Here is a 54,444-nt window from a genome sequence, read left to right as displayed (position 1 = left end):
GGCGCGTTCGCTTGCCGGCAAGCCGCTCAGGAGATACCCCATGGAACACGAGGAGAGCACCGAGGGCCGTTCGCCACGGCTGATGCACGACGAACTCCCCAAGGAACATGAAGACCCGCTGATCCGCCGGCTGCACCTCGTCATCCGCTTCGCCATCAAGATTCTGGCGGTGCTGATGGTGCTGGTGATTATCTGGGGCGTGCTGGACGTGGTCTATGTGCTCTACTCGCGCTTCATGGCACCACCGGTGATGTTGTTCGAGGTCAGCGATATCTTCCTGATCTTCGGTGCCTTCATGGTCGTGCTGATCGCCGTGGAGATCTTCATCAACATCCGGCTCTACCTCGGCACCAATATCCTGCCCATCCGGCTGGTGATCGCCACGGCGCTGATGGCGATCGCGCGAAAGGTGATCATCCTCGACACCGAGCTCGTCACCGCGGAGGAGATGCTGGCCATCGCGGCGGTGGTGCTGGCGCTCGGCGTGACGCACTGGCTGGTCGGCAAGTAGTCGCCGTGGCCTCGGGTCTGGAGGGCGAGCTCTGCGGGCGCTGATGGCCCGCGAGGACCTCACCACCCTGCCGCTCGTCTGGCGCGAGTCCGCCAGGCGCTTTCACGCCCGCGACCCCTTCCCGGTGGGTGGGGTCGTGGAGGACCCCGCCACCGGCGTCGCGGTGGTGCTGTAAGCCTGTCTCCCGCGTCCCCGCGTTGAGAGCCCGCGTTTCTCCGCCCGGGGCGGCCGGGTATGGTGGCAACTGGCGCCCGCCGCCCGGGTGCACCACGCTTCAACGACGTCCGTGCGGAGTCGACGCCCTTCGCACCCCTCCCGCCATCAACCCGTTCAGGAGCCCGTCACCATGAGCCAGCCCGTCATCGCCGACAACAAGCCCGCCACGGTGAAGCTGACCAAGGGCAAGGAGTACGCCTTCTGCCGCTGCGGGCGCTCCGCCAACCAGCCGTTCTGCGATGGCTCCCATGCCGGCACCGGCTTTACGCCCAAGAGCTTCGTCGCCGAGCAGGACGGCGAGGCCACGCTTTGCCAGTGCAAACACACCGCGGATGCGCCCTTCTGTGATGGCACCCACCAGCGGTTTGCCGACGACCAGGTCGGCAAGGAGGCGCCCGACGAAAAGGCCTCCGGCGAGGAGGCTACCGCGAGCGGGCCGGTCATCGCCGACAACACACCCATCACGGTGAATCTCACCAAGGGCAAGGAGTACGCCTTCTGCCGCTGTGGGCGCTCCGCCAACCAGCCGTTCTGCGATGGCTCCCACTCCGGCACCGGGATCACGCCCAAGAGCTTCGTTGCCGAAGAAGACGGCGAGGCGACCCTGTGTCGCTGCAAGCATACCGCCGATGCGCCCTTCTGCGACGGCACCCATCAGCAGTTCAGCGATGACCAGGTGGGCAAGCCGGGGCCCGGCGAGGCCAAGGATGCCTCCGACGAGGACGAGGATTCCGAGGCCAAGGCGCCGGAAGCCAAGGCCACCCGCGAAGAGCCCACGGTAGAATTTATCCATCAACTGGCGCGCGAGGGGCTCGAGAAGATGGGTCCCCATGGGCCGACCACCGCCATGGGGGTGCCGCGCCACACGCTGCCCCACTGGGATGACCTGCAGATCATGGCTGCCCAGCTGGCGACCCAGCCACTGATGGAAGACGCCGAGGTCGCTACCGAGCTGGTCATCGGCCCCGAGGCCAAGAAGCCGTTGACCTTGAGCATGCCGCTGTTCGTGTCGGACATGAGCTTCGGCGCGCTCTCCGAGGAGGCCAAGATGGCGCTGGCCCGCGGCGCCGAGCGGGCCGGTACCGGGATCTGTTCCGGGGAAGGCGGCATGCTGCCGGAGGAGCAGCAGGAGAATTCCCGCTACTTCTATGAGCTGGCGAGTGCCCAGTTCGGTTACCGCGAGGAATTGCTCGAGAAAGTCCAGGCCTTCCACTTCAAGGGCGGACAGGGCGCCAAGACTGGTACCGGTGGATACCTCCCGCGTAACAAGAACACCGGCAAGATCTCCGAGGTGCGCGGCATTCCCGAGGGCGAGCCCGCCGTCTCGCCGCCCACCTTCGAGGAACTGCACTCGGTGGAGGATTTCAAGCGCTTCGCCGACCGGGTGCGAGAGGTGACCGGCGGCATTCCGGTCGGCTTCAAGCTCAGTGCCAACCACGTCGAGCGGGATATCCAGTTCGCGCTTGATGCCGGCGCCGACTACCTCATTCTCGATGGCCGCGGCGGGGCCACCGGTGCGGCCCCGGAACTCTTTCGCGACCACATCAGCGTGCCCACCATTCCGGCCCTGGCCCGAGCCCGGCGCCACCTGGACGAGCAGGGCGCCAGCGGCCGGGTCACCCTGATCGTCACCGGTGGGCTGAGGGTGCCGAGCGACTTCGTGAAGGCCATGGCCCTCGGCGCAGACGGCATCGCGGTGGCCAACAGCGCCATCCAGGCGATCGGCTGCGTGTCCGCGCGGATCTGCAACACCAACAATTGTCCGGCCGGCGTGGCCACCCAGCGCAAGGACCTGCGCCAGCGGCTGAACGTCGACACCTCCTCCCGCCAGCTCCAGAGCTTCCTCGAGGCTTCGGTCTCGCTGATGCAGGTCATGGCGCGGGCCTGCGGCCATGACCGCCTGGACAAGTTCAACCGCGAGGACCTGGCTACCTGGCACCGCGAGATGGCCCTGCTGAGCGGCGTGCGCTACGCGGGCGTGATGGATCCGCGCGGCTGAAGGTGCGCGCCGACCGCGCTCGGCATGAAGGACGGAAGGGCGCCTTCGGGCGAGTGCCATGGGGCCCGCCCGGCTGGCGTATTGCATGTAGTAGCCGGCAGGCAGAGCTCGCATGGTGGGAGCCGGCAAGGTCGACTATCGTCAAGGGAGGGTCAGGATTCTCCCGAGCGCGGGCAGGTTCGGGTTGCGGAGGCCGCACCATGCAACGCATCCGGCACATCGATGCCATTACCCAGCGCCTGATCGTCATGACCACGGTGGCGGTCGCCGTGCTGGGCGCGATCTTCGCGCTCACCTTCTTCTACAATCAGCGGTTTCTGGTGACCTGGGCGGTCCCCCTGTGCGGCATCATCGGGGGGTTCGTGAGTATTCAGCAACGCCTGAACGAGGTCACCGACGAGGAACTCGCGTTGCTGAATGCCTCCTGGTTCCAGATCCTGCTGGTGCCAATCTTCGGTGGGGTGTTCGCCCTGGTGCTCTACCTGGTGTTCCTCTCCGGTATCGTCTCGGGCGATCTCTTTCCCGCCTTCTCCTTCCCGAGCCAGGAGGATCTCGAAGAGGGCGAGGATTTCATGCTGCGAATCTTCCGGGAAACCTATCCGAGCTCCGGGCCTGACCTGGCCAAGTTGCTGTTCTGGGCGTTCGTGGCCGGGTTCTCGGAACGCTTCGTGCCCCAGCTGATCAGTACGGTCACCTCCTCGGTCCCCGAGGCTTCCGAGCGGGAAGAGCGGGATAACTCGGATCAGCGCTGAAGAGTCAGCGCCAGCCCATCAACCAGGTAGCGTCGTCCTTGAGGGCCTGCCAGGGCAGGCGGGTCTCGCGATGGGAGTACACGGCCTCCAGGATCACCGCGACCACCCGCTCCTCCTCGTCCCGCTCGAGCGCGGTGACGAGGAAGTGTTTCTCCTTGTTGCGGGGCCGCGCTGCGGTCCACTTGCTGTGGTAGAGCTTGTCGGGATTGATGGTGTTCATGGTCCCTCGGTCAGAGCCTGACCAGCATCTTGCCGCGGTTGGCGCCCTCGAACAGCTCGAGGAAGGCGTCGGGGGTGCGCTCCAGGCCCTCTTCCACGGTTTCCGTGTAGTCGAGCTGGCCGCTCTCGACCTGCGGACCGACCTCGCCCAGGAACTCGGGGTAGTGCGCCCAGTGGTCGAAGACGATGAAGCCTTCCATGCGGGCACGACGAATCAGGATCATCGCCAGGTTGCTCGGCCCCGGACTCGGCGTCGCCTCGTTGTAGCGAGCGATCATGCCGCAGACAGCGATGCGCGCGCCGACCCTGAGGGTGTTCAGCGCCGCCTCCAGGCAGGTGCCACCCACGTTCTCGTAGTAGACGTCGAAGCCCTCGGGGCAGGCAGCCTGGAGCGCTTCGGTCAGCTCGGTGGCATCCCTGTCGCGATAGCTCACTGCCTTGACGCCGTGGGATTCCAGCCACTCGAGCTTGTCGGGCGAGCCGGCGATGCCCACCACGGTACCGCCCTTGGCCTTGGCCAGCTGCACGGCCAGCGAGCCCACCGCGCCGGCAGCGCCGCTGACCAGCACGTTGTCGCCTTCCTGCATCTCGGCGATGCGCTTGAGGCCCGTCCAGGCGGTCATGCCCGGCATGCCGAGTACACCCAGGTAAGCCTGTTCCGGTACGTCGAACGCGGGCAGGGGCTCCAGCTGGTCGCCGGTCAGCTGAGCGATGTCTCGCCAGCCGCCCATATGGCGCACCTTGGTGCCCACGGGGAAGGCCGCAGCGCGCGACTCGATTACCTCGCCGATCGCCGCCCCTTCGAGGGGCGCGTTCAGTTCGAAGGGGGCGATGTAGGTCTTCACGCCGCTCATGCGCCCGCGCATGTAGGGGTCCACCGACAGCCAGGTGTTGCGGATGCGTACCTCGTCCTCGGCGAGCGCGGGCAGCGCCTGCTCATGCAGTTCGAACAGCTCGCGTGCCGGGGTGCCCTGGGGGTAGTCGTTGATGGTGAAGTAGCGGGATTGCATCGTGCAGCTCCTTCGCGTCGGTATGTAGACGACCAGTCTAATGCAGAGCTGGCGGAGGGGCCAAACGGTCCGACACAATGAAAACACCCCATTCGGCTTGGAGCCGAATGGGGTGGGGTGACAGCATGCGTCTCTTCTCTCTCCCGCCTTCCGCGGGCTCAGCGCTGTGGCTGCTCCTCGAACAGCTCGGCCTTGGCATCCCGCATGACGTCCTCGCAGGCGGCCTGATGCGCGAGCTGGGTGAGCAGGCTCTGGCTCAGGGCAAAGCCCTTCTCCAGGCAGGTGTCGACCTCCTCACGGCTCACTTCGGGGGTGACGTTGCAGTCAATCTTGATCGTTCTTCCACCACTGTCCAACTTGTCGGCGAATTCGCGAAGGTACCAGGCAATTCGCGCCTTCCAGTTGGCCGATTCTTCCACGCCTTCGTTTACGCTAAACGTGCACTGCCACTCCGGTTTGTAGACCTTCATGAGAACCTCCCGTGCTGGCTGGAAAGAATGATCGATCGTGTTTCTGCTCCGTAGCTGAAGATGTTGCACAGTCATCATACAGACTTTCGCTCGGCTGACCATCGTGCCGTCGCCGGCGGCTCACTCGAGCCTGACCCCGCACAGTACGCCGGTCAGCCGCTCCAGCAGCTCACCGCTGTGCCGCCAGAAGTGCCAGTAGAGTGGCACGGCAAGCGAACGCTCGGGGGCGATGCTGTCCAGTCGGCCCTCGGCCACCAGCGATGCGACCTGCATCTGCGGCAGCATGCCGTAGCCCATGCCGGCGACGGTGAGGCGCACGAAGCCTTCCGACGAGGGACAGAGGTGGTAGGGAAAACTGCCGTGGTAGCCGCAGCTGGCCAGGAAGCGGTGCTGCAACTGGTCATGGGGGCCATAGACGATGGCCGGGGCCCGGCGGAAGGCCTCGACGGTTGGCCCGTCCGGGAAATGGCGGGCGATATAGTCCGGGGTGGCGAAGGGGTGGTAGACCATGGTGCCGAGTGGCACGCAGCGGGCCCCGGCGATGGGCTGGTCGCTGGCGCATAGGCAGGCCGCGACCTCGCCGTCGCGCAGCCGCTTGAGGCCCACGTCCTGGTCCTCGACCACCATATCCAGCAGCAGGCCCTCCGTCCGGCAGAAGTCACCGACGGCCACGGCCCACCAGGTCGCCAGGCTGTCGGCATTGAGGACGATGCGCAGCCGCGGGGATGCCTCCTCCAGGGTCGGCAGGGCGGCGCGCAGATCGCGCTCCAGCAGCTGGACCTGCTGGACGTGGTTGAGCAGTCGCTGGCCCGCCGGGGTGGGTCGCAGGGCGGGGTGGCGGATCAGCACGGGTTGCCCGAGGCGGACCTCCAACGCCTTGATCCGTTGGGAGACCGCCGACTGAGAGAGGCCCAGCTGCTCGCCGGCGCGCTCGAAGCCGCCGAACTCGACCACCGTGGCCAGCGCCTGGAGCAGCTTGTAGTCCAGCATGGGAGCTCCGTGTCGGGAAGGAGGGACGGTCCAAGTATAAGCAAAACTGATGCAATATTAGCAGGATGATTTTTCGGCATGTCGGGGTGTCGCTACGATGGCCGCTCACCACGGAACAGGGAGGAGAAAGGCCATGCTGGAGAGCTATCTGACCGGGCTGGTAGTGTGCGGCGGGATCATCGTCGCCATCGGCGCGCAGAATGCCTATGTGCTGGGAGTGGCCGTGCGACGGGAGCACCACTGGTGGTCGGCCGGGCTTTGCATGAGTACCGACGTGCTGCTGCTGGCCGCCGGCATGTTCGGGGTCAGTGCGCTGCTGCTGAGCATGCCGAGCGCCATGGAGGTGCTGCGCTGGCTGGGGGTGGTGTTCCTTGCCTGGCTGGCGGCTCAGGCCTTCCACCGCGCAGTCTGTGGCCGGCAGGGGCTGGCCGGCGGCGCGTCGGGCGGGCGCAGCCGCCGCGCTGTGCTGCTCGCCACTCTTGCCGTCACGCTGCTCAACCCCCAGGTCTATCTCGATACCCTGCTGCTGATCCCGGCCATCGGCGCCCAGCAGCAGAGCACGGCCACCTTCGTGGCGGGGGCCATCTCGGCCTCGATCCTGTGGTTCAGCCTGCTAGCCTGGGGCGGCGCGGCTCTCTCGCCCTGGCTCTCTCGGCCGCTGGCCTGGCGGGCGATCGATGCCGCCATCGGCATGATGATGGCGGCCATCGCCGTACAGCTGGCCTTCGGGGCCAGCCTCACGGCCTGACGGGGATCAAGCGGTCCGCCGATTCCGACCGCGGGCTTTGCAATCAACGAGCGGCTTGGCTCTACTGGTGCCATGACACCAGACCAGACCCCCGCTACCCCGGAGCGCAAGTTCGAGCGCTCGCTGGTTGAGGAGATCCTCGAAGCCTCGCCCGACGGCATTCTCGTCGTCGACGACCAGGGGATGATCACCTGCCACAATCAACGACTGTTCGAGGTGCTCGGCATTCCGCCCGGGTCAATTTCCGGTGGCGAAGACGGTGACCTGGCGGGCTTGGACGACCAGCACCTCCTGGCACAGGCGCTTTGGCGCTTCCGAGAACCCGAGGCCTTCCTGGAGCGGGTGGAGAGCCTCTACGCCGACCCCGACCTCGAAGATCACTCTGAACTGGCGTATCGCGATGGCCGCACCCTGGAGCGCCACTCGAAGGCGCTCTGGGGAGAGGGAAGGCGTTATGTCGGACGCGTCTGGTTCTTCCGCGACATCACGGCACGCAAGCGGGCGGAGCATGCCTTGGAGCAACTGGCCCGGCATGACCCGCTCACCGGTGCCGCCAACCGCCGCCACTTCTTCGAGCGGGCCGCCGAGGAGCTCGCCCGTGCCCGGCGCCACGGCGTTGCCCTCTCGCTGGTGATGCTCGATCTCGATCATTTCAAGCGAATCAACGACCACTGGGGACACGCCGCGGGCGACCGGGTGCTGCAGGCCTTCGCCGCCGGTGTTCGCTCGCTGCTGCGCCGGGAAGACCTGTTCGGGCGCATCGGCGGCGAGGAGTTCGTGGTGCTGCTGCCGGCCACCGACCCGGAAGGGGCCCTGCAACTGGCCGAGCGCCTGCGTCAACATACCGAGGGCCTCGAGTTCGCGGAGGACGGCGAGCGGGTGAGCGTGACCACCAGTGCCGGCGTGGCGACTCTGGAAGCGGGGGATGCCTCACTGGATGCCCTCCTGCAGCGGGCGGACGAAGCGCTCTATGCCGCCAAACGGGCCGGTCGCAATCGCTCGTTCTGCCAGGCCTAGGGCGTCGCCGCCGGCTGCACGCGAGCCTTTGACATCCCCTTGCTTATTCCCCGTCAGACGGCGAGAGTTCCACCGCGGGGCCGATCACATCCTGGTAGTTGCGGATCCGCTGGACATAGTGCACCGGCTCATAGCCTCGCGCGTAGCCGTAGCGGGTCTGCGGGTAGTAGCGCTTGTCGGCCTTGAGGGGGAGTACCTCCCGCATGTCTTCCCAGGAGTCCGGGTCTTTTCCCAGGTCGCGGGCCAGCTGTCGGGCGTCCAGCAGGTGGCCGCGGCCGATATTGTAGCTGGCCAGGGCCAGGTAGGTGCGGTCCGGCTCGGGAATGGTCTCGGGCAGCCGGCGGTGGCGGTCGGCGAGATAGCGCGCGCCGCCGTCGATAGCGGCGGCCGGGTCCAGTCGGTTATCGACCCCCAGCGAGCGTGCGGTGTTCTGCGTGAGCATCATGATGCCACGCACGCCGGTGGGCGAGACGGCCCGGGGGTCCCAGTGCGACTCCTGATAGGACAACGCGGCGAGCAGATCAGCGGGCATGCCGGTGGCTTGCTCGGCCGCCACGAAGAGCTCGAGGAAGGAGGGCAGGCGCTCGTCAATGCGCCGATTCAGCGCGCGCAGATCAACGAAGTCGAATTCGCCGATGTAGGCGTAGTAGCGCTCTTGCATCGCGGCGATGCTCTGCTCGCCCTGGTCGCTCTCCATCCACTGCGTGGCCAGCTCGGACAGCGCCTGGTGGCCCTCGGGCAGGTACCAGCCCAGCCGATCACCGCTGGTCAGGTTCATGGCGACCTCCAGATGCGGGAAATGCCGGCGCACTACCCGCACGATATTGGAGTCGGCCAAGGTGCAGTCGATGCGCCGCTCGGCCACCTCGGCCAGCAGCATCTCGGTGGTACGCGGGTCCTCCTCGAAGGTGATGCCGGTGTAACGGTTGACCAGGCTGCGCAGTTTTTCCGCATAGCTGGAATCGGCGGTGACGCGGATCTCGACGCCGGCCATCTCCTCCACCTCGCGGGGCAGGGGGCGCATATCGCGGTGGCAGACCAGCTGCTCGACAATATCGGTATGACCGGGGCCACGGCGGAAGCGCTCGTCGCGGGACGGCAGGTGGGTCAGCCCGGCGGCAGCCAGGTCGACCTCACCGGCCTCCAGGGCCTCCAGCACCTCGGCGATGGACTCCCGCAGCACCCATTCGACCTCCCAGCCCTGCTCCTCGGCGAACTGCTGGACGAGATCATGCTCCGGGCCGGCCGGGGTTTCGTCGCGGTCCAGATAGTAGGTGGTGGCGGCATTGCGAGTGGCCACCTTCAACGTCTCGCCCGGTTCGGGCGGGTCGAGCAGCGTGAGCGGAGGCTCGCTGGGCTCGCAGCCCAGCAGCAGGGCCAGCGGCAGCAGCATAGTGGCAGTGAGCAGGCGGGATCGGGACATGGCACGGGTATCCTGACCATGGAAATGATGCATCCAGCCTACCAGGCTCCGGTCAGCGCCTCGCCGGGGCGAGTCAACGCAGGGCGCGCTGCGGGTATGCTAGGCGTCGCGGGGCCACAGTCTCGCTGCCAGGGCCACGGCGACGGCCAGCAGGGGTAGCCAGGCCCCCTGTTCCCCGAGAAGCTCGAGGGTGAGCCCGCTCTGCAGGCACCAGAGGCCGGGAATGATCAGCAGCGGCCAGGCGCGCCGGGCCGGTTCGGCCATGGCCGCCAGGCCCAGCGTGGCGATGGCGAGCGGGTCGGGCGTGAGCCCGATGACCTCCGCACCCGACAGCCCTCGGCCCGTGGCCAGCGCGGTCAGGGGGTGCAGCAACAGGGCATAGGCGAACAGGCCGATACCCAGGCCGCGCCGCGCGCTCCAGCGCCCCGGCAGGCGCAGGCCACCCCGCAGGTTGCCCAGGATGACCAGCAGCAGCGCCTGGAGAGCGAACAGCGGAATGACATAGTTCATGCCCCAGTGAACGGGGGCGTAGCGCTGCCACAGGAAGGCCCAGGCCACAAAGATCCAGGCCACGGCGAGCAGCGCGACGACCAGGCGAGTGCCCCACGGGCGAGGGCGCAGCAGCAGGACCAGCGCCGCGGCCCCCAGCACCAGCGCGAGCAGCTGGGCGGGCCACAGTGCCTGATTGTGCAGCTCGAACAGCCTCGCATAGACCCGCGGCGAGACCATCAGCAGGTCCTCGGGGCGATAGGTCCACCATGCACTGTTGCCCATGCGCTACAGCCCTCGTACGTAGTCGGCCATGCGACGGCGCATGGCGTCGTCGGGCAGCGGCTCGCGGGCGGCGGCAAGGTTCTCGCGGACATGCTCGACCTGGGTGGTGGCGGGGATGGCGCAGGTGATCGCCGGGTGGGAGATGATGTACTTGAGGATGAACTGCGCCCAGGTGGTGGCCTCTATCTCGGCGGCCCAGGGCGGCAGCGGCTTGTCCGCCAGGCGGCGGATCAGGCGCTTCTGCTGGAAGGGGCGGTTGGCGATCACCCCGATGCCGCGCTCTCGGGCGAGAGGCAGCAGGCGCTGTTCGGCCTCGCGGTCGACGATGTTATAGGTAAGCTGAACGCTGTCCAGCGGTGCGCGGCGCATGATGCGTTCGACCTCGTCATGGCGCCGCCCATGAGAGGTGGTGATGCCCAGGTGGCGTACCTCGCCGGCTGCCTTCATGGCCTGCAGGGTCTCGAGATGGCCCTCCCAGCCCAGCAGGTTGTGGATCTGCAGCATGTCGAAGCGCGGCACGCCCCACTCGCGTCGGGAGGCCTCGATCTGCGCCGGCCCCTCGGCGGGGCTGGAGGTCCAGACCTTGTCGGCGGCATAGACACGCTCGACGGCCTCGAGGTGCTTCAACGCATGGCCGATCGTCGCCTGAGAGGAGCCGTACATCGGCGAGGAGTCGATCAGGCGTCCGCCCGCGGCGAAGAAGGCCGCCATGACCGCGGTGCACGCCTCGAGCAGGACGGGATCATCGCCGACGTTGAAGGTGATCCAGCTGCCCAGGCCGACCCGGGGCAGCGCCACGCCGGTGCCGGGCAGCTCGCGGGTCAGTGGCCCGCTCGCCTGCGCCAGGGCGCCGGCGGGCAGCGCCATGACGGCCGCCGCGGAGAGCATGCCCCGCAGCAGGCGGCGGCGAGAGAGGGTAGGGAGAGGCTTGGCCATGATGCGCTCCTGGTCATACTCAACACAGTGTACAGGGCTATTGCAGTTGGCCTTAGCGAGGGACGCCGGGGGCAGGCCGAAGAGGATGTCCTACGCCAGGGATGGCGTCGGTAGCGCCCATGGAGGGGTTTACAGCGCGTCCTCGTAGGCCTGCCGACGGATCAGCCCCGAGCAGTACTGTTATCTGCGATAGCCCTGACACAGTGTAGCGGTTGGTTGACGGTAGCCATCCATCAGGGAGAGGGCGTGGCCGGCTGGGCACGCCATGCCTTCAGCCGGTCGCGCAGCTGCTCGGCGTCGGGCTCGGCCTGACGCAGGATCTCGTCGATGCGATTGAAGTGCAGCAGGCGCACGCCCCGGGTCTCCGGGCGCAGGTAGAGATCGGGCGGCCGATGTCGCAGCGATTGGCGGATGATCGCCTGCTGCATGATCTTGAAGCTGTTGAACAGCATGTCGGACAGGCCGAGCTCTTCCCCGTTCTCCAGCTCTCGGCTGCCCGAGACGTCCACGGCGATAACCCAATCAACCTCGCCGTGAAGCCGGTCGTAGGGCAGGGGGTTGGAGATTCCGCCATCGATCAGCAGCTGCTCGCCACGGTGGGCGGGCAGGAACAGCCCCGGCACCGCCATGCTGGCCTCGATGGCCGGAAACAGCGGCCCCTCGTCGATGATCACGCTATCGCCCGTCCAGTAGTCGGTGGCCACCACCTCGAGCGGGATACGTAGCTCATCGAAGCTGCTCACCTCGGTATGGCTTGCCAGAAAGCGCAGGAAGCCGGCCGAATCGAGCAGGCCGGCATCGTCACGCCCGAACGGCATGAGCGCGGTCAGTTCTACCTCCGATGCGGCCAGGCCCGACAGGGCATCCAGCGGCGAGCCGGCCACGTCGTCGAAGATGTCGCGGATCGCCTCGGCCGGCAGGCCGGCGGCATAGAGCCCGCCGATGACCGCGCCAATGCTGGATCCGATGATGCGGTCGGGCACGATTTCGAGGTCATCGAAGACCTGCAGGATGGCGATATGCGCCAGGCCGTTGGCGCCGCCCGAGCCCAGCGCCAGACCGATGGTGGGCTGCGTCGTCGGGGTGTCGGCGGACCTCGCCGCGACCGGGCTCACTACCACCAGGGTGGCGGTGAGCAGGACCGACGTGATCAGGGCCGTGATTCGGCGTGGCATGGTGCTCAGTCTCCGGGTCCGCACTCCATGCAGCGCTCGGTGATGGCCGGGCCCTGTTGCAGGTTGGCATTGAGGTCGCGCAGGGCGCTGCGCAACCCCTCCTCGAGCACGGGGTGATAGAAGGGCATCTCCAGGATGCGGCTCACGCTGGGCCGCTCTTCCAGCATCCAGGCCAGCAGGTGCGCCATGTGCTCGACGCGGGGGCCGAACAGCTCGGCACCCAGAAACTGGCCCGAGCCGTGCTCGGCGTAGAGGCGCATCAGGCCGCGGTTCTGGCGCATCACCACGGCGCGCCCCTGATCCTCGAAAGAGGCCTCGCCGCTGGCGATGCAGTCACAGCCGCCAAACTGCGCTTCCAGCTCAGCGCGGCTTGCGCCGATGGTCGCCATCTGCGGGTCGGTGAAGACCACGGCGAGGGGCACGTTGCGGCTGCCGGCACGCGGTTCCGGGTAGCGCCCGGCGTTGTCGCCGGCGATGCGCCCTTCGGTGTTGGCTTCATGCAGCAGCGGCAGTTCCTGGTTGGCGTCGCCGGCAATGAAGATATGGCTGGGGCTATCATCGGCATTGCGGCACTGCAGGGTGAAGCGGTTGTAATGGGGCATTCCCTTGTCGTCGACGGCCAGGCCGGCCTTGTCCAGGTCGAGGCGGTCGACGTTGGGGCGCCGGCCGGTGGCAGCCAGCAGGTAATCGAAGCGCTCGGTGAGGCGATTGCCGGTCTCGCGCTCGAGGAAGGTGATCACCACGGCGTCGCCGTCGCGCTCGATGCGCTCCACCTTGGCGTCGGGGTCAATGTAGAACTCCGCGTTGAAGGTGCGGTCGGCGTACGCCCTTACCTCCTCGTCCTGGAAGGGCCCCAGGGCACCGCCCACGCCGAAGACGCGCAGGCGCACGCCCAGCCGGTGCAGCGCCTGGCCGAGCTCCAGGCCAATCACGCCCGGGCCGAACACGGCGACCGACTCGGGCAGGTCGTCCCACGCAAAGACATCGTCGTTGACGACCAGCCGGTCGCCGGCCGCCTCGAAGAAGCCTGGCCAGGTGCCGCGCGAGCCGGTGGCGATGACGATGGTGCGCGCCGTCACACGGGTATGGTCGCCGACGATCAGGGTGTGCGGGTCCTCGAAGCGCGCGTGGCCCTCAAGGCGGTTGTCCTCGCCCAGGCGCGCCACTGTCTTCAACACGCGCCCCACGAAGCCGTCGCGTTCGCGCTGGACGCGCTGCATGACGGCGCGTCCATCCACCTCCACTGGGCCGGTGCGCACGCCGAAGCCGCCGGCATCGCGGGCGTGGTGGGCGGATTCGGCGGCGGCGATCAGCAGCTTCGAGGGCATGCAGCCGACCCGGGCACAGGTGGTGCCATAGGCCCCGCCCTCGATCAGCAGCACGCTGTCGCTGTGCTTGTTGGCGGCGTGCCAGGCGCTCAGGCCGGCGCTGCCGGCGCCGATGATGGCGATATCGACCTCACGTTCCTGCATCGGGCGCTCCTCTTGCTGACGGGCATGTGTCGCTGTGCATGCGTCGATGTGTACGGCTCCACTATGGCACAGGATGGGGACGTGCCGCCGGGCCACAACGGTGGCGTCTTGACGCAGGACAAGGTCATGTTCCCTCAGGCGGCCAGGCGCAGGGCGAAGCCGATCATCAGCGAGCCGAAGGTCCAGCGCTGCAGGCGCGCCCGCAGTGGACTGACGGCGAACCAGCGCTGCAGCGCGGCGCCCAGGGTGGCGTAGCCGGCATCGAACAGCAGGCCGATGCCCACCAGCAGGCTGCCCAGCAGGGCGAACTGCAGCAGCACGGGCCCCTCGCCGGGATGCACGAACTGCGGCAGCAGCACCGAGCAGAACAGCAGCGACTTGGGGTTGAGGAGGTTAGTCAGCAGGCCACGGCGCCAGGCGCGGCGATGACCGGCGTCGAGCCTCCCCTCGCTGACCGCGTCGACGTTCGTCGTGGCGCCGGGCGAGCGGAGCAGCTGTAGGCCGACCCAGGCCAGGTAGGCGCCCCCTGCGTAGCGCACCGCATCGAAGGTCCAGGGCGCGGTGGCGAACAGTGTGGCGAGCCCCAGGGCCGCCAGCGCCACGTGCAGGCCGCGCGCCACGGCAAGACCGGCCGCGGTGGCCAGCGCCTGGGCGTGCCCCTGCTGGCTGCCGGTCTGCAGCACCAGGATCATGTCGGGGCCGGGCAGCAGATAGATCGCCGCCAGCGCCCCGATAAACAGCCACAGCTCCATAGAATTCGCCCTCGCCGTTGTGACATACCTTTCCTGAAGGCGGCCAGTCTAGCCGGGAGAGCGCCGGCAGGTCCTTGCGAAGTTGGCCAGGAAAGCGGCTAAAATTGGCAGAAGATGCCAATAAAGAAAAATGAGGTGAATGTTTATGCCAAACACTCGGCTGGATGCCATCGACCGGCGAATCTTGGCGGCGCTGCAGCGCGACGCGCGATTGAGCAACGTGCAGCTGGCCGAGGAGGTGAACCTCTCGCCCTCGCCCTGCCTGCGACGGGTGCGCCAGCTGGAGGCGGAGGGGCTGATCCGCGGCTATCACGCCGAGCTGGACCGCGGCGGGGTGGGCCTCGGCCTCACCGTCTTCGTCGGCGTCAAGGTGGAACGCCACCACGAGGCCGAAGCCAACGCCTTCCGCGAGGCGGTCGTGGCGCTGCCGGAGGTGATCTCTGCCCACCTGGTGTCGGGGGAGTCGGACTTCCTGCTGCAGGTGGTGGTCGCGGACCTGGCGGCCTACGAGCGTTTCCTGACCGGGACCCTGCTGCGCCTGCCCGGCGTCAGCGATATCCGTAGCAACTTCGCCATCCAGAGCGTCAAGGAGCACGGCCCGCTGCCGCTCACACAGCCCGAGGACAAGGGTCGGAGCCCCTAGCCGGCGTCGAGCCAGTCCAGGACTGCCGCGTAGAGTCGCTTGGCCTGGGCGGCGTTAAGGCCGGGTGCCGACATCTCGGCGTCAGGCGTGTCGGGGCCTGCTTCTGCCGGCATCTCGATGCCGATGATCCGGATACCCGCCCGGAAGAGCCCCAAGGCCTCGACCAGCGCCAAGGTGCCCGCCAGGTCGAGGCCATGAGAAGAAAGCGAGGAGAGCGATGCGGCGGCCGGGGGGAGCTCCGCCGGCGCAAAGACCTTGAGGGTGCCGGGCGGTCCCTGGCCCCGCATGGCGTCGACCAGCAGCAGGCGGTCGTTCGCCGTCACCGTATGGAGGAAGAGGTCGACGGGCTGGGCGAGTCGCGCGACCGTGAGATCATCATGCTCGCGCAATGCCTCGCCCAGCCACTCGATGGCGCGCCAGCCCAGGCGGTCCCCGCCATGGGGCGAGCCGAGCCCGAAGAGATAGGCATGGCCCCCGGGCCGACCATCTGCGGCGTTCATCACGGCCACGCTCTGGTCACTCTCGTATGGCATGGAAGTCCAGGAAGTGGGTGGCGCAGGAGATGCAGGGGTCGTAGTTGCGGATCACCATCTCGCCGCGCAGGCGCAGGGCATCGTCGTCGCGCTCCAGGCCGAAGCGCGTGAGGCTCGCCGCGAGGTCCTCCTCCATCCGGGCCTGGTTCTGGCTGGTCGGCGGGACGATGCGGGCCTCGACGACCCGGGCCTGATCGTCCAGCGCATAGCGATGCCAGAGGATGCCGCGGGGGGCCTCGGTGCAGCCGACGCCGACCCCAGCCCGGGCGGGCGCCTCGGCATGGGGCTCGGCGGCGGGGGCGTACTCCTCGGTGAGGCGCAGCGCCTCGCTGAGGGCGACATGCATTTCCACCGCCCGGGCGACGATGCTGTGGAACATGTTGCGGCTGGGAAAGCGCACGCCGAGGTCGTCGAGCTGCTGTCGCAGCGCCTCGGGCAGCCGGTCGAGGTTGTTGTTGAGCCGGGCCAGCGGCCCGACCAGGTAGGGATGGCCGTCGAGCTGGGCGTGCAGGGCGGTGGAGTGGGGCACCTGGAACTCGCGAAAGTGCTGCTCGAAGTCGGCCGGGGCGATGTCGAGCCCCTGGTCGGAGACGATCCGGCCCTGAGTGATGGGGTAGTCGTGGTCATGGCGCAACGAGACGGAGACGAACGCCTGGTCGTCCTCGGGCAGCGGCAGGCCGGCGACCCAGGTGATCAGCTCGCGGGCCTCCTCGAGGCCTTCCGCCAGGTGCTGTCGAAGGGTCTCGATGGCCGCCGTGTCGGGGGCGTGGAAGAAGCCGCCCGGACAGATGCCGACCGGGTGCACCGAGCGGCCGCCGAAGGTGCGGATGATCTCGTTGCCAAGCCCCTGGAGCCGCAGGCCACGGCGCACCTCGTCCGGGTAGTCCCTGGCCATCGCCGGGGCGCTCTCAAAGCCGAGGAAGTCGGGGGCGGCCAGCAGGTGGATGTGCAGGCTGTGGCTCTGCAGCCACTCGCCGCAGTACATCACCCGGCGCATCGCCTCTACCCAGGGGCTGGGCGTGACGCCGAGGATCGACTCGATCGCCGCCACCGCACTCATCTGGTAGGCCACGGGGCAGATGCCGCAGATGCGGGCCACGCTGTCGATCACGTCCTGGGTGCTGCGGCCCTCGAGCAGCTTCTCGAACAGCCGGGGCGGCTCGAAGATGCGCAGCGTCAGCGTCTCGATCCGGCCGGCCGCGATGCGGATGTCCAGGGCGCCCTCGCCCTCGACCCGTGCCAGGATGGGTACATGGATCTCGCCGGTTCGCGTGTCGTGACTCATCCCTGCTCCTCCTCGCGGCCCTGACGCGTGATGACCCGGGCCTGCCAGTCCAGGCCCTCACGCCGGAACGGTTCGGCATGGCCGTTGATGAACAGCAGGCGCCGGGCGATGTCGCCCGCCGGCATGCCGCTATCGGCCAGGTGGCTGGCCAGTGCCGAGACGTTGGCCTGCACGGCGGGCCCGTAGCAGGCGTAGCAGTCCCGTTGCCAGCGGGGGCAGATCGCCCCGCAGCCGGTGCTGGTGACCGGGCCCATGCAGGGCTGGCCCTTGGCGACCATCACGCACACCGCCTGCTGGCGCTTGCACTCCATGCACACCGCGCTGTGGTCGACCCGGGGCAGGTGGCCGGCCAGTAGAGACTTGGTGGCGCCGAGCACCTGTTCGCCGCTGACCGGGCAGCCCCAGAGTTCCAGGTCGACCCTGACGCTCTCGGCAATCGGGGTCGAGTCGGCGAGCAGGTCGATATGCTCGGGCTCTGCATAGACCCCGGACACCCACTCGTCGGCGTCGTGGAGGTTGCGCAGCGCCTGGATGCCGCCGGCGGTGGCACAGGCGCCGATGGTGACCAGGTAGCGACTGCGCTGGCGGATCCCGTGCAGGCGCGCGGCGTCCTGGGAGGTGGCCACGCTGCCCTCGACGAAGGCGATGTCGACCTCGGCCTCCTCGTCGATCGGCCCGGCCTCGGCGAAGTGCAGGATATCGACGGTCTCGGCCAGGGCCAGCAGGGGTTCGCCCAGGTTGAGGAAGGCCAGCTGGCAGCCGTCGCAGGAGCTGAACTTGTGCACGGCGATGCGGGGGCGGCGGGTCGCGGTGGTCATGGTCAGACTCCCTTATGCGACAGGTAGGGCGCCAGTTCCCGACAGGTGAAGACCGGGCCGTCACGGCACACGAACTTGGGCCCCAGCTGGCAGCGGCCGCAGGAGCCGATGGCGCAGTGCATGTTGCGCTCCATGCTGAGCCAGATTCTCTCCTCCGACACTTCGCGCTCGCGCATCGCCTTGATCACCGCCCGCATCATGCCCTCGGGGCCGCAGATGAAGACCGAACAGCGCACCGGGTCGAAGTCGATGCGCTCGAAGAACTGGGTCACCGGGCCGGTATGCCAGGGCCAGAACGTATCGCCGGTGTCGGCGGTCAGGTAGACCTCGACATCCGGATGACGGCGCCAGGCGGCGTAGCGATCGCGCCAGATCAGGTCGTTGGAGTGCTTCACCCCCTGGATGATATGCATCCGGCCGTAGCGTCCGCGCCGGTGCAGCACATACTCGATCAGCGAGACGGACGGGGCGCAGCCCAGCCCCCCGGTGACGATCACCAGGTCGGTGCCCTCGGCCTCCTCCGTGGGCCAGCCGCGACCGTAGGGGCCGCGCAGGCCGAGCCGGTCACCGACCTCGAGCCGCCCCAGGTTGCGGGTGACAGAGCCGACCTTGCGGATGGTGTGATCGACCATCTCGCGCTCGTCGGGGTCGGAGACGATGGAGATCGGCACCTCGCCCATGCCCGGCAGGTAGAGCATGTTGAACTGGCCCATCGAGAAGCGGTAGGCGGCCTGCACCTCGGGGTCGGTGAAGCGCAGCTGCAGGCTGAACATGTCCTGGGTCTCGTCCCTGCGGCCGACGACCTCGGCTTCAAAGGGCACCAGCGCGCTGGTCATGATCGCTCCTCCCCGCCGGGCGCCTGGGAGGGCGCAATGTCGGGCGCCTTGGCCGGCGCGGTGTCGGGCGCCATAGACAGCGCCGCCAACTCCTCGGTCACGTCGATGCCCACCGGGCACCAGGCGATGCAGCGGCCGCAGCCCACGCAGCCGCTGCGGCCGTACTGTTCCACCCAGGTGCCGAACTTGTGGGTCAGCCACTGCCGATAGCGCTGGGGCCGCTCGGCGCGGATGACGGTGCCGTGGATGTAGCTGTGGTCGGGGTCGAAGCAGCTGCCCCACTGCCGGCCGTGCTCGGACGTCTTCCCGTCCAGCGAGAGCTCGTCGACGTGGGTCTGGCAGAAGCAGGTAGGGCAGACCGCGGTGCAGTTGCCGCAGGTCAGGCAGCGGTCGTTCAGGCTCTGCCAGTGCGGGTGGGCGACGGCCGCCTGCAGCATCTCCGGCAGCGAGGCATCGGGCAGGACGCGCGTCTGCTGGCGGGTGGCACGCTCGACCCCGGCCTCCACCTGCTCGAGCTGGTCATGGCTTGCCAAGGTCGTCTCCAGGGTGTCGAGGATGGCCTGGCCCTCTTGGGTATGGGCCTCCACCACGAAGCCGTCGTCGAGTTCCGAGAGCGCCAGGTCGAAGCCGTGCTGTGCCCGCGGGCCATCCCCGGTGGCGGTACAGAAGCAGGTGGCCGCGGAGCGCATGCAGTTGACGGCGACCATGAAGAGGTTCTGGCGTCGCTCGCGGTAGTGCGGGTCCGGGTGGGCGTCATGCAGGAAGTGGCGGTCATGGACCGCCAGCGCCGCGAGATCGCAGGCGCGTACGCCGATGACCGCCGTCGGCTGGGCCTCGGGGGGCTGCTCGCGAAACACCAGCCGGCCGTCGGGCTGGCGCTCGCTTCGCCAAAGGGTCTCGCGAGGGGCAAAGGTCAGCGGCTTGATCGCCTGGGGGCCCGTGGTCCAGTCGAAGACGCGTCCGGAATCGGTGCGCTCGAGCCGGTAGTGGCCGGGGGCCTGGTCATCGATGATCCCGACAGGCAGCTGCTCCGCCGTCGAGAGGGGCGCGAAGAGGATGGCATGATCGCGTACCCGGGGCCCGATGACCTCATAGCCCGCCTCCACCAGCCGGTCGAGGAGTGACTGGAGGCGCTCGCGGGCGAGAAAGTGCCGTACCTTCATGGTGCCGTGTCCCCTTCAACGATCGTCGGGTGGCCGGTGCCACCACGTTCAGCAGATGCGCGGCAGCGGGTCGTCCTCGAGCTCCTGTAGGAGGCGCTCGCCGCCCCACTCGTTGACCAGCAGCAGCCGGTCGTGGTGCGGGTCGAGCGTACCGATCCGCTGCGCCCCTCGTCCCTGCGGCAGCGCCTGCCAGCGGCGCAGGGCCTCATCGGCCTCGTCCTCGGCCACGATGGCGACCACCCGCCCCTCGCAGGCCAGATAGAGGGGGTCGTAGCCCAGCATGTCGCAGACGCTGCGCACGCTGCCGCGGATCGGCAGCTGCGGCTCCTCGAGCGTCACGCCAAGCCCCGTGGCCTGGATCACCTCGTGCAGCACCGTCGCCAGGCCGCCGCGGGTCGGGTCGCGCATGAAGCGCAGGCCCGGCATCGTCAGCAGCGCGCGGGTCAGGGGCAGCACGCTGGCGCTGTCGGAGGCCAGGTTGCCGCTCAGGCCGAATTCCTCGCGGGCCAGCATCACGGCGATGCCGTGGTCGCCCAGCGGCCCGCTGACCAGCACCGCATCCCCCGCACGAATGCCGCGGGTACCGAGGGTCAGCCCGGCGGGCCGCGTGCCGATCCCGGACACGCCGAAGTAGAGCCCGCCGCAGAGCCCGCGCGGGAGCACCTTGGTGTCGCCGGCCACCACCTGGACATCGCAGGCCCGGGCGGCCTCGGCCAGGCTGGCAACGATCCGCTCGAGCGCCTCGAGCGGCAGCCCCTCCTCCAGGAAGGCGTTGAGGCTCAGGTAGCGCGGGGTCGCCCCGCAGACGGCGAGGTCGTTGACGCTGCCGTGCACCGCCAGGCTGCCGATGTCGCCCCCGGCGAAGAACAGCGGCTGCACGGTGACCCCGTCGCTGGTGAAGACCAGCTCGTGGTCGTCGTCCGGGAAGGGGGGCAGGATGGCGGCATCGGCCAGCGGCGCCAGCCAGGGGTTGCCCAGCTGGCGGACGAACACCGCATCGATCAGCTGGCGCATGAGGCGTCCGCCGTTGCCGTGGGCCAGGGTGACGGTGGCCGTGTCGGGACCGGGCTGGGTCACTCACTCCTCCTCGTGCCGTGACAGTCGGGCCAGGCCCTCCATGACCTGGCCGACACTGATCGCGGCGTCGTTGCAGGGCAGCCGCTCGTGCAGCAGCACCCTGAAGCCGTCCTCCTCCAGGGCGGCCAGGGCCCCCTCGGTCAGTCGGCGATTCTGGAACACGCCGCCGGTCAGGCCGAGGGTCTCCACCCCGGTCGCCTCCCGAGCCGCCCCGGCCTGGCGGCACAGCACCCGCACCAGGGTGGCATGGAAGTCCGCGGCGCGCCGTTCCGGGGCGAGGCGTGTGTCATGGAGGTGACGGATCAGCGGGCGCCAGTCACAGCGTAGCACCCCGTCCGGGTCGCGTCGGTGGGGAAGCTCGAGCGGCTGGCCGTCGCCCTCGGCCAGCGCCTCGAGCCGCATGGCGGCCTGGGCCTCGTGGCTGACCCGGGGCATCGGGACGAGCAGGGCCGCGGCGGCATCGAACAGCCGGCCCACGGCGGAATAGGCGGGGGCGTTGAGGCGCCGCTCCCAGGCCGCTCGCAGCAGGGCTAGCGCCTCGCCGTTGCCCTCGGCGACCGGCCCCTCGAGGCCGCTCTGCCAGCCCAGGGTGGTGGCCAGGCGCCAGGGTTCCCGGATGGCCGCCTCCCCGCCGGGCAGGGCAAAGGGCGCGAACGACGCATGGTGTTGCCAGTGGCCGGGGCAGCCGAGCAGGGCCTCGCCACCCCACAGGGTACCGTCCGGGCCCAGCCCGGTGCCGTCCCAGGTGAACACCAGCGTCGGTTCCCGGAAGCGACCGTGCTCCCCGCACAGGGCGGCGGCATGGGCGTGGTGGTGGGCGACCTCCCGGCACGCCAGGCCGCTGTCGCGGGCCCAGCGGGTGCTGTGGTAGCCACGGTGGGCATCATGCAGGACGAGCTCGGGGCGCACGCCATACAGCCCGGCCAGGGTCTCGATCTGCCGCGCGAAGGCCTGCTGGGTGCGCAGCGCCGACAGCTCGCCGATGTGCGGCGACAGCACCAGCCGCGTCTCCCAGGCCAGGCAGACCGTGCTCTTCTGCTGGGCACCCACGGCGAGCACGGCCCGGGGCAGGCGCCAGGGCAGCTCGAGCTCGAGGGGGCTGCTGCCCCGCCCGAGGCGCAGCGGGCGCGCCCTGCCGGCGATGGGCCGCCGGACGCCGTCATCCACCGGGTGCAGGATGGGGCGGTCATGGTGCAGGAAGGCATCGGCCACCCGGCCCAGGCGCTGCTCCGCCATGGCCCGGTCGGCGATAATCGGCTCGCCGGCGACATTGGCCGAGGTGGCGACCAGCGGGCGCGCCAGGACCTCCAGCAGCAGGTGGTGCAGGGGCGCATAGGGCAGCAGTACGCCGACCTCGTCGAGCCCGGGGGCGAGGCCCGCCTCGAGCCCGTGGTCGGCCCGCAGCGGGAACAGCACCACCGGCCGCTCGTCGGCGAGCAGGGCCTCGGCGGCTGCCGGGTCCAGCCGGGCATGCCGGCGCACGACCTCGAGGCCATCCTCGCCCTGCCACGGGACCATTACCGCGAACGGCTTGTGCGGCCGATGCTTGCGCTCGCGCAGGGTCGCCAGCGCCGCCGGGTTGCCGGCATCGGCCATCAGATGGTAGCCACCGACCCCCTTCACGGCGACGATCCGGCCATCGGCCAGCGCCGCGATGGCAGCCGCCAGCGCCTGCTCGGGATCCGTGAGCGTCCGGTTGCCCTCCACGCCCCCCTCTACAAACGTCAGCCGGGGCCCGCACTGCGGGCAGCCGATCGACTGGGCATGGAAGCGCCGATTCTGCGGATCCTCGTATTCCCGCCGGCACTCGCGGCAGAGCGGAAAGGCCTTGAGGCTGGTGCGTGCCCGATCGTAGGGCAGTCGTTCGATCACGCTGTAGCGCGGGCCGCACTGGTCGCAGTGGGTGAAGGGGTAGCCGTGGTGGCGGTCCTGCGGGTCGTGCATCTCCGCCAGGCAGGCCGGGCACACCGGGGTGTCCAGTGGCAGGTGGATCGCGCCGCCCGGGTCGCCGTCGCTCTGCCGGATCACGAACGTTCCGGGGGAGGAAGACGGGACCTGTTCTGCATTGATCGTCTCGCGACGGGCGATGCGCGGGCGCGCCAGCCGCGGGGCATCAACGAGCAGGGCCCGCTCGAAGGCGTCCAGCCGATCGGCGCTTCCCTGGGCCTCGATCACCACCTTGCCGCCGCTGTTGCGCACCTGGCCCGCGAGCTCCAGCCGGCTGGCCAGCCGCTGGACGAAGGGCCGGAACCCCACGCCCTGGACCACGCCGGCCAGCACCCAGCGTCGTGCCTCCTGGTTGGGGGCGCTCTCGATCGGGGTGACGGCGATCCGCCCGGCGGGCGCGTCCTGCGTCTGCCGAACGCCGTGGCTCCACCAGATCCGGCAGGCGCCCTCCTCGGAGACCATGCAGGGGCCCACCGGGCTCTCGGGCCGGCAGGCGCTGCCGTAGAGCCGGCACTGCGGTGGCCGGATCCGGCCCAGCACCACCTCGGCGCAGTCGCAGCCGGGCGGCATCTCGCCGCGCCGTGCGTAGGCGGCCTCGAACACCTCGGGGAAGTGTCGGCGGGCATCGCGCTCGGCCAGGGTCGGCGTGCAGCCGTAGCCGGAGTCGGGCAGGGGGCCGATGCCGCGCCACTCGGCGTCGGTGATCTCGAACAGCGCGCCCATCAGCGCCTGTGCCCGACGGTTGCCGGCGGCGGTGACGCACTGCGGGTAGGCGTTGTCGAGCCGCGGGGTGCGGTCGAGCGCCTGTCGGAGTACCGCATGCAGGCCCGCCAGGATCAGGCCGGGAGTGAAGCCGGCCACGGCAGTGGGCAGCCCGTGCGCCTCGGGCACGAAGCGCCACTGCTCGGCGCCCATGATGGTGGCCACATGCCCCGGGGCGATCAGCGCATCGAAGCCCGGCGTGCCGTCCGCGAGCAGGTGGGCGATGGCTGGCCAGGTCTGGCGGGCGCTGAGCAGCAGCAGCAGATTGTCCGGCAGGTCCGTGCGGGAGAAGAGGGCGGCGATCGGTGCCGTCGTCGTCTCGAAGCCGGCGGCGAAGAAGACCACTCGCTTTCCGGGATGCTGGCGGGCCAGCGTCAGCACCTCGCCCGGGGAGGCGACCGGGACCACCCGGCCGCCGAGGGCGCGGGCGGCCTGCAGAGAGCGCGGCTCCCGCCGGGGGGCATTGCAGGGCACGCGCACCATGTCGCCGAAGGTGGCGACGATGACGTCGTCCGCGAGGCTCAGGGCCACCGCGGCATGGATGTCCTCCTCGGGGCAGACACAGACGGGGCAACCCGGCCCGGGGATCAGTTCCAGGTAGTCGGGCAGCACCTTGCGCAGGCCGGCATGGGTGATGGTGCGCTCGTGGCCGCCGCAGACATTCATTATCCGCAGGCAACCCGATGCCGGCCGGGGCAGGGCGCGGATCCGGTCCAGCCACTCGCCGGGCGTGGGAAGCGCCATGGCTCAGACTAGACCCTGGGGGCGAGTCAGCAGGCACGCCTCCTCGGCGGGAGGCACCGGGTGAAAGGCCGGTCGGCGCTGCTCGGCCAGGCCCGCCTCGAGCCATTCCAGCCAGGCGTCGAGCGGCCCCGACTTGCTGCTCAGCGCCATCACCGGGGCGGCAGAGGCGAGCCGGTGCATGTGCGCCGCCACGGCGTCGACGTCGAAGTCGTCGAGGACCGGCAGCAGGTCGGTCTTGGTGACCAGCACCAGGTCGCTTGCGCGGAACATGACCGGGTACTTGAGCGGCTTGTCGTCGCCCTCCGGGGTCGAGAGCAGGGTGACGTTGGCATGCTGGCCGAGGTCGAAGCTCGCGGGGCAGACCAGGTTGCCGACGTTCTCGATGAACAGGAGGTCCAGGGCGTCCAGCGGCAGCGCATGGGCCGCACGATGCACCATGGCGGCATCCAGGTGGCAGGCGCTGCCGGTGGTGATCTGGACCGCGGGCACGCCCCGGGCGCGGATGCGCCGGGCGTCGTTCTCGGTGTCCAGGTCGCCCTCGATCACCGCCAGGCGGTAGCGGGCACCCAGCGCCTCGATGGTGGCCTCCAGCAGGCGGGTCTTGCCGGCGCCGGGGGAGGACATCAGGTTGACGACCAGCAGCCCGGCGCGGTCGAAGTGCTCGCGGTTATGGCGCGCAACCTCGTCGTTATGGGCCTTCAGGCCCTCGAGGACCTCCACGGTATGGACGTCGTGCTCGTTCGAGGCGTGCTGCAGGTGGTCGGGAAGGGCGCAGCCGCAGGTCTGGCACACGATGAGGCTCCTGTTATCCGGTGGGAGGGAGAGGGGCGTCGGCGAGGTCGACGCTGACCAGCAGGAGCTCATCGCCGCCGGTCAGCCGGGTCTGCCAGTGCCCGCAGCGCGGGCAGCTCAGATCGTTGACGCTGGCCTCGGCCTCCTGCCGACAGAGGGGGCAGTGCACCCTGACCGGACAGCGGGTCATCTCCAGCCGTGCCCCCTCGGCGAGGGTATGGCGGCTGGCCAGCGGAAAGGCCTCGCGCATCAGCGCGGCCTCGACCCCGGATAGCGGCCCGATGCGCAGACAGACACGGCGGATGCGCAGCGCACCGTGCTCGGCGGCGACCCGGCCGGCCTGACGGATCAGCGAGCGGCACAGGCTCAGCTCATGCATGGCCGTGGGCTCCCTTGTCATCCGGGTCGCCAGTGTTGTCCATCTCGTCGATCAGCTGCCAGGTCGCCAGGGCCTCCTCGGGGTCCAGTCGCTGCAGGGCGTAGCCGACATGCACGATCACGAAGTCGCCCACGGCGAGGGCCTGGTCCTGCACCAGCATCAGGTCGATGTCGCGCTCGATGCCGCGGGAGGCCGCGCGCGCCGTGTCGCCGTCGAGGCGGGTGATCTGCATGGGAATCGCCAGGCACATGATGGGCGTCGGGCCTCCTCGGCGGGTGGCGTGAGGGTCGCGGATGAGATGGCTCCCTGACTCTGACTATAGGAGATGGGTGCCGTTAAGACATGGTGCTGCTCGCAAGCGGGACCGCCGCCCGCGGTAAGGCGTTCATCGAATGTCACGACGGCGCCAGCAAGCCGGGTGATGCACACCACTTTCTGCTATCCTGCCGGTCTCCGATCATCGCTCCCACGGCCCCGACCCCATGGCGCCTGCTCTCCTCGCGTCCGTTGCGGTGCCCGCTTTCCCTTGCAGGTCTATTCACGTGTCTGATTCTTCTCCCGATTTCGCCACGCTGTCGCTGGCGCCGGAACTGCTGTCCAACCTCGATTCGCTGGGCTATCACGCCATGACGCCGATCCAGGCCGAGAGCCTGCCGCCCATGCTCGCGGGGCGCGACGTGATCGCCCGGGCGAAGACCGGCTCGGGCAAGACCGCCGCCTTCGGCCTGGCGCTGCTGTCGCGGCTGTCGGTGGCGGACTTCCGGGTGCAGGGGCTGGTGCTCTGCCCGACCCGCGAACTGGCGGACCAGGTGGCCGGCGAGATCCGCCGCCTGGCGCGCAGCCTGCCCAATGTCAAGGTGCTGACCCTGTGTGGCGGGGCCCCGCTGGGGCCGCAGCTGGCATCGCTGGAGCATGGTGCGCACATCGTCGTCGGCACCCCGGGGCGGGTGGAGGAGCACCTGCGCAAGGGCTCGCTGGCCCTGGGGGCGCTCGAGACCCTGGTACTGGACGAGGCCGACCGCATGCTCGACATGGGCTTCCAGGCGGCCATGGAGGCGATCATCGCCGCGACCCCGGCGGACCGCCAGATGCTGCTGTTCAGCGCCACCTATGCCGAGGGCATCCGACCCATCGCCGAGCGGCTGATGCGCAAGCCGGTGAACGTGGAGGTGGCCGAGCCCCATGACGCCACCACGATCCGCCAGCACTTCTACCGGGTGGCGGACGAGTCGGCCCGCTTCGAGGCGCTGCGCCGCCTGCTGCTGCACTTTCGGCCCGCCTCCAGCGTGGTGTTCTGCAATACCAAGCGCGAGACCGATGAGGTCGCCGAGGCCCTGAACGACGCGGGCTTCAGTGCCCTGGCGCTGCATGGTGACCTGGAGCAGCGCGACCGCGACCGCCTGCTGGTGCTGTTCGCCAACGGCAGCGCCTCGATCCTGGTGGCCACCGACGTGGCCGCCCGCGGACTCGACATCGACGCCCTGGATGCGGTGTTCAACTACCGCATCGCCCGCGAGCTCGAGGTGCATGTCCACCGTGTCGGGCGCACCGGCCGGGCCGGCGGCTCCGGAACCGCCTGTACCCTGCTCACCGAGCAGGAGGACTACCGGCTGGCGCGGCTCGCCGAGCTGCTCGGCGAGGCCCTGGAGACCGAGCCGCTGCCCGCCCGCGCGGTGCTGGAGCGCGCACCCTTCACGCCGGCCATGGCGACGCTGCAACTCGGTGGCGGCAAGAAGCAGAAGCTGAGGCCCGGCGACATCCTCGGTGCCCTGACCGGCGAAGGGGGAATCGCCGCGGATCAGGTGGGCAAGATCAAGGTGCTCGCCAACAGCGCCTACGTGGCCGTGCGGCGCGACGCCGCTGCGGCGGCCCTCGACCAGCTGGCCAACGGCAGGCTCAAGGGGCGCACCTTTCGCGCCCGTCGCATCAGCCGCTGACCGCAAGCCAAACGAGACACGCCCGCGGGATACCCAGCCGCCGGGTTCTATGCCAACGTGGTGACATGAAGATACCCAAGAGATTGCAACCGCTGGTCGACGATGGCCTGATCGACGCGGTCGAGAGCCAGCTGATGAGCGGCAAGGAAGCCCAGGTGTATGTGGTGCGCTCGCATGGCGAGCGGCGCTGTGCCAAGGTCTTCAAGGAGGCCAAACAGCGCAGCTTCAAGCAGGCCGTGCAGTACCAGGAGGGACGCAAGGAGCGCAACAGTCGCCGCTCCCGGGCGATGGCCAAGAAGACTCGCTACGGTCAGAAGGAGCAGGAGCAGGCCTGGCTCAACGCCGAGGTCGATGCCCTCTACCGGCTGGCGGCCGCGGATGTGCGGGTGCCCAGGCCCCATGGCTTCGTCGACGGCGTACTGTTGATGGAGATGATCACCGATGCCGAGGGCCTGACCGCGCCGCGGCTGGACGACGTGACCCTGACGGCCGACGAGGCCCGGGCCCATTACGCCAAGGTGATCGATGACGTCGTGCGCATGCTGTGTGCCGGCCTGATCCATGGCGATCTCTCCGAGTTCAACGTGCTGCTCGCCGCGGATGGCCCGGTGATCATCGACCTGCCCCAGGCGGTGGATGCCGCCGGCAACAACAGCGCCGAGAGGATGTTCGAGCGTGACGTCGACAACATGCGCCGCTACTTCGGCCGCTTCGCCCCGGAGCTGCTGGCCACCGATTACGGCAAGGAGATCTGGGCGCTCTACGAGACCGGCGAACTGCACCCGGACAGCCAGCTGACCGGTTGCTTCGAACACGACACCCGCGAAGTGGACGTGGACGAGCTGATGACCGTGATCGACGATGTGCGCGAGGAGGAGGCCGAGCGGCGTGCCGCGCGCTCCCGAGACCCCGAGCCGGGCGTGGAGGAGGCCGCAGAGGCCTGGCGTGAGACTCACGGCGAGCGCTGAGAGCCCCCGGCTGAGCTTGTAATCTCGCCTCTGGATCGGCATGTTGAACCGATTTGAGATCAACGCTGAGTGCACCATGTCCCGATCCGACAACGACTCCTCCTCCGACAAGCAGCGCAACAGGCCCAAGCGTTCGCCGCTCTGGTACCCCGAAGAGACGCAGCCCTCGCGCCGGCAGTGGCTGCTCTTCGTGTGGATCGCCCTGGCCATCGTGCTGCTGTTCCACTACCTCGATTCGGCGCAGCGTCACCAGCAGGTCGAACTCACCTACAGTGAATTCCTGACCGCCGTGGACCAGGGACATATCGACTCGGTCACGCTGCGCGGTCAGGCGGTGGAAGGCAGCTTCAGCGACTCGGGACGTCAGGCGCGAGAACTCGGAGAAACCGAGGAAGGCTTCGAGGCCACGCGTCCGGAGGTCGAGGGTGAACGCCTGCTTGAGCGTCTCGAGGCGAACGGGGTGCGCATCGACGCCGAACCCATTGATCCTCCCTGGTGGCAGCGCGTGCTTGTCGGCGCTCTGCCCTGGATTCTCATCCTGGGCCTGCTGTTCTGGTTCTGGAATCGGATGCAGCAGCGCGCCATGTCGGGCGGCGGAATGTTCAACATGGGCAAGTCCAGCGCCCGTCAGGTGAGTAGCGAAGAGAGCGAGGTCCGCCTGGACGATGTGGCCGGCTCGGAAAATGCCAAACGCGAAGTCATCGAAGTCATCGATTTCCTCAAGGAGCCGGCGCGCTTCCAGGCGCTGGGGGCCAAGATTCCTCGCGGCATCCTGATGATGGGGCCGCCGGGCACGGGCAAGACGCTGATGGCCAAGGCGGTGGCGGGCGAGGCCGACGTGCCGTTCTTCAGCATCAGCGGCTCGGAGTTCATCGAGATGTTCGTGGGCGTCGGGGCGTCGCGCGTCCGCGACCTCTTCAAGAAGGCCAAAGAGCAGGCCCCGGCGGTGGTGTTCATCGACGAGCTGGATTCCATCGGTCGCTCGCGGGGCGCCGGCATGGGGGGTGGTCACGATGAGCGTGAGCAGACCCTCAACCAGATCCTCTCCGAAATGGACGGCTTCCAGGCCGATGAAGCGGTTGTCGTCCTGGCCGCTACCAATCGCCCAGACGTGCTCGATTCGGCGCTGTTGCGCCCCGGACGCTTCGACCGCAAGGTCACCCTTGAGAATCCGCATCGCGAGGCGCGTCGGGATATCCTGCGCGTGCACACGCGTGACATGCCATTAGCCGACGATGTCGATCTCGAGCGGCTGGCCGAGATCACCATCGGTTTCTCGGGGGCCGACCTGGCCAACCTGGCCAATGAAGCCGCGCTTCAGGCCGGCCGCAACGAGCAGAAGGCAGTGGACTGGGCGTGTTTCTCGGCGGCGCGCGACCGCCTGCTGCTGGGTGAGGCCAAGGATGTTGGCCTCTCTGACAATGAGCGCCATATCGTGGCCTACCATGAGTCGGGCCATGCGCTGCTCGCCTACCTGCTGCCCAAGGCCGATCCCCTCGAAAAGGTCACGGTGCTGCCGCGCGGGCGTGCCCTGGGGGTGACCGCCCAGGTGCCCGATGAGGAGCGCTATAACCAGGGGGAAGCCTATCTGCGCGACCGCCTCACCGTGATGTTCGGTGGCCGTCTGGCGGAATCCATTGTCTTCGGGGAGGTCTCGAGCGGCGCCGAGAATGATCTGGAACAGGCCACGCAGCTGGCGCGTCGAATGGTGGGACGCTGGGGAATGAGCGAACGCATCGGGCCGGTGATGTTCGCCCAGAGCCGGGAGCACGTGTTCCTGGGCAAGGAGCTTGCCGAATCCCGCGAACACAGCGAGGCCATGGCCGGCCTGGTCGACGAAGAGATACAACGGTTGCTGACCGACCTCGAGGCCCGCGGCCGCGAGCTTCTCGAGGAGCATCGAAGCGATCTGGATGCGCTGGCCTCGGCGCTAGAGGAGCATGAAACCCTGGAGGCCGAGGCGGTCCGTGAGCTTCTCGGCAATCCATCCGGCCAGCCGTGACCTCCTCGGGCCAGGGTCGCGGGCGTGTTCGCGACGCTTCCGGTGCCTGACTCGACTACGCGGTAGGCGAGTGGCGCCCGACGGGCCCGAAGCGTGGCGGTCAGTAGTTCGGCTGACGATGGTTGTGGCGCGATTTGGCATCATGCTCAGCGCCCCTGCGTGACCGCGGGTACCGGGTGGCGATCGCGCCACAGGCAGGCGAACATCCACACGAATACTGGCACGTTCATCAGCAGGCCGTAGAGTAGCGGCACCAGGCCAATGGCCGGCTGCTGCAGCAACACGAACGCTACCATCATCGCCACGCCGGCGTTCTGCACGCCCACCTCCACGGTAATGGCGCGCGCACTGGCATGAGGCAGCCGCAACCGTCGGGCGACCCCGTGTCCCAGCAGCATGCTCAGCAGGCAGAGGAGCAGCACGGAGAGCGTCTCGATGCTTATCAGGGCCGGCAGTCGTTCGACGTGGCTGATGAAAAGCGCCACCACAATCGAGACCATCGCCACTCCCGTGAACCCTTTTACGCCGGGCAGTATACGTTCGTGCCAGGTGGCCGGCAGGGCCCGGCGCAGCAGCATGCCGGCCAGCACCGGCAGTAGGGTGACCAGTAGCAGCTGACCGACGGTGTGCCAGTAGGGTAGCGCGATACCGCCGGTGGTGAGGCCCAGCAGCTCGAGGTTCCAGCCCATGACAAGCGGTAGGGTGAAGGGAGCCAGCACGGCGGCGATGGCGGTCAGGGTGACCGACAGGGCCAGGTCGCCCTGAACCAGGTAGCTGAACATGTTGGAGGTAGCCCCGCCCGGCACCAGAGCCACCAACAGCAGACCGGCTGCTGCCAGCGGCGGAAGGGGAAGCAGCACAACCAGCCCCCAGGCGAGCAGCGGCAGCGCCAGCAGCTGCAGGGCGGTACCGAGCATCACCCGCCGCGGGTGACGCCAGGTGCGAGCGAAGTCGGCTCCGACCAGGCTGAGGCCCATGGCCATCATTACGCTGGCCAGCACCCAGGGAAGTACGACCTGCGATAGCCACTCTGCTGACATCCTGCCTCCTTGCGGGAAACGCCGACACGCCACAGAGTATGCCCGATGCCAGGCTTGCCGACGACCGGCCAGCAGCCTGCCGCCAAGGATGGAAAGGGATGAACGATGCCGTCGACCGAATCACTATCTGGGTACAGACGCTGCGCCCGCGAACCCTGCCGGCGGCGGTCGGGCCGGTGCTGCTTGGCCAGATGCTGGTAGTGCCGGGCCACTTCAGCTGGCTGACCGCCGTGCTCTGCCTGCTCTGTGCGCTCGCGCTGCAGCTGGCGGTGAACCTGGCCAATGACCTCTTCGATGGCCTCTCCGGAGTCGATCAGCCCGACCGCCTGGGCCCCACTCGCGCCTTGCAGGCGGGCTGGCTCAGCGCCACTGAGCTGCGCGCTGGCCTCGCCGTGACCCTGGGGATTGCCGTGGTAACGGGGCTCTGGCTGGTGCTTTTCGGTCACTGGCTGCTGTGGGCGCTGGGTGGCCTGGCCGTGTTCGGCGTGCTCGGCTATAGCGGCGGGCGGCGCCCCTACGCCAACCGGGGGTTGGGGGAGGTGGCGGTGTGGCTCTTCTTCGGCCCGGTGGCGGTGCTCGGCAGCTTGCTGGCCCAGCAGAGCCCGATTACCCGCGAGGCGGTGGCGGCCGGCATCCTGGTGGGCATGCCGGTGGCCGCCATCCTGGTGGTCAACAACCTGCGCGATCGCCATACCGATGCCCGGGCCGGCAAGTTGACCCTGGCGGTGCGCCTGGGGACGGTGGCGACGCGTCGGCTTTTCGCACTCCTGACACTGGGGCCATTGGCGGTCACCGCGCCGGTGGCGCTGCCAAGCTGGGCCTGGGGAACCTGGGGATTGACCGGCCTGGCGGCGCTAGGGCTGATATGCGAGATGCAGCGCCGCGATGGCGCGGCGCTCAATGCGCTGTTGGGTCTGACGGCGCTCTATTCGCTGGCCCTGGCCCTGTGGCTCTGGCTGCGTCTGGTGGTGGCCGCCGGCTGAGCGAGACGCTACGAATCGGGCAGCTCGGCACTGTGGAAGACGTTCTGCACGTCGTCGAGGTCGTTGAGGGTATCGAGCAGCTTCTCGAACATCGCCACGTCGTCACCCTCGACCGGGGTCACGGTCTGGGGCACGAACTGGATCTCGTCGATCTCGAAGTCGAGTTCGCCAAAGGCGTCGAGCAGCGCCTGCTTGGCCTTGGCATACTCGGTATGGGGGGCGAAGACGGTGATATGGCCCTCTTCGCTTTCGATGTCGGTGACGTCGACATCGGCCTCCATCAGCGCCTCGAGAGTGGCGTCCTCGTCATCGCCGGGGAAGGCCAGAATGGCGCAGTGGTCGAACATGTGGCTGACGCTGCCCGGAGTGCCGAGCTTGCTCTTGGCCTTGTTGAAGCAGGCGCGCACGTCGCCGAAGGTGCGGTTGGGATTGTCGGTCAGGCACTCGACGATGACCATGCAGTTGCCCGGCCCGAAGCCCTCATAGCGGGCCGCGGAGAAGTCCTCGCCGCCCACGCCTGACGCCTTGTCCAGAGCCTTGTCGATCACGTGACTGGGCACCTGGTCCTTCTTGGCACGCTCGATCAGCCCGCGCAGGCTCAGGTTGCCGGCGGGGTCGGTGCCGCCCTGCTTGGCGACCACGTAGATCTCGCGGCCGTACTTGCTGTACACCTTGGTCTTGGCGGCGGCCGTCTTGGCCATGGATTCCTTGCGGTTCTGGAAGGCCCTGCCCATTGCATTGTCCTGTGGCATCGAAACTCGAGGCTGGATTCTACGAAACCGGGGCGGAGGCGAACAGGGATATTTTGCCGCCATTCCCGGAAGCCCCGACCTTTGCGATGACTACACTGCCAGGGTGTCTCATTCATCCCGGAGCGTCATTCGATGGATCATCATGTCTACCGCCATGCGCTGGCCGACCGCCTCGCCGAGAGTGAATTGCCCTTTGCCGTCGAGGAGTTCGCGGCGCGCCGGCGTCGCGTGCGACAGGCGATGCAGGCCGCCGAGCTCGATGCACTGCTGCTGACTGACCCTGCCGATATCTTCTACCTGACCGGCTACCACACCTTCGAGGTCTCGGTGACCACCTGCCTGGTCGTCTCGGCGGACCGGCTGGTGCTGCAGGTGCCGTCCATCGAGACCGGGCCAGCCGTGGTCACCGCCACGGTGGACGAGATCCTGGGCTACCGTTGGGAAAGCATCGATGAGGTGATTTCACCGCTGGCCGAGATCCTGGCGCCCTTTCATGCCATCGGCCTCGACCTCTTCGGGGCCGGCCTGCGTTTCGGGGTCATCCGCGAGTTGCAGGCACGCCTCGGCAGTGAACGCTTTCGCAACGACGGCGGTGAACTGCTCGACCGTATCCGTATCGTCAAGACGCCGGCGGAGCTCGACTGCCTGCGCGAGAGCGCGCGGATCACCGCGGCCGGCCTGCGGGCAGCGATCGAGGTGATTGCCCCCGGAGTCACCGACAACGACGTCGCGGCGGAAGGCAGCCGGGCGCTATTGGCGGCCGGCAGCGAGTTCATGAGCCTGCAGCCGATCGTCACTACCGGTCGACGGATCAGCGTCATCCACGTCAATCACAAGCGCCACGCGATCGCCGCGGACGAACCGGTATTTCTGGAGTTCGGCTCGGCGTTTCACCGCTATACCGCGCCGATGATGCGCACTGCCGTGGCCGGGCGGGCCAGTGCCGAGATGCAGACCCTGCGCGATGTATGCCGCGAGATGTTCGAGGCACTGACCGCTGCGATGCGCCCCGGCCACAGCTTCGATGAGGCCGCGCGGGCCGCCGAGGCGGTATTGGCCCCTCATGCCGAACGGGTGTTCTTCTCGGGGGTGTTCGGCTATGCGGTGGGGGCCCAGTTTCCGCCCAGCTGGGTCGAGGGCACCGGCTACATCGCCCGCGGCCAGCATCGCGAGTTCGAGGCTGACATGGTCTTCCACCTGCCGCTCTGCCTGCGCCTGCCGGGGCAATGGGGCATCGGCTTGAGCGACACTGTGCGGGTCACCCCCGAGGGCGGGCAGCCGCTGACCGACAACGACTGGCAGCTGGCCGAGCGCCTCGGCTGAAGCCATGACCACGAGCAGAGCATGATGCCGCCGTTCAACAGGGCTTTCGCTGCTTGGTCTCCTGCTACAGGCCGATACGCTGGGCCCGAGGCCAGCGTCCATGGCGCCGGCTTGATGTGGGACAAGTCCCCTGCGGATCGCCTGGTCGTTGTCGGGATAGCAGCTATAACTACACTGAATGCGAGAGAAGAACATGCCGCTCTCGCCTCTTGCTGGCACCGTTCGGTGCCGGCCAGCTCTTATCCCCGTTGAGGAGGGTTTCATGGCACAGACCGTTACAGCCGCCTATGGCAGCATCGACAAGGCGACCAACGCCTTCGACGAGCTCGTTTCCGAGGGGTTTCCCCGCGAGAAGCTGTTCCTCGACAAGGAAACCAACGAGGTGAAAGTCATCGTCCCTGAGGAGTCGCAGCCCGAAGCGGAAGAGATCCTCAACCGTCACGAGCCCGACGATGTTCAGGCTCGGCCCTACGAGACCTCCTAGCCCGGATGGAAAAGGCCCTCGGCATCGGCTTCAGGTCGCTGCCGTGGCCTCCCGGTACGATTTACGGCTCGGCGAGTCGGCTGAATCGGTATCACGCAATACCTACCCGCCTGGGCTGAGGCCTCATATCCACCATGCCAGTGCCAGGCCCGCCATCATCGAGGCGACCATTGGCAGGGCGACCCGCTTGCCGAGCTGCCGGGTACCGAAAGCGGTGGCCAGCCCCGACTTGAAGACGTTGTTGACCGCAGCGGCGATGATAATGCCCATCACCGCGGTGGAAGGGGCGATGCGCTCCAGCGACATGCGCGTCAGCGACAGGGTGATGGCGTCGACATCGGCCACCCCCGAGGCGGCTGACAACAGATAGATGCCGGCTTCGCCCAGGGCGCCGCGCAGCCATTCGCCGAGCAGCATGATGATCGCCAGCAACCCGCCAAACAACAGCGCCGTACGCAGTTCCAGGGGGTTCTGGATCGGCGTCGGGTTATCGACCTTGAGCGCCTTGTGATGATGACGCCAGAGGTACAGCGCCGGCAGGTAGAGCATCGCTCCCATCACCGTCACCGGCAGCAGCAGCGCCGGCAGCAGTCCGGGGCTGATTACCGCGGCATACAGCAGAATGCGCGGGAACATCGTCCCGCAGGCCAGCAGAATGCCGGCGGCCAGCATCGCCTCGAGTTCCTGGCTCCGACGCGATACGCGCGCGAAATGCAGCGTCAGCGCCGTGGAGGACGAAAGTCCGGCAAACAGACCGGTAAAGAGGATGCCCTTTTCGGCACCGCCCAGCCGCATGGCGAAGTAGCCGACGAAGGAGATTGATGCGATCAGCACCACCATCCACCAGATCTCGTAGGGATTGAGTGCCTCGCCGGGGCCCATGCCGCGATCGGGGAGAAGTGGCAACATCACCACGGTGATGAGTAGTAGCTTGAGGCCGGCATCGAGTTCGTGAGCCTGCAGCTTGTTGAGCAGGCCATGGATCTCATGCTTGTTGTCCAGGATCACCGCGGTGATGACCGCACCGGCGGCGGCCAGGGCCAGGTCGATCGCCACCGCCACCGCGCCGAAGCAGAAGGTCAATAGCAGACCCACCAAGCCGGTAATGCTGTAGTCGTGCTGTTCGGCGAGCTTTGCCCACCAGGCGACCAGGCTGATGCCGGCCACGGTCACCAGGATAAGCGGGAACGCCCAGTCGCTGACCGTTTCCGAGAGCAGGGCGGCGATGCCCCCGAGCAACCCGACCAGCGAGTGGGTGCGAATCCCGGCGATGCGCTCGCCCGACTGCTGTTCGCGCGCCACCCAGCCGCGCTCGATACCGATCAGGGCACCCAGCAGCAGCGCCACGCCCAGGCGGATGGCAGGTTCATTGGCGGTGAGGAACTGGCTGGCGACATCGTCCATGGGCAGGCCTTCCTGGCGCCTTCTGGTGGAGGAGGATCTTTCATGGTGGCCCTTGGCGACATTTGCTTCAATCAGCAATCAGGCAAGTCCCTTCACGGGAGCGCATTCCTGCCATCAAGCCGATAAACTGACTCTATTGATCTAATGCAAGGATTGCCGTTGACATGAGTGACGCGTCGCTCTCCACCGACGAAGCGTTGCCCGAAAGCCACCGGCGCGGCATTCGGCGTCGCGCCATCGCTCTGTATTGGTTCGCGCTGCTGGCCCTGTTGCTGCTGTTCGCCGGTATCCTGTTGGATCAGCACCGGCACGACCTGGACCTGGGGCGAGAGCGAGTCAGCGCGCGGGCCGACCTGCTGGCCGAGTGGGTGAGCACCACCTTTACCTTGAGCGAGCACGCTCTGGGCGGCCTGGCGCAATTCTTCGACACGCCCCTGGAGCGGCTCGTGAAGGATCCGACGCTCGCTCCGAGCGCACTGCAGGACCTGCTAGCCGGGCAGCGCGACCGTCTTGCCTTCATCAATGAGCTGAGCCTGGTCGACGCGGCGGGGCGGGTCATTGCCTCCTCGGCGCCCTGGTGGCCGCCCGGCTATGACCTCAGCAGTCGTCAATTCTACCGTGCCTTCATCGAGGATCCCGGCCGTGAGTCTCTGGTGACGCCGCTTCTCTGGTCGGCATTCGGCCAGACCTACCATCTGGCTCATGCGCGCCGGCTGGAGGGGCCGGATGGCAGGTTCCGAGGTCTGGCCGTGTTGCGGCTCAATCCTGAGCTCTTCGGCGAGTCACTGGCGCAATTGGACATGACCCGGGGCGAGAGCATCGCCATTCTTGATACCGAGATGCGGCTGATTACCCGAAGGCCGCCCTTCGCAGAGGGGGACGCCATGGGCGTGCTCGGCACCCCCGTCAGCGAGCCGCTGACTCGAGCCTTTATCGACAGCGGCGAAGCGTCGACCATCCTGCGCACCGCCTCGCCGCTGGACGGCAGCGAACGGCTCTATGCCATGCAGCGGGTGGATGGGCTTCCGCTGGTCGTGGTGGTCGGCGAGGAACGCGGGGAGCTGCTCGCCGGTTTCTGGCAGCGACTCTGGCTGCTGGGCATTATCTTCTCGGTGGTGGCGGCACTGGGCTGGTGGTTACTGCGCCACTATCTCGGCCGGCTGCATCTGGAAGGCGAGTTGCGACAGCGCCTGATGGAGCGCGAGCAGGCCCGGCGGGCGTTGCAGGATCGCGAGGCACGGTTGCAGGCGCTGGTCGGCTCGATCCAGGACATGATCTTTGTGTTCGATACCGAGGGGCGCTTCGTCTACGTGCATGCCGTGGATCGGGACCAGCTTCACGGGGGCAGCGAGTCGCTGCTGTGGCGCCACTACCGTGAGGTCCTGCCGGCCGAGATGGTGCGTCGGTTCGACCAGGCCCTGGCCGAGATGCAGGCGACGGGCCAGCCGGTGGAGACTGAGTATCGCGTTACCCTGGCCGGCGTGCCCCGCGACTTTCAGGCCATCCTCAGTCCGCTGGCCGAGGAGAGCGAGAGCTTCAGTGGCGTGCTGGCCGTGGTGCGCGAGGTCACGCAATACCGCGCCACGGAAGCCCAGCTGCGCATCGCCGCCACCGCCTTCGAGACCCATCTGGGCATGGTCATCACCGATGCCCAGGCAAGGATCCTCAAGGTCAACGAGACGTTCACCCGCATCACCGGTTATGCCGAGGCCGAGGTGCTGGGTCGTAACCCGAATATTCTCAGCTCCGGTCGCCATGATGCGGCCTTCTATCGACACCTTTGGGAGTGCGTACGAGAGAACGGCAGCTGGCAGGGTGAGATCTGGAACCGGCGCCGGAACGGCGAGGTGTTTCCCGAATGGCTGACCATCAGCGCGGTGCACAGCGAAGCCGGCGAACTGACCCACTATGTGGCCACCTTCAGCGATATCTCGCAGCGCAAGGCGGCGGAGGAAGAGATCCACCAGCTGGCCTTCTACGATCCGTTGACCGGGCTGCCCAATCGCCGGCTAATGCTGGACCGCCTGGAGGGGGCGCTCAAGGACAGTTATCGCAGCGACCAGTTCGGCGCGCTGCTCCACGTCGACATGGACAATTTCAAGCAGGTCAACGATACCCTGGGACACCATGCCGGCGACCAACTGCTTCAGCAGGTCGCTGGCCGACTAGGCGGGGTGCTGCGTGCGACCGATACTCTGGCGCGGCTGGGCGGTGACGAATTCGCCGTGTTGCTTCACGACCTCGGGCGCGATCCGCGTCGTGTGGCTACCGTGGTCGAGCGCGTCGCCCAGAAACTGCTCGGCGTGCTCCAGTCGCCGATCAGCCTGGCCGACGACTCGGTGACGGTTACCGGCAGTATCGGCGCCACGCTTTACCGCGATCATGGCACGACCCTCGACGAGATCCTCCAGCAGGCCGACATGGCGCTCTTTCAGGCCAAGCGGGCGGGGGGCGACAACCTTTACTTCTTCGACCCCGTCATGCAGGCCCAGCTTCATGCACGTGCCCGGCTCGAGGCGGACCTGCGCCAGGCATTACCTCGCAACGAGCTCCTGCTCCATTACCAGCCGCAGGTGGATGCCGATCGGCGCCTGATCGGGGTCGAGGCGCTGGTGCGCTGGCAGCATCCCGAGCGTGGCATGGTCTCTCCCGGTGAGTTCATTCCCCTGGCCGAGGAGAATCGATTGATCGTGTCCATCGGTGGCTGGGTGCTGGAGACCGCCTGTCGGCAACTGACGGCATGGGCCGAGGACCCTGTCACCGCCGACCTCACCATCTCGGTGAATGTCAGCCCCCGGCAGTTCCGTGAGGCGGATTTCATCGAGCGGGTGCTGGCGACGCTGGCACACACCGGCGCTCGTCCCGAGCGACTCAAGCTGGAGGTAACGGAGAGCCTCTTTGTTCATAACCGCGATGAGGCCCATGAGACCATGCGGCGACTCAAGGAGCACGGCGTGACCTTCGCCCTGGACGACTTCGGCACCGGCTACTCCTCGCTCTCCTACCTCAAGCGCCTGCCCCTGGACCAGCTCAAGATCGACCAGTCCTTCGTGCGTGATGTGCTGGAGGACGAGGCCAGTGCGGCCATCGTCGCCAGCACTATCGCCCTCTCCGAAAGCCTGCAGTTGGCGGTGATCGCCGAAGGGGTCGAGACCGAGGAGCAGCGCGCCTGGTTGGTGGCGCATGGCTGCCATGCCTTCCAGGGCTACCTCTTCGGGCGGCCCGGGCCCGTGGACTCGCTTCCCTTTCAGGTTTGACACATGTCAACGAGAGGGGTGACTCTTCCCGCCTGACCCCAAAAACCGTGGCTGCTACTCAAGGCTTGGGCTACACCTCAAGCGTGCATTCGTTTTTCCATACGGTTTCTGGCTGGTTCGCCAGCAGGGGAGGTAAACATGGCATCGATGTCCCTCATCACGACGCGAGGCCTTCGGCTCCTGCCGGTGGCGGCGCTGTGCCTCTCCATCGGCCTTGCCCAGGCTCAGAACGTCGCCGACGAGGAGCGGTTCTACGGCGGCTCGATGTTCAGCCAGCAGGAGCGTGACCAGTTCCGGCAGCGGTTGCGTGATGCAGGCTCCCTCGAGGAGCGCCAGCGCATTCAGGCAGAGCACCAGAACCTCATGCGCCAGCGCGCCGAGCAGCGCGGCTTTGACCCGGACGGCATCTACGGCTATCCGATGATGAACCAGCAGCAGCGCCGCGAGTATCACCAGCGCATGCAAGGGGCGGGTTCCGATGCCGAGCGCCAGCGGCTCCGCGAGGAGCATCGCCAACAGATGCGCCAGCAGATCCTCAGGCAGCAGCGCAGCCCGCGTGGCCAGGGCGGTGGCCGCATGATGAAACAGGGTGGTGGAGGACGCGGCTGAGTCGCCCCCAGCGTGTTCTTCCTGGCCATGCGCGAGATTGCCCGATGGGGCTGCCTTCTTTTTTCGGGACTGAGTTTCGTTTCGCCTTCAGGGCGTGGCTTTTCCAGTGGGCGCGAGGCTGAACTAGACTTGTCTTCAGGCCCTTGAACGACACACGGGAGGATAATTCCCATGGCCATGAAAAGCGTCACACACTTCCTTGACGAGAACGGCGTGAAATACGTCGTACAGCAGCATTCGCCCGCCTATACCGCCCAGGAGGTTGCCGAGGTAGCCCATGTGCCCGGCCGCCATTTTGCCAAGAGCGTCATGGTCAACGTCGACGGCCGCCTGGCGCTGGCGGTGCTGCCGGCCACCGATCGGGTCGACCTGCACCGCTTGGCCCAGTCCCTTGGCGCCCAGTCTGTCGAACTGGCCGAGGAGAGCGAGTTCAGCGAGCATTTCCCCGACTGCGAGCCCGGTGCCATGCCCCCCTTCGGCAATCTCTTCGACCTGGAGGTCTTCGTCTCTCCGCATCTGGCTCAGGCCGACATCATCGCCTTCAGTGCCGGTAACCACCATGAGGTCATGCAGCTCGCCTACAGTGTGTTCGATCGGCTCGTGAAACCAGTGGAAGTGGCGATGTAGGCCCCGGCCGGGTCCTACATCGCCACGCCCTGGACCTGCGGTTCAGCGCCGAGCCTTCCAGAGATCACTCCTTGAGGTGCTGGCGGGCCTCCTCGGCGCTCTCGTAGATGTGCGGCGGGACGGCGCGCGCCTCCAGGGCGTGGCCGAGCTTGCGGCGCATGAAGCCGCTGGTGGTGTAGCGAGTCACCCGGGTGTAGAAGCGCTGCTCGAGGCCGCGCACCATCTCGGTGTAGGGGGCGAGCAGGGCGTCGTCGATGCGGCAGTGGTCGTAGTTGACGATGGCCTGGACGCGGCGGCCCAGCGGGGCGAGACGCCGTTCGACCTCTTGCTCTATGGCATCGATGTCCTCCGGGGAGGCGACGCGCAGGTGCTCGAAGTTGATGAAGAGGATGCCCTCGTTCTCATCGAGGCTGAAGCGCTGCGCCAGCGGCTGCTCCAGCAGCTCCTCGGCGAGCCCCATGGGCGCCTCGCGGAAGATTCGCGCGTCCATCAGCCGGGGTGGCGCAGGCATCCGCGGGGTGAAGGCCATCAGCGCCAGGACGTCGCGCTCGAGGTCGACTCCCGGGGCGATCTCGGTGAGGGTGAGCCCCTCCGGGGTGAGCTCGAACACCGCCCGCTCAGTGACATAGCAGACCGGCTTGCCGTCCGCGGCGGCCAGGGTCCCGCTGAAGGTGCGGTGCTCCACCTCGGCGACGAACTTGCCCTGGCCGCCGGAGGGCGCCTCGAGCCGTCCGTCGACGATGGCAAGCGCCTCCTTGGTGGCCACGAAGGTGCCCATGAACACCACCTTGCGGGCGTTCTGGCTGATGTTGATGAAGCCGCCGGCCCCGGCCAGCCGCGGGCCGAAGCGCGAGACGTTGACATGGCCCGCGCCGTCCACCTGGGCCATGCCCAGGAAGGCGATATCGAGTCCGCCGCCGTCGTAGAAGTCGAACTGGGCCGGCTGGTCGATGATCGCCTGGGTGTTCAGCGCCGCGCCGAAGTCGAGCCCGCCGGCCGGCAGCCCGCCGATCACCCCGGGCTCGGCGGTCAGGGTCAGGTGCTCGAGCAGGCGCTCCTCGCTCGCCACCGCGCCGACGCCCTCGGGCATGCCGATCCCCAGGTTGACCACGCTGTTGGGCCTGAGCTCGAAGGCCGCGCGCCGGGAGATGACCTTGCGGGCCGAGAGCGGCAGCGGCTCGGGGCTCGCCATGGGCGCGCGGATCTCGCCGGAGAAGGCCGGGTTGTAGGCGGTGCGAAAGGTCTGCCAGTGGTGGGCGGGATCCTCGCAGACCACCACGCAGTCGACCAGGATGCCGGGGATCTTGACGTCCTTGGGGTGCAGGGTGCCGTGCTCGGCGAGGCGCTCCACCTGCACGATCACCACGCCCCCGGAGTTGCGCACCGCCGTGGCGATGGCCAGCGCCTCCAGGGTCAGGGCCTCGCGCTCCATGCTGACGTTGCCCAGGGTGTCGGCGGTGGTGCCGCGCAGCAGCGCCACCTGCAGCGGCAGGGCCCGATAGAAGAGGTACTCCTGGCCGTCGATGGGCAGCAGCGAGACGCGCTCCTCGAGGGTCACGTCGTTGATCCGGCCGCCGCCCAGGCGCGGGTCGACGAAGGTGCCCAGGCCCACCCGGGTCAGGGTGCCGGGCTTGCCGGCGGCGATGTCGCGGAAGAGATGCGAGATCACCCCCTGCGGCAGGTTCCAGGCCTGGATGCGCCCCTCGATGGCGAGCTTCTGCAGGGCGGGCACCAGCCCCCAGTGGCCGCCGATCACCTTCGCCACCAGGCCCTCGTGGCCCAGGTGGTTGAGCCCGCGCTCCTTGCCGTCGCCCTGGCCGGCGGCATACATCAGGGTCAGGTCACGGGGTTCTCCGGTCTCCAGGAAGCGCTCCTCCAGGGCCACGGCGAGTCCCTCGGCGAAGCCGATGCCGACGAAGCCGCCGGTCGCCAGGGCGTCGCCGTCACGGATCAGGTTCACGGCCTCGCGAGCGGAGACCACCTTGCCCTTCGCGGTGAAGGGCTGGCGGGAGAGCAGGGGATGGGGCATGGCGGGCGTCCTGATAATGGTGCTTTGGGATTGTTCGTTGTGATGGCTCCTTCACGGTAGCACGCGTCCCGGGTGCCGGCAGGGCTTGCCAGGCAGGGGCGAAGTGTCGAATACTGTCCATATATACAGTATTTGAGGGAGGGGCCCATGATGTTGCCGCTGTCCACCACGGCCCGGGTGATCGGCCGCGCCGCGCCGTTCCCCGGCGAGACGGCCCAGCCGCTTATGGGGTGCCGGGTGCGGGCGGGCTTCCCGAGCCCCGCCGACGACCACCTGGACGTGGAGATCGACCTGCACGCCCATGTGGTGCGCCGCCCGGCCGCCACCTACTTCGTGCGGGCCGAGGGCGACTCCATGCTCGGCGACGGCATCCACGACGGCGACCTGCTGGTGGTGGACCGCAGCCTGGAGCCGCTGCCCGGGCGGGTGGTGGTGATCGCCGTGGATGGCGAGCCCACCGTGAAACGCCTGGAGCGCCGCGGCGAGCAGACCTTCCTGGTGGCCAGCAACCCGCGCTTCGCGCCGATCCCGCTGGCGGGCCGCGAGTGCGAGGTGTGGGGCGTGGTCACCCATGTGCTCCATGCCCTGCCGGGAGGCGAACCGTGATCGCCCTAGTCGACTGCAACAACTTCTACGTCAGCTGCGAGCGGGTCTTCGACCCGCGCCTAGAGGGGCGTCCGGTCGGCGTGCTCTCCAACAACGACGGCTGCGTGGTGGCGCGCTCCAACGAGCTCAAGGCGCTGGGCGTGGCGATGGGCGCGCCGATGCACCTGCTGCCGCCGGCCATCCGCCGCCAGGCGGTGCTGCTCTCCAGCAACTACGCGCTCTACGGCGACATGAGCCGGCGGGTCAACCTGATCCTTGGCGAGTTCTCGCCGGACGTGGAGACCTACTCCATCGACGAGAGCTTCGTGGGCTTCGCCGGCTTCGCGGTCGACGGTCTGGAGGCGCATGCCCAGCGGCTGCGCGAGACGGTGCGCCGCGACACCGGCATCCCTGTCTGCGTGGGGCTGGCGCCGACCCGGGTGCTGGCCAAGGTGGCCAACCATGCGGCCAAGAAGCAGCCGGCCTACGAGGGCGTCTGCCGGCTCGAGGCCGACGGGCCCGCCACCCGCGCCCTGCTCGCGTCGCTGCCGGTGACCAAGCTGTGGGGCGTGGCGCGACGCACCGCCGAGCGGCTGGCGCTGATGGACATCCACACCGCCTGGCAGTTGCGCGAGGCCGACCCCAAGCAGGTCCGCCGCCACTTCTCGGTGGTGCTGGAACGCATCGTCTGGGAGCTGCGCGGCCGCCCGGCCATCGTGCTCGACGACATGCATGAGCCGCGCCAGCGCATCATGGTCTCGCGCTCCTTCGGCCGGCTGACCGGCGCCTTCCCGGATTTGCAGGAAGCCGTGCGCCAGCATGCCGCCCGGGCCGCCGAGAAGCTGCGCGGCCAGGGCAGCCAGGCCCGGGCGGTGATGGTCTTCCTGCGCAGCAACCCCTACCTGGCCGGCGAGCGACAGTACCGCAACAGCGTGGTGGTGCCGTTGCCGGCCCCCAGCGACGACAGTCGCGAGCTGCTCGAGGCCTCCTCCCGGGGGCTCGGGGCGATCTTCCTCGAGGGCGTGCGCTACCAGAAGTGCGGGGTGATGCTGCTCGACCTGGTGGAGGCCGACCGCCATCAGCTCTCGCTGCTGGCGCCACGCAGCGAGGCGGCGCGCGGGCGCAGCCAGCGGCTGATGGCGACGGTGGACCGGCTCAACCGCGAGATGGGCCGCGATACCGTGCGCTTCGGCCTGCCGCGCCGGGGCACCGCCTGGGCACTGCGCTGCGAGCGGCGCACCTCACGCTACACCACCCGCTGGGACGAGTTGATGCGGGTCAAGACACGCTGAGAAAGCGCCGGAATCCGAAACGATACGCGGTTCCCGCGGCGGGCGATTGGCTACACTGGGGGCGCACCGGCGGACCGTTCGTCGCGCCGGAAGGTCATCGACAGGGAGAAGCATCATGCGCATGAAGGGCAAGAACGTCATTGTCACCGGCGGCGCCAGCGGCATCGGCCTGGCCAGCGTGGAGCGCTGCCTGGAGGAGGGCGCCAGCGTGGTCATCGCCGACCTCGAGGGCGGCGACGGCCAGGTGCAGGCCGCACGGCTCGATGACCGCTACGACGGCCGCTGCTTGTTCAAGGCGTGCGACGTCACCGACACCGCCCAGGTCGACCGCCTGTTCGCGGATACCGTGGCCGAGCTCGGCAGCGTGGAGGCGGTATTCAACAACGCCGGCATCGGCGGCATCTGCCCCACCGATGAACTCAGCGACGACGACTACCTGAAGGTCATCGACATTAACCTCAACGGGGTCTTCCGGGTGGCTCGGGCCGCGCTGCGGGTGATGTACCGCCAGGGCGGCGGCAGCATCGTCAACTGCGCCTCTATCCTCGGGGTCTTCGGCCAGTCCCAGACCGCCGCCTACACCGCCGCCAAGGGCGGGGTGGTCAACATGACCCGGACCCTGGCCATCGAGGCGGCGCCGAAGGGTGTGCGGGTCAACGCCATCGGCCCGGGTTATATCGATACCCCGCTGCTCGAGGCCCTGGACGACGACATGCTGCAGGGGCTGATCGGCCTGCATCCCATCGGCCGCCTGGGCCGCCCGGCGGAAATCGCCAACGCCTTCCTGTTCCTGGCCAGCGACGAGGCCAGCTTCGTCACCGGGGCCCACCTGCTGGTCGATGGCGGTTTCACCGCCGGCAAGTCCTGAGCGACGCCAGTGCGGAGAATACCGGCACCGCGGTGGTGGCGAGCAGGACGACCGGCACGGCGGCTCAGGCCACCCGGTCCCGGGGCACCAGCCGCAGGTGGCTGGCGGTCTGTCCCCCCGGCAGGGCGGCGATGACATCGGCCGCCGCCAGCAGCCGTGACAGGTCGATCCCGCTGTAGACCTGGCCCCCGTTGAGGGCATAGACGAGGTCTTCCGTGGCCGTGTTGCCGGTGGCGCCGGGGGCGAAGGGGCAGCCGCCCAGCCCGGCGCAGGCGGTATCCACCGTGGTGGCGCCGTGGTGGATGGCGAACAGCGCGTTGGCCACGCCCATGCCGTAGGTGTCGTGGCCATGGAAGGCCCAGGTCAGCCGCGGCCCCTGGTGGCGCGAGACCAGCTGGCGGAAGTGTTCGGCCACCTGGTAGGGGGTGGCGCGCCCGGTGGTATCGCACAGCGCGACCTCCAGGTGGAGGTTCCCGCACAGCGCACGGGCCTGGGAGAGTACGTCGTCGACCTGGTGCCAGGCGATGCTGCCCTCGTAGGGGCAGTCGAAGCTGGTGCCCAGGTCGAGGCGCAGGCAGGCGTTCCCTTCGCGCGCGAGCAGCTCGACGATACGGGCGAGGTCCTCGAGGGACTGGGCCACGCTGCGCCGCACGTTGGCCTGGTTGTGGGACTCGGAGACCGAGACCACGAAGACCAGCTCGCGAATGCCCTGGGTCAGGGCCAGCTCTGCGCCCCGGAGGTTGGGCACCAGGGCCGAGAAGCGCATGGCGGCTCGGTCGGCGAAGGCGGTGACCAGTGCTCCGGTATCGGCCATCTGCGGGATGGCCCGGGGGCTGACGAAGGAGCCGATCTCCATGCGGGTGACGCCGGCCTCGATCAGCAGCTGGATGCAGCGGATCTTCTCGTCCGTGGGCAGCGGCTCGCGGATCGACTGGAAACCGTCGCGCGGGGCGACCTCGACGATGTCCACCCGCTCGGGTGGCGACAGCAGGTTCATCAGGTGTTCTCCTCGTCGGCGGTGCCGACTAGCCGTGGCACGGTCGCCAGGGCGTCAATCAGGAATTGCAGGCCCAGGGCGGCGAAGCCGATCGGCAGCAGCGCATAGGGGTAGACCATGGGAGTGCCCAGCGAGCTGGAGACCCGTTCGCCGTACTCGAAGGCCTGCAGGGCCATGATGCCGCCGCGCCACACCATGATGGTGCAGAAGGCGATCCCCAGCAGCCCGGTGGTCAGGTCGATGGCGGCGCGCACGCGCCACGGCAGCTTGTCCTTGAAGTAGGTGATGCGGATATGATCGTCGTGGCGTTGGGCCTCGGCGGCGCCGATCACGGCCAGATAGACCAGCAGGAAGGAGTTGATCTCCAGACTCCAGCTGGTCGGGGCCGTGAAGACATAGCGCATGATGGCGTCGTAGCAGATCGACGCCATCATGAACACCAGCATCGCCATCGACGTCCAGCGCAGGACGGCCAGCAGTCCGTCCCAGCCACGCAGGGCAGTCATCGTCATGACACTCTCCCTCAGGCCTCGCCCAGGGCCAGCGCAATGGCGCGACTGCCGACCTCCTCGCCGACCTCGCCCTTCCAGTGGTCCCAGACGGCCTGGGCGCCGGCATTGAAGGTCTCGATGTCCTCGGCGGTGGGCTCGACGATCTCGACGCCGGCCTGCTCGACCTGGGGCCAGTACTCGTTGGGGTAGATGTCGTTGTTGGAGTGCGCGATGAAGTTGGCGTCATACCAGTCGGCGGCCTTCTGCAACACGGCACGGACGTCGTCGTCGAGGTTGTCCCAGGTGTCACGCAGCATGAAGGGCGCCACCGAGAAGCCGGTGATCGGCAGCTTGTAGCAGACCTTGAGCTGCTCCTGGAGGCTGCGGCCGATGACCGTCGAGATATTGAAGACCCCCGCGTCCACGGTGCCCCGCTGCAGGGCCATATAGGTCTCCGAGGAGGGAATGCGGGTCGCGCCCACGTTGTAGGGCTCGAAGGCCTGGGTGGCCTCGAAGCCGACGATGCGCACCTTCTTGCCGCGGACGTCCTCGAGGCGGCGAATCGGGCTCGCCTCGGTGCTCCACAGGTACTCCGGCTCGAGGATGCCGCCTCCGGAGGTGAGCATGTAGAGGTTCTCCTCGGCCAGCACCTCGTTGATCAGCGTCATGAGTGGGCTGCCCTGGCGCAGGCGCTCCGGATGGCGATAGAGCTCGCCCACCACCCCGGGCAGGCCGGTGACGCCGAGGATCGGGATCGACCGGGTGATGTAGGAGAAAGTATGGAACATGAAGTCGATGCTGCGCGCGCGCAGCGCCGGCAGCTGTTCGTCCGCCTTGAGCAGCTGCCCGGAGTCGTAGAAGTCCACCGAGAGGGCGTCGCCGCCCTGTTCCTTGAGCATCTCCACGAAGCGATTGGAGCCGTATGTCAGCGCCTTGTAGGAGTCGGGCAGGTAGGTGACGCCGGTGAGGGTGGTGGCGGCGTGGCTGTGGGGCGCCAGCAGACTCTGGGTGCCGAACAGGGTGGCGCCGGCGGTGGCGAAGGTACCGTACTTCAGGACTTGGCGACGAGAAAGCGTCATGATGAATCTCCTGCTTGTTGTTGTGATGGGCCGTTGTGATGGGCCGTTGCGATGGACCGTGACGACGGTCGCTTGAGACGGTTTATTTCACTGACGTTGAAACACCGGGGCTACATGAGACCCGGCAACCACAGGCTGATACCGGGGAAGAACACGAACAGCATCAGCACGAGGAACTGCACGGCGACGAAGGGCAGGGCGCTTCGGATGATCTCCTCGATCGAGAGCTCAGGGCAGACCCCGCGCAGGGCATAGAGGTTGAGCCCTACCGGCGGTGTCACCACGGCGATCTCGAGGTTGAGCACCATGACGATGCCGAACCACAGCGGGTCATAGCCCAAGGCGATGATCAGCGGCAGCAGCACCGGAGTGGTCACCACGATCAGCGACACGGCGTCGACGATCATGCCGAGCAGGATCAGCAGCAGCATCACCGCCACCAGGATCGCCCAGGCGGGCAGGCCGGTGGCGGTGAGGGCTTCGGTGAGCAGCTGCGGGACCCGCACCATGTTCAGGTAGTCGCCGAAGATCTTGGCGCAGCCGATGATCAGCAGGATGGCGCCGCTGATCCGGGCGGTGGTGGCGAGTATTGCCAGGAACGTCTTCCAGCTGAGGCTGCGGAATACCAGGGTGGCGATCAGGAAGGCCCCGGCGGCGCCGATGCCGGCTGCCTCGCTGGGAGTGGCCAGGCCCGAGTAGATCGAGCCCAGCACCGCCAGCACCAGCAGAGCGGCGTGCCAGATGTTGGCCAGGCTCGCCCAGCGCTGGCGCCAGGTGAAGCGCTCCTCGCTGGCCGGTGCCTCGGCCGGGTTGAGGCGCACGCGGAGGTAGATGAACAGCGATAGCGCCAGCGCCAGCACGATGCCGGGCACGATGCCGCCGATGAACAGATCGGCCACCGAGACGCTGGAGACCGCCCCGTAGATGATGAAGGGCACGCTGGGCGGGATGAGCATGGCGAGTGCTCCGGCGCTTACCACGGCACCGGCGGCGAGCGAACGGCTATAGCCGCGCGCCAGCATCTGCGGCACGGCGATGGAGCCCACCGCGGCGACGCCAGCGAGGCTCACCCCCGACACCGCGCCGAACATCGCCGAGGCGCCCACCGAGGAGATCGCCAGGCTGCCACGCAGCCAGTTGAGCCAGCGCACCGCAGCGGTGAACAGGCTCGACCCCACCGGGGTGGCGCCCAGGAAATTGCCCATCAGGATGAACAGCGGCAAGGCGATCAGCTCGAAGGCGTTGAGCTGGCCGAACAGCGACGAGGGCGCGAAGAAGAAGGCCAGCGAGCCGCGGGCCATGTAGAGCCCGACCAGGCCGGAGAGGCCGAGGGCCAGGAAGATCGGGAAGCCGATGGTGATCAGCACGACCAGCACGACCAGCACGATGACGGGATCCATGCGCGCCTCCTCAGATCACGCCGTCGGCGCGCATGGCGTCGAGGGCCTCGGGGGCCAGACCCAGCCAACCGGTCAGCACCTGCTCGGTGTGCTCACCGAGTGCCGGCCCCACCTCGCGGACGCGTCCCGGCGTGTCGGAGAGCCGCGGGAAGACGTTCTGCATGGGCAGCGGCTGGCCGTGGCGATCGGGTACTTCGACGATCGACTCCCGGGCCTGGAAGTGCGGGTCCTCGAGCATGTCCGGGGCGCGGTAGACGAGCCCCGCCGGGACGCCGGCCTCGGCCAGGATGTCGACCACCTGCTGGGCATCGTGCTCGCGCGTCCAGGCGGCGACCAGGTCGTCGATGGCCGCCTGATGCTCGCCGCGGGCGCGGTGGGTGGCGTAGTCGGGATGGTTGGCGAGGCCTGGCTGGCCCATCGCCTCGCAGAGGCGGCGGAACACCGTGTCCTGGTTGGCGCCGATGATCACGTCGCGGCCGTCGCGGGCCGGATAGGCGTTCGAGGGGGCGATCTTGGGCAGGAAACTGCCGCTGCGCTCGCGCACCTTGCCGGCGCGGGCGTACTCCGGGACCAGGCTCTCCATCATCGCCAGCACCGACTCGAAGATGCTGCTGTCGACCACCTGGCCGCGGCCGCTGCGGTCGCGCTGGTGCAGCGCCATCATGGTGCCGAGTGCCGCATGCAGGCCGGCCAGGGTATCGCCTAGCGAGATGCCCACCCGCACCGGCGGGCGGTCCGGGTAGCCGCTCAGGTGGCGCAGACCCCCCATGGCCTCGCACACCGAGGCGAAGCCGGCCCGCGAGGCGTAGGGGCCGTCCTGGCCGAAGCCGGTGACGCGCACCATCACCAGGCCCGGGTTGTGGCGGGAAAGCTCATCAAAGCCCAGCCCCCAGCGCTCCATGGTGCCGGGGCGGAAGTTCTCGATGATGACGTCGGCCTGGCTGGCCAGCTCGCGCAGCAGCGCCTGGCCGCGGGGCTGGCGCAGGTCCAGGGTCAGCGACTGCTTGTTGCGGCCGATGACGTTCCACCACAGCGGTTCGCCGGTGTCGCGGTCGGCCTCGCCCCACTGGCGCATGGCGTCGCCCTTGCCGGGCGGCTCGACCTTGATCACCTGAGCGCCGAAGTCGGCCAGTATCTGGCCACAGTAGGGTCCGGCAATCAGCTGGCCCAGCTCGAGGACCTTGATGTCGCTGAGGGGCGTCGGGGAGTGGGTGTCGTGCGGCGTCATTGTTGTTGTGGTGCCTCTTGGGTGTCAGTGGGAGGAGCTCCCCGGCGGGGCGCCATCGGGGACGTCGGTTGACCGGACATGCAGGGCCTGGGCGGCCAGCAGATGGGCGCGCATCACGTGCTCGGCCCACTCGGGGCTGTCGGCAACGATGGCCTCGAGGATCTCGCGGTGATGGCGCATGCTGCGGCGCAGGTTGGTGAGGTCGTAGTTGCCGAAGTTGCGACGGATCACCGAGGTGCGCACCACGCTCTCCAGCACGCTGGCCAGGCGCTGGTTGTCGCTGGCCAGCACCAGCTCGCGGTGAAACTCGTGGTTGAGGAAGGCGATCTCGTTGCGCACGCCGGGGTCGGTCTCGACGCGCTCGGTCAGGGCCTCCATGCGCTCGGCCAATGCCTCCAGGTGCTCCAGCCGTGCCCGGTCCAGGCGCTCGCTGGCCAGCCTCACCGCCATGGGTTCCAGCACTAGGCGCAGCTCGAAGACCTCGCGGGCATCCTTGTCCGTCCAGGCGACCACCCGGGCGCCATGGTGGGGGATCGCCTCGAGCCAGCCCTCGGAGACCAGTTCACGAAGTGCCTCACGCACCGGCGTGCGGCTTACCTCGAGCTCACGGGCGACGCTTGCCTCGCGGATGTAGTCGTGCGGCCGATAGCTGCCATCGAGGATGCGCTGCTTGATCGCCTCGTGGACCTGGGCGGTGGCCGTTCTGGCGACGGGGGCGGCATCGAGGTGTCGGGATTGGCTCACGGCAGATGTCCTGAGTTGCATGCAATCTGCAAGATAGGAGAGAAAGAGGGCGCCATATCACTAGACTTTAGGCTAGAGTTGCATGCAACTGGAGGGGCGAGACCTGGCCCGGCGGTCCGAGCGGAGAAGGCAGAGCGGTGCTCCGATGGGCGTCCCAATGCCGGCCCGATGAGGTGGTGGTGGCCGCGACCCGCGTGGGCTGGCACCGCGTCGAGGAGGCGTTGGTATTCGTTATGCCCTGGCGCACCATCGCCCAATGCGAGCTGGCCCGCCGGATCACCCTTCAAAGCGAGGTGGCCGGCCAAGATGAGTACGCGACCGACGGCAGCCTGGAGAGCTGCTGCCAATACATAGTGCGCCTATGCAGCGGCAACCCGCTGATGGTGCTGGCCGTATCCACCGCCCTGGCCGGCCCGTTGCTGTTTCTGTGCCACCGGCAAACCGCCGGCATCCATCTGATGAGAGATTCGAGCAACGGCAAGACGACGCTGCTGGATGTCGCGGCGAGCGTACCGTGGCCGCCCAAATGAGCGAGGCCGGCAAGCGTCCCCATGCCGGGCAGGCCGTCCGGCTGCTGGATATACCCGCCAAGCGAGCACATGGCGCCTTCGACCACCTGCACCACCTAGATGATGGCCGCGCCTTCGCGGATCACCTGAAAAGCGAGGTGACGCGACACCATGGCCACCTTGGGCCGGCGTTCATCGAGCGGCTGGTACGCGAGGAGCGCGACCTGGCCGGCGAGGTGGACCGTTTCGCCCAGGTGCCGGGCTTTGCCACGTCCCGCGTGCTGCAAGGCCGGGCCGCCAAGGTGCTGGCGCTGAAAGGGCTGGCTGGTGAGCTGGCCGCCGAGTATGGGCTGGTTGGCTGGGAATCAGGCGAGGCCATGGCCGCCGCTGTTGAGGCGTTCCAAGCGTGGGCCGGCGGGCAAGGGGGCGTGAGGTCCGAGCATGAGCAGATATTGGCCAACCTGTCCGGCTTCATCGAGCGACACGGCGATGCCCGGTTCAGCAGCGTCGATGGTGACCCGGCGCATACCCCCATGGTCCGCGACCGGGCCGGCTGGTGGCGTGATGATGCCGAGGGCCGGACCTACCTATTCAGCGGCGAGGGGCTGGGCGAGGCGCTGGGCGGATTCGACCCGAAGCGCGGCACCGAAGCCCTGGAGCAGGCGGGCTGGATAGTCGAGCGCGATACCGGCGCCCGGTCCGTGCGCGTGCGGATCAATGGCACCCGCCGCCGCGTCTACGCGATCCGCCCGGCTGAGAGCGAGGAGGGGCCGGCATGAGCCTGGATGACGTTTTCCGCGCCTTCGCTGGGACACCTGACCCGGCCACCTGTCCCGCACCTGTCCCGGCGCAAACCCGCATGGTTGAGCCGTTGGGACACATAGGACACATGGGACACAACGAAAAGGAGGGACAGCAGGACAAGGCAGGCCCGGCGCATGAGGTCGAGACACTGCTGGCCGCCCTGGCTGATGCAGGCCGCGACATCGGGCCGGCGCTGGCGCACTGCCTGAGAGAGACGCTGGCACCCCTGAGCCGGCAGGTACGGGCTGAGCTGGTCGCGGTAATAGATGACGCCTTCGAGGTGGCGCCCGACATTGAGGACGCCCGCCGGCAGGCCCACCGGATGCTAAGAAATGCTAAGGCCCTGGAAGCCGCCAAGGTCGTTTGGCCCGCCTACCCTGCACCACCGGCCCCCACCGAAGCCCAGGCGCCAGCCCCAAGCGACATTGAGCCGCCCTGGCTGGCCTATGTCGCCCACCACTGCGAGCTGGTACCGGATGACCGGCGTTACCTGCTGCACCACCTGGCCGCCCGGCCCGAAGCCGAGGCCACGAAACTGGCCCTGCAGTATGTCGAGACATGGGCGACGGCTGCTGATGCCGAGTCCCAGGCCCAGCGCCGCGACAATGCCGGCAGGCGGGCCGCTAACACGATGCTGAGAGGTGCGACACCATGAGACGACGCCACCACAAAGGCCGCCCAGGATGCCTACCGGCGGCTGATGGGAGGTGATGATATTTCCCGACTAGAAAAGGGCGCCATCGACCTGGAAAGGCTGCCAGCCATCGACTTGGACAGCCTGCCGGAGCTTGATCTGGAGCCGCCCGCTATCGACCTGACCCACGACACCGGAGAGGAGGGCGAACGATGAGCAAGAATCCACGGCGGCTTGCCGAGCCCGTGCGGCTGATAGTGAGCGTCGAGGCTGAGGTGGTGGAGGCCATCGACCTGTTGATGACCCAAGGGCGGCACCATAGGCACCGCAACCGTGGCGAGTTCGTGCGCCTGGCTGTCGAGCACGAGCTGGCGCGGTGCCAGTCTGATGATTTCTTGTCCCCATAAAAAAAGGGCTGCCGGTTTGAAAAACAATAAATGGAAATCAAAGGGTGCCCCAGGCTGGGCGCCTTTGCCGTGTGTGCGTCCGATGATTTTTGACGTATTCGCACGCGGGCACAAGATGGATGCTGAAAGTGGGGTAGCTGTTACATGTCCAGCGGTACAAGCACGTTGGTCAGCTTCCAGGAGAGCCCGCGTCGCTGGAGGACAAAGGTGATGACTTCACCTTTGTCAGTCAGCGCATCGACGTGGAAACGATTCCAGTCCTCATAGCCCAAGTCGGCATTGCTGAACGGTTCGGCATTCGATCCACTATTGCCGGCTGAAGTGTCAGGGTCTTTCGAGGCGGGGAAAGTGCCTTGGGGAGCTGGACTTCCACCTTCCATCATGGCGATCACGCCAGATGGTGTTATGTAGGCGTCGATCATGCCACCGACAAGCATGTTGCCAAGGCCGGCGCCTAGGTTTTGTCCGAAAAGTCGAATCTGCTAATGTCGTCGATGCCGAAGCAGTATAGGTGACCCATGGCAGGACGCTACGAGATCTCCGACAAC

At 68.1% G+C, this 54,444-nt stretch carries 55 protein-coding genes; 24 read left to right on the top strand and 31 right to left on the bottom strand.

Annotation, left to right across the window (positions count from 1 at the left end; translation table 11 throughout):
• Positions 1–40 precede the first annotated feature (40 nt).
• The 4 genes from FHR95_RS06365 (at position 41) to FHR95_RS06345 (ending at position 3,478) form a co-directional block, all read left to right on the top strand.
• Positions 41–511 carry a phosphate-starvation-inducible PsiE family protein gene (locus FHR95_RS06365; RefSeq protein ID WP_098180643.1) on the top strand — a complete coding sequence of 157 codons (471 nt, stop codon included), beginning with the start codon at positions 41–43 and terminating at the stop codon, positions 509–511.
• Positions 512–554: 43 nt separating this feature from the next.
• A complete protein-coding gene (locus tag FHR95_RS06360) occupies positions 555–686 on the top strand; it encodes a PhzF family phenazine biosynthesis protein (RefSeq protein WP_246378422.1) in 132 nt (43 codons plus the stop codon).
• A gap of 171 nt (positions 687–857) precedes the next feature.
• Positions 858–2,726, top strand: a complete 1,869-nt coding sequence (locus FHR95_RS06350; protein WP_246378421.1) for a glutamate synthase-related protein — start codon at positions 858–860, stop codon at positions 2,724–2,726.
• A 200-nt stretch (positions 2,727–2,926) separates the two neighbouring features.
• Positions 2,927–3,478, top strand: coding sequence for a hypothetical protein (locus FHR95_RS06345; protein ID WP_183313795.1), 552 nt, complete (start codon positions 2,927–2,929; stop codon positions 3,476–3,478).
• A 4-nt stretch (positions 3,479–3,482) separates the two neighbouring features.
• Here FHR95_RS06345 and FHR95_RS06340 read toward each other — a convergent pair whose 3' ends face one another.
• From FHR95_RS06340 to FHR95_RS06325, 4 genes are all read right to left on the bottom strand, one after another.
• Positions 3,483–3,698, bottom strand: coding sequence for a TIGR02450 family Trp-rich protein (locus FHR95_RS06340; protein ID WP_040185252.1), 216 nt, complete (start codon positions 3,696–3,698; stop codon positions 3,483–3,485).
• A 10-nt stretch (positions 3,699–3,708) separates the two neighbouring features.
• A complete protein-coding gene (locus tag FHR95_RS06335) occupies positions 3,709–4,707 on the bottom strand; it encodes an NADP-dependent oxidoreductase (RefSeq protein ID WP_183313794.1) in 999 nt (332 codons plus the stop codon).
• A gap of 158 nt (positions 4,708–4,865) precedes the next feature.
• Complete coding sequence (locus FHR95_RS06330) at positions 4,866–5,177, bottom strand: hypothetical protein (RefSeq protein WP_040185254.1); 312 nt, start codon at positions 5,175–5,177, stop codon at positions 4,866–4,868.
• A 120-nt stretch (positions 5,178–5,297) separates the two neighbouring features.
• A complete protein-coding gene (locus FHR95_RS06325; protein ID WP_183313793.1) occupies positions 5,298–6,167 on the bottom strand; it encodes a LysR family transcriptional regulator ArgP in 870 nt (289 codons plus the stop codon).
• Between the two features lie 133 nt (positions 6,168–6,300).
• On the opposite strand from FHR95_RS06325, the gene FHR95_RS06320 reads away from it, so the two are divergent.
• Positions 6,301–6,915 (top strand): LysE/ArgO family amino acid transporter, encoded by a 615-nt coding sequence (locus FHR95_RS06320; protein WP_183313792.1) that lies wholly within the window; start codon positions 6,301–6,303, stop codon positions 6,913–6,915.
• A gap of 72 nt (positions 6,916–6,987) precedes the next feature.
• Positions 6,988–7,932, top strand: coding sequence for a GGDEF domain-containing protein (locus FHR95_RS17270; protein ID WP_183313791.1), 945 nt, complete (start codon positions 6,988–6,990; stop codon positions 7,930–7,932).
• 43 nt (positions 7,933–7,975) lie between these two features.
• On the opposite strand, the gene mltF is transcribed toward FHR95_RS17270, so the two are convergent.
• The 6 genes from mltF to FHR95_RS06285 form a co-directional block, all read right to left on the bottom strand.
• Positions 7,976–9,355 (bottom strand): membrane-bound lytic murein transglycosylase MltF, encoded by a 1,380-nt coding sequence (gene mltF, locus FHR95_RS06310; protein ID WP_183313790.1) that lies wholly within the window; start codon positions 9,353–9,355, stop codon positions 7,976–7,978.
• A 99-nt stretch (positions 9,356–9,454) separates the two neighbouring features.
• Positions 9,455–10,129, bottom strand: a complete 675-nt coding sequence (locus tag FHR95_RS06305; protein ID WP_183313789.1) for a DUF6064 family protein — start codon at positions 10,127–10,129, stop codon at positions 9,455–9,457.
• Between the two features lie 3 nt (positions 10,130–10,132).
• Positions 10,133–11,065, bottom strand: a complete 933-nt coding sequence (locus FHR95_RS06300; RefSeq protein ID WP_221199243.1) for an aldo/keto reductase — start codon at positions 11,063–11,065, stop codon at positions 10,133–10,135.
• 233 nt (positions 11,066–11,298) lie between these two features.
• On the bottom strand, positions 11,299–12,240 hold the full coding sequence (locus tag FHR95_RS06295; protein WP_183313788.1) for a patatin-like phospholipase family protein: 942 nt from the start codon (positions 12,238–12,240) through the stop codon (positions 11,299–11,301).
• Between the two features lie 5 nt (positions 12,241–12,245).
• Complete coding sequence (locus FHR95_RS06290) at positions 12,246–13,712, bottom strand: dihydrolipoyl dehydrogenase (protein WP_183313787.1); 1,467 nt, start codon at positions 13,710–13,712, stop codon at positions 12,246–12,248.
• 134 nt (positions 13,713–13,846) lie between these two features.
• A complete protein-coding gene (locus FHR95_RS06285) occupies positions 13,847–14,464 on the bottom strand; it encodes a LysE family translocator (RefSeq protein WP_183313786.1) in 618 nt (205 codons plus the stop codon).
• Between the two features lie 145 nt (positions 14,465–14,609).
• On the opposite strand from FHR95_RS06285, the gene FHR95_RS06280 reads away from it, so the two are divergent.
• Positions 14,610–15,107, top strand: a complete 498-nt coding sequence (locus tag FHR95_RS06280; protein WP_183313785.1) for an Lrp/AsnC family transcriptional regulator — start codon at positions 14,610–14,612, stop codon at positions 15,105–15,107.
• Here the strand turns inward: FHR95_RS06280 and FHR95_RS06275 are convergent.
• From FHR95_RS06275 to FHR95_RS06230, 10 genes are read right to left on the bottom strand one after another with little or no spacing between them, the layout of a single operon-like run.
• Positions 15,104–15,640 (bottom strand): hydrogenase maturation protease, encoded by a 537-nt coding sequence (locus FHR95_RS06275; RefSeq protein WP_183313784.1) that lies wholly within the window; start codon positions 15,638–15,640, stop codon positions 15,104–15,106. The genes FHR95_RS06280 and FHR95_RS06275 overlap by 4 nt on opposite strands.
• A complete protein-coding gene (locus tag FHR95_RS06270) occupies positions 15,624–16,925 on the bottom strand; it encodes a Ni/Fe hydrogenase subunit alpha (RefSeq protein WP_183313783.1) in 1,302 nt (433 codons plus the stop codon). Before FHR95_RS06270 ends, FHR95_RS06275 begins: the two co-directional genes overlap by 17 nt.
• Entirely contained in the window at positions 16,922–17,743 is an 822-nt protein-coding gene (locus FHR95_RS06265) for an NADH-quinone oxidoreductase subunit B family protein (RefSeq protein ID WP_183313782.1), read from the bottom strand. The genes FHR95_RS06270 and FHR95_RS06265 overlap by 4 nt, the downstream gene beginning before the upstream one ends.
• A gap of 2 nt (positions 17,744–17,745) precedes the next feature.
• Entirely contained in the window at positions 17,746–18,579 is an 834-nt protein-coding gene (locus FHR95_RS06260) for an FAD/NAD(P)-binding protein (protein WP_183313781.1), read from the bottom strand.
• On the bottom strand, positions 18,576–19,742 hold the full coding sequence (locus tag FHR95_RS06255) for a 4Fe-4S dicluster domain-containing protein (protein WP_183313780.1): 1,167 nt from the start codon (positions 19,740–19,742) through the stop codon (positions 18,576–18,578). Before FHR95_RS06255 ends, FHR95_RS06260 begins: the two co-directional genes overlap by 4 nt.
• A 48-nt stretch (positions 19,743–19,790) precedes the next feature.
• A complete protein-coding gene (hypE, locus tag FHR95_RS06250) occupies positions 19,791–20,819 on the bottom strand; it encodes a hydrogenase expression/formation protein HypE (RefSeq protein WP_221199242.1) in 1,029 nt (342 codons plus the stop codon).
• Positions 20,820–24,272 carry a carbamoyltransferase HypF gene (gene hypF, locus FHR95_RS06245; protein ID WP_221199241.1) on the bottom strand — a complete coding sequence of 1,151 codons (3,453 nt, stop codon included), beginning with the start codon at positions 24,270–24,272 and terminating at the stop codon, positions 20,820–20,822.
• 3 nt (positions 24,273–24,275) lie between these two features.
• Positions 24,276–25,064 (bottom strand): hydrogenase nickel incorporation protein HypB, encoded by a 789-nt coding sequence (hypB, locus tag FHR95_RS06240; RefSeq protein ID WP_221199240.1) that lies wholly within the window; start codon positions 25,062–25,064, stop codon positions 24,276–24,278.
• Positions 25,065–25,077: 13 nt separating this feature from the next.
• Positions 25,078–25,443: a hydrogenase maturation nickel metallochaperone HypA/HybF gene (locus FHR95_RS06235; RefSeq protein ID WP_183313778.1), complete on the bottom strand. Its 366-nt coding sequence runs from the start codon at positions 25,441–25,443 to the stop codon at positions 25,078–25,080.
• Positions 25,436–25,693 (bottom strand): HypC/HybG/HupF family hydrogenase formation chaperone, encoded by a 258-nt coding sequence (locus tag FHR95_RS06230; RefSeq protein ID WP_183313777.1) that lies wholly within the window; start codon positions 25,691–25,693, stop codon positions 25,436–25,438. The genes FHR95_RS06235 and FHR95_RS06230 overlap by 8 nt, the downstream gene beginning before the upstream one ends.
• Positions 25,694–25,985: 292 nt before the next feature.
• Between FHR95_RS06230 and dbpA the strand changes: the two genes are divergently transcribed.
• The 3 genes from dbpA (at position 25,986) to ftsH (ending at position 30,350) form a co-directional block, all read left to right on the top strand.
• Complete coding sequence (dbpA, locus tag FHR95_RS06225; protein WP_343065190.1) at positions 25,986–27,380, top strand: ATP-dependent RNA helicase DbpA; 1,395 nt, start codon at positions 25,986–25,988, stop codon at positions 27,378–27,380.
• 65 nt (positions 27,381–27,445) lie between these two features.
• Positions 27,446–28,348 (top strand): PA4780 family RIO1-like protein kinase, encoded by a 903-nt coding sequence (locus FHR95_RS06220; protein WP_183313775.1) that lies wholly within the window; start codon positions 27,446–27,448, stop codon positions 28,346–28,348.
• Positions 28,349–28,424: 76 nt separating this feature from the next.
• Positions 28,425–30,350 carry an ATP-dependent zinc metalloprotease FtsH gene (ftsH, locus tag FHR95_RS06215; RefSeq protein ID WP_082042594.1) on the top strand — a complete coding sequence of 642 codons (1,926 nt, stop codon included), beginning with the start codon at positions 28,425–28,427 and terminating at the stop codon, positions 30,348–30,350.
• Between the two features lie 146 nt (positions 30,351–30,496).
• On the opposite strand, the gene FHR95_RS06210 is transcribed toward ftsH, so the two are convergent.
• A complete protein-coding gene (locus tag FHR95_RS06210) occupies positions 30,497–31,390 on the bottom strand; it encodes a bile acid:sodium symporter family protein (protein ID WP_040185316.1) in 894 nt (297 codons plus the stop codon).
• Positions 31,391–31,488: 98 nt separating this feature from the next.
• Here FHR95_RS06210 and menA point away from each other — a divergent pair, with 98 nt between their 5' ends.
• Positions 31,489–32,373, top strand: coding sequence for a 1,4-dihydroxy-2-naphthoate octaprenyltransferase (gene menA / locus FHR95_RS06205; RefSeq protein WP_183313774.1), 885 nt, complete (start codon positions 31,489–31,491; stop codon positions 32,371–32,373).
• An 8-nt stretch (positions 32,374–32,381) separates the two neighbouring features.
• On the opposite strand, the gene FHR95_RS06200 is transcribed toward menA, so the two are convergent.
• Entirely contained in the window at positions 32,382–33,107 is a 726-nt protein-coding gene (locus FHR95_RS06200) for a YebC/PmpR family DNA-binding transcriptional regulator (RefSeq protein WP_040185320.1), read from the bottom strand.
• Between the two features lie 150 nt (positions 33,108–33,257).
• On the opposite strand from FHR95_RS06200, the gene FHR95_RS06195 reads away from it, so the two are divergent.
• The gene (locus FHR95_RS06195) at positions 33,258–34,448 is read left to right on the top strand and encodes a M24 family metallopeptidase (RefSeq protein WP_183313773.1); all 1,191 of its coding nucleotides are present in this window, start codon (positions 33,258–33,260) and stop codon (positions 34,446–34,448) included.
• 262 nt (positions 34,449–34,710) lie between these two features.
• Positions 34,711–34,932 carry a hypothetical protein gene (locus FHR95_RS06190; protein ID WP_040185327.1) on the top strand — a complete coding sequence of 74 codons (222 nt, stop codon included), beginning with the start codon at positions 34,711–34,713 and terminating at the stop codon, positions 34,930–34,932.
• A gap of 123 nt (positions 34,933–35,055) precedes the next feature.
• Here FHR95_RS06190 and FHR95_RS06185 read toward each other — a convergent pair whose 3' ends face one another.
• Entirely contained in the window at positions 35,056–36,336 is a 1,281-nt protein-coding gene (locus tag FHR95_RS06185) for an MgtC/SapB family protein (RefSeq protein ID WP_183313772.1), read from the bottom strand.
• Positions 36,337–36,500: 164 nt separating this feature from the next.
• Here FHR95_RS06185 and FHR95_RS06180 point away from each other — a divergent pair, with 164 nt between their 5' ends.
• The 3 genes from FHR95_RS06180 to FHR95_RS06170 all read left to right on the top strand — a co-directional run bounded on the left by FHR95_RS06180 (position 36,501) and on the right by FHR95_RS06170 (position 40,829).
• Positions 36,501–39,593: a bifunctional diguanylate cyclase/phosphodiesterase gene (locus tag FHR95_RS06180; RefSeq protein WP_183313771.1), complete on the top strand. Its 3,093-nt coding sequence runs from the start codon at positions 36,501–36,503 to the stop codon at positions 39,591–39,593.
• Between the two features lie 138 nt (positions 39,594–39,731).
• Complete coding sequence (locus FHR95_RS06175) at positions 39,732–40,202, top strand: hypothetical protein (protein WP_183313770.1); 471 nt, start codon at positions 39,732–39,734, stop codon at positions 40,200–40,202.
• A 171-nt stretch (positions 40,203–40,373) separates the two neighbouring features.
• Positions 40,374–40,829: an aminoacyl-tRNA deacylase gene (locus FHR95_RS06170; protein WP_183313769.1), complete on the top strand. Its 456-nt coding sequence runs from the start codon at positions 40,374–40,376 to the stop codon at positions 40,827–40,829.
• Positions 40,830–40,893: 64 nt separating this feature from the next.
• Here FHR95_RS06170 and FHR95_RS06165 read toward each other — a convergent pair whose 3' ends face one another.
• A complete protein-coding gene (locus FHR95_RS06165) occupies positions 40,894–42,858 on the bottom strand; it encodes an acyl CoA:acetate/3-ketoacid CoA transferase (RefSeq protein ID WP_183313768.1) in 1,965 nt (654 codons plus the stop codon).
• Between the two features lie 147 nt (positions 42,859–43,005).
• Between FHR95_RS06165 and FHR95_RS06160 the strand changes: the two genes are divergently transcribed.
• From FHR95_RS06160 to FHR95_RS06150, 3 genes are all read left to right on the top strand, one after another.
• A complete protein-coding gene (locus FHR95_RS06160; protein ID WP_183313767.1) occupies positions 43,006–43,464 on the top strand; it encodes a LexA family protein in 459 nt (152 codons plus the stop codon).
• On the top strand, positions 43,461–44,735 hold the full coding sequence (locus tag FHR95_RS06155; protein WP_183313766.1) for a Y-family DNA polymerase: 1,275 nt from the start codon (positions 43,461–43,463) through the stop codon (positions 44,733–44,735). Before FHR95_RS06160 ends, FHR95_RS06155 begins: the two co-directional genes overlap by 4 nt.
• A gap of 115 nt (positions 44,736–44,850) precedes the next feature.
• Positions 44,851–45,603: an SDR family NAD(P)-dependent oxidoreductase gene (locus tag FHR95_RS06150; protein ID WP_183313765.1), complete on the top strand. Its 753-nt coding sequence runs from the start codon at positions 44,851–44,853 to the stop codon at positions 45,601–45,603.
• 64 nt (positions 45,604–45,667) lie between these two features.
• Here FHR95_RS06150 and FHR95_RS06145 read toward each other — a convergent pair whose 3' ends face one another.
• From FHR95_RS06145 to FHR95_RS06120, 6 genes are all read right to left on the bottom strand, one after another.
• Positions 45,668–46,600, bottom strand: coding sequence for a hydroxymethylglutaryl-CoA lyase (locus FHR95_RS06145; RefSeq protein WP_183313764.1), 933 nt, complete (start codon positions 46,598–46,600; stop codon positions 45,668–45,670).
• Positions 46,600–47,112 (bottom strand): TRAP transporter small permease, encoded by a 513-nt coding sequence (locus tag FHR95_RS06140; protein WP_183313763.1) that lies wholly within the window; start codon positions 47,110–47,112, stop codon positions 46,600–46,602. The genes FHR95_RS06145 and FHR95_RS06140 overlap by 1 nt, the downstream gene beginning before the upstream one ends.
• Positions 47,113–47,123: 11 nt before the next feature.
• Positions 47,124–48,170: a TRAP transporter substrate-binding protein gene (locus FHR95_RS06135; protein WP_183313762.1), complete on the bottom strand. Its 1,047-nt coding sequence runs from the start codon at positions 48,168–48,170 to the stop codon at positions 47,124–47,126.
• A 110-nt stretch (positions 48,171–48,280) separates the two neighbouring features.
• Entirely contained in the window at positions 48,281–49,570 is a 1,290-nt protein-coding gene (locus FHR95_RS06130; protein ID WP_183313761.1) for a TRAP transporter large permease, read from the bottom strand.
• 10 nt (positions 49,571–49,580) lie between these two features.
• The gene (locus FHR95_RS06125) at positions 49,581–50,798 is read right to left on the bottom strand and encodes a CaiB/BaiF CoA transferase family protein (protein WP_183313760.1); all 1,218 of its coding nucleotides are present in this window, start codon (positions 50,796–50,798) and stop codon (positions 49,581–49,583) included.
• A gap of 24 nt (positions 50,799–50,822) precedes the next feature.
• A complete protein-coding gene (locus FHR95_RS06120; RefSeq protein ID WP_343065189.1) occupies positions 50,823–51,542 on the bottom strand; it encodes a GntR family transcriptional regulator in 720 nt (239 codons plus the stop codon).
• 137 nt (positions 51,543–51,679) lie between these two features.
• Between FHR95_RS06120 and FHR95_RS06115 the strand changes: the two genes are divergently transcribed.
• From FHR95_RS06115 to FHR95_RS06095, 5 genes are read left to right on the top strand one after another with little or no spacing between them, the layout of a single operon-like run.
• Entirely contained in the window at positions 51,680–52,072 is a 393-nt protein-coding gene (locus tag FHR95_RS06115) for a DUF927 domain-containing protein (RefSeq protein WP_221199239.1), read from the top strand.
• Positions 52,057–52,830, top strand: coding sequence for a hypothetical protein (locus tag FHR95_RS06110; RefSeq protein ID WP_183313757.1), 774 nt, complete (start codon positions 52,057–52,059; stop codon positions 52,828–52,830). Before FHR95_RS06115 ends, FHR95_RS06110 begins: the two co-directional genes overlap by 16 nt.
• A complete protein-coding gene (locus FHR95_RS06105) occupies positions 52,827–53,510 on the top strand; it encodes a hypothetical protein (RefSeq protein WP_183313756.1) in 684 nt (227 codons plus the stop codon). Before FHR95_RS06110 ends, FHR95_RS06105 begins: the two co-directional genes overlap by 4 nt.
• A gap of 45 nt (positions 53,511–53,555) precedes the next feature.
• A complete protein-coding gene (locus FHR95_RS06100; RefSeq protein WP_183313755.1) occupies positions 53,556–53,705 on the top strand; it encodes a hypothetical protein in 150 nt (49 codons plus the stop codon).
• Complete coding sequence (locus tag FHR95_RS06095; RefSeq protein ID WP_183313754.1) at positions 53,702–53,896, top strand: hypothetical protein; 195 nt, start codon at positions 53,702–53,704, stop codon at positions 53,894–53,896. The genes FHR95_RS06100 and FHR95_RS06095 overlap by 4 nt, the downstream gene beginning before the upstream one ends.
• 140 nt (positions 53,897–54,036) lie before the next feature.
• Here FHR95_RS06095 and FHR95_RS06090 read toward each other — a convergent pair whose 3' ends face one another.
• Positions 54,037–54,318, bottom strand: a complete 282-nt coding sequence (locus FHR95_RS06090) for a hypothetical protein (protein ID WP_183313753.1) — start codon at positions 54,316–54,318, stop codon at positions 54,037–54,039.
• Between the last annotated feature and the right edge of the window lie 126 nt (positions 54,319–54,444).

This window comes from Halomonas fontilapidosi (assembly GCF_014192285.1).
Taxonomy (GTDB): Bacteria; Pseudomonadota; Gammaproteobacteria; order Pseudomonadales; family Halomonadaceae; genus Halomonas; species Halomonas fontilapidosi.
The sequence above is the reverse complement of the archived record's forward strand: the minus strand, read 5'-3'. Positions and strand labels throughout refer to the sequence as shown.

What these genes read in the sequence shown, in the direction of transcription:
- FHR95_RS06090 (WP_183313753.1), bottom strand. Translation starts at nt 54,318, where the DNA reads ATGATCGACGCCTACATAACACCATCTGGCGTGATCGCCATGATGGAA.
- FHR95_RS06295 (WP_183313788.1), bottom strand. Translation starts at nt 12,240, where the DNA reads ATGCCACGCCGAATCACGGCCCTGATCACGTCGGTCCTGCTCACCGCC.
- FHR95_RS06195 (WP_183313773.1), top strand. Translation starts at nt 33,258, where the DNA reads ATGGATCATCATGTCTACCGCCATGCGCTGGCCGACCGCCTCGCCGAG.
- FHR95_RS06095 (WP_183313754.1), top strand. Translation starts at nt 53,702, where the DNA reads ATGAGCAAGAATCCACGGCGGCTTGCCGAGCCCGTGCGGCTGATAGTG.
- FHR95_RS06260 (WP_183313781.1), bottom strand. Translation starts at nt 18,579, where the DNA reads ATGACCAGCGCGCTGGTGCCCTTTGAAGCCGAGGTCGTCGGCCGCAGG.
- FHR95_RS06330 (WP_040185254.1), bottom strand. Translation starts at nt 5,177, where the DNA reads ATGAAGGTCTACAAACCGGAGTGGCAGTGCACGTTTAGCGTAAACGAA.
- FHR95_RS06185 (WP_183313772.1), bottom strand. Translation starts at nt 36,336, where the DNA reads ATGGACGATGTCGCCAGCCAGTTCCTCACCGCCAATGAACCTGCCATC.
- FHR95_RS06340 (WP_040185252.1), bottom strand. Translation starts at nt 3,698, where the DNA reads ATGAACACCATCAATCCCGACAAGCTCTACCACAGCAAGTGGACCGCA.
- FHR95_RS06345 (WP_183313795.1), top strand. Translation starts at nt 2,927, where the DNA reads ATGCAACGCATCCGGCACATCGATGCCATTACCCAGCGCCTGATCGTC.
- FHR95_RS06265 (WP_183313782.1), bottom strand. Translation starts at nt 17,743, where the DNA reads ATGACCACCGCGACCCGCCGCCCCCGCATCGCCGTGCACAAGTTCAGC.
- FHR95_RS06175 (WP_183313770.1), top strand. Translation starts at nt 39,732, where the DNA reads ATGGCATCGATGTCCCTCATCACGACGCGAGGCCTTCGGCTCCTGCCG.
- FHR95_RS06360 (WP_246378422.1), top strand. Translation starts at nt 555, where the DNA reads ATGGCCCGCGAGGACCTCACCACCCTGCCGCTCGTCTGGCGCGAGTCC.
- FHR95_RS06325 (WP_183313793.1), bottom strand. Translation starts at nt 6,167, where the DNA reads ATGCTGGACTACAAGCTGCTCCAGGCGCTGGCCACGGTGGTCGAGTTC.
- FHR95_RS06365 (WP_098180643.1), top strand. Translation starts at nt 41, where the DNA reads ATGGAACACGAGGAGAGCACCGAGGGCCGTTCGCCACGGCTGATGCAC.
- FHR95_RS17270 (WP_183313791.1), top strand. Translation starts at nt 6,988, where the DNA reads ATGACACCAGACCAGACCCCCGCTACCCCGGAGCGCAAGTTCGAGCGC.
- FHR95_RS06350 (WP_246378421.1), top strand. Translation starts at nt 858, where the DNA reads ATGAGCCAGCCCGTCATCGCCGACAACAAGCCCGCCACGGTGAAGCTG.
- mltF (WP_183313790.1), bottom strand. Translation starts at nt 9,355, where the DNA reads ATGTCCCGATCCCGCCTGCTCACTGCCACTATGCTGCTGCCGCTGGCC.
- FHR95_RS06165 (WP_183313768.1), bottom strand. Translation starts at nt 42,858, where the DNA reads ATGCCCCATCCCCTGCTCTCCCGCCAGCCCTTCACCGCGAAGGGCAAG.
- FHR95_RS06145 (WP_183313764.1), bottom strand. Translation starts at nt 46,600, where the DNA reads ATGAACCTGCTGTCGCCACCCGAGCGGGTGGACATCGTCGAGGTCGCC.
- ftsH (WP_082042594.1), top strand. Translation starts at nt 28,425, where the DNA reads ATGTCCCGATCCGACAACGACTCCTCCTCCGACAAGCAGCGCAACAGG.
- FHR95_RS06170 (WP_183313769.1), top strand. Translation starts at nt 40,374, where the DNA reads ATGGCCATGAAAAGCGTCACACACTTCCTTGACGAGAACGGCGTGAAA.
- FHR95_RS06270 (WP_183313783.1), bottom strand. Translation starts at nt 16,925, where the DNA reads ATGAGTCACGACACGCGAACCGGCGAGATCCATGTACCCATCCTGGCA.
- hypF (WP_221199241.1), bottom strand. Translation starts at nt 24,272, where the DNA reads ATGGCGCTTCCCACGCCCGGCGAGTGGCTGGACCGGATCCGCGCCCTG.
- FHR95_RS06140 (WP_183313763.1), bottom strand. Translation starts at nt 47,112, where the DNA reads ATGACGATGACTGCCCTGCGTGGCTGGGACGGACTGCTGGCCGTCCTG.
- FHR95_RS06125 (WP_183313760.1), bottom strand. Translation starts at nt 50,798, where the DNA reads ATGACGCCGCACGACACCCACTCCCCGACGCCCCTCAGCGACATCAAG.
- FHR95_RS06130 (WP_183313761.1), bottom strand. Translation starts at nt 49,570, where the DNA reads ATGGATCCCGTCATCGTGCTGGTCGTGCTGGTCGTGCTGATCACCATC.
- FHR95_RS06275 (WP_183313784.1), bottom strand. Translation starts at nt 15,640, where the DNA reads ATGCCATACGAGAGTGACCAGAGCGTGGCCGTGATGAACGCCGCAGAT.
- FHR95_RS06210 (WP_040185316.1), bottom strand. Translation starts at nt 31,390, where the DNA reads ATGTCAGCAGAGTGGCTATCGCAGGTCGTACTTCCCTGGGTGCTGGCC.
- FHR95_RS06230 (WP_183313777.1), bottom strand. Translation starts at nt 25,693, where the DNA reads ATGTGCCTGGCGATTCCCATGCAGATCACCCGCCTCGACGGCGACACG.
- FHR95_RS06290 (WP_183313787.1), bottom strand. Translation starts at nt 13,712, where the DNA reads ATGCAGGAACGTGAGGTCGATATCGCCATCATCGGCGCCGGCAGCGCC.
- FHR95_RS06190 (WP_040185327.1), top strand. Translation starts at nt 34,711, where the DNA reads ATGGCACAGACCGTTACAGCCGCCTATGGCAGCATCGACAAGGCGACC.
- FHR95_RS06220 (WP_183313775.1), top strand. Translation starts at nt 27,446, where the DNA reads ATGAAGATACCCAAGAGATTGCAACCGCTGGTCGACGATGGCCTGATC.
- FHR95_RS06200 (WP_040185320.1), bottom strand. Translation starts at nt 33,107, where the DNA reads ATGGGCAGGGCCTTCCAGAACCGCAAGGAATCCATGGCCAAGACGGCC.
- FHR95_RS06105 (WP_183313756.1), top strand. Translation starts at nt 52,827, where the DNA reads ATGAGCCTGGATGACGTTTTCCGCGCCTTCGCTGGGACACCTGACCCG.
- FHR95_RS06160 (WP_183313767.1), top strand. Translation starts at nt 43,006, where the DNA reads ATGATGTTGCCGCTGTCCACCACGGCCCGGGTGATCGGCCGCGCCGCG.
- FHR95_RS06300 (WP_221199243.1), bottom strand. Translation starts at nt 11,065, where the DNA reads ATGGCCAAGCCTCTCCCTACCCTCTCTCGCCGCCGCCTGCTGCGGGGC.
- FHR95_RS06335 (WP_183313794.1), bottom strand. Translation starts at nt 4,707, where the DNA reads ATGCAATCCCGCTACTTCACCATCAACGACTACCCCCAGGGCACCCCG.
- FHR95_RS06280 (WP_183313785.1), top strand. Translation starts at nt 14,610, where the DNA reads ATGCCAAACACTCGGCTGGATGCCATCGACCGGCGAATCTTGGCGGCG.
- FHR95_RS06255 (WP_183313780.1), bottom strand. Translation starts at nt 19,742, where the DNA reads ATGAAGGTACGGCACTTTCTCGCCCGCGAGCGCCTCCAGTCACTCCTC.
- FHR95_RS06320 (WP_183313792.1), top strand. Translation starts at nt 6,301, where the DNA reads ATGCTGGAGAGCTATCTGACCGGGCTGGTAGTGTGCGGCGGGATCATC.
- FHR95_RS06150 (WP_183313765.1), top strand. Translation starts at nt 44,851, where the DNA reads ATGCGCATGAAGGGCAAGAACGTCATTGTCACCGGCGGCGCCAGCGGC.
- FHR95_RS06235 (WP_183313778.1), bottom strand. Translation starts at nt 25,443, where the DNA reads ATGCATGAGCTGAGCCTGTGCCGCTCGCTGATCCGTCAGGCCGGCCGG.
- FHR95_RS06100 (WP_183313755.1), top strand. Translation starts at nt 53,556, where the DNA reads ATGGGAGGTGATGATATTTCCCGACTAGAAAAGGGCGCCATCGACCTG.
- FHR95_RS06180 (WP_183313771.1), top strand. Translation starts at nt 36,501, where the DNA reads ATGAGTGACGCGTCGCTCTCCACCGACGAAGCGTTGCCCGAAAGCCAC.
- FHR95_RS06285 (WP_183313786.1), bottom strand. Translation starts at nt 14,464, where the DNA reads ATGGAGCTGTGGCTGTTTATCGGGGCGCTGGCGGCGATCTATCTGCTG.
- menA (WP_183313774.1), top strand. Translation starts at nt 31,489, where the DNA reads ATGAACGATGCCGTCGACCGAATCACTATCTGGGTACAGACGCTGCGC.
- FHR95_RS06305 (WP_183313789.1), bottom strand. Translation starts at nt 10,129, where the DNA reads ATGGGCAACAGTGCATGGTGGACCTATCGCCCCGAGGACCTGCTGATG.
- FHR95_RS06135 (WP_183313762.1), bottom strand. Translation starts at nt 48,170, where the DNA reads ATGACGCTTTCTCGTCGCCAAGTCCTGAAGTACGGTACCTTCGCCACC.